The 57,671-nt window shown below is 64.7% G+C and carries 40 protein-coding genes and 6 rRNA genes (2 of these 46 only partly in view); 15 read left to right on the plus strand and 31 right to left on the minus strand.

The genetic code is table 11. The annotated features are described in order from the left end of the window. Nucleotides 1-669 carry the 5' portion of a Gfo/Idh/MocA family oxidoreductase gene (locus LDO86_RS18960; protein ID WP_018769920.1) on the minus strand. The gene continues 684 nt to the left of window position 1, outside the view, so only the first 669 of its 1,353 coding nucleotides appear in the window; the start codon lies at nucleotides 667-669; its stop codon lies off the left edge, out of view. A 167-nt stretch (nucleotides 670-836) separates the two neighbouring features. Between LDO86_RS18960 and LDO86_RS18965 the strand changes: the two genes are divergently transcribed. Beyond that, nucleotides 837-1,940, plus strand: a complete 1,104-nt coding sequence (locus LDO86_RS18965) for a LacI family DNA-binding transcriptional regulator (RefSeq protein WP_223995313.1) — start codon at nucleotides 837-839, stop codon at nucleotides 1,938-1,940. Nucleotides 1,941-2,039: 99 nt separating this feature from the next. On the opposite strand, the gene LDO86_RS18970 is transcribed toward LDO86_RS18965, so the two are convergent. The 6 genes from LDO86_RS18970 to LDO86_RS18995 all read right to left on the minus strand — a co-directional run bounded on the left by LDO86_RS18970 (nucleotide 2,040) and on the right by LDO86_RS18995 (nucleotide 8,437). Next, nucleotides 2,040-2,609, minus strand: coding sequence for an SRPBCC family protein (locus LDO86_RS18970; RefSeq protein ID WP_026265871.1), 570 nt, complete (start codon nucleotides 2,607-2,609; stop codon nucleotides 2,040-2,042). An 83-nt stretch (nucleotides 2,610-2,692) separates the two neighbouring features. Further along, on the minus strand, nucleotides 2,693-4,153 hold the full coding sequence (locus LDO86_RS18975) for a polysaccharide deacetylase family protein (protein ID WP_224084154.1): 1,461 nt from the start codon (nucleotides 4,151-4,153) through the stop codon (nucleotides 2,693-2,695). A gap of 116 nt (nucleotides 4,154-4,269) precedes the next feature. Then, nucleotides 4,270-5,181 (minus strand): intradiol ring-cleavage dioxygenase, encoded by a 912-nt coding sequence (locus LDO86_RS18980; RefSeq protein ID WP_018769916.1) that lies wholly within the window; start codon nucleotides 5,179-5,181, stop codon nucleotides 4,270-4,272. 327 nt (nucleotides 5,182-5,508) lie between these two features. Beyond that, nucleotides 5,509-6,144 carry a GntR family transcriptional regulator gene (locus LDO86_RS18985; protein WP_026266199.1) on the minus strand — a complete coding sequence of 212 codons (636 nt, stop codon included), beginning with the start codon at nucleotides 6,142-6,144 and terminating at the stop codon, nucleotides 5,509-5,511. Between the two features lie 41 nt (nucleotides 6,145-6,185). After that, on the minus strand, nucleotides 6,186-7,649 hold the full coding sequence (gene tcuA / locus LDO86_RS18990; protein WP_018772055.1) for an FAD-dependent tricarballylate dehydrogenase TcuA: 1,464 nt from the start codon (nucleotides 7,647-7,649) through the stop codon (nucleotides 6,186-6,188). Between the two features lie 119 nt (nucleotides 7,650-7,768). Next, on the minus strand, nucleotides 7,769-8,437 hold the full coding sequence (locus tag LDO86_RS18995; RefSeq protein ID WP_224084155.1) for a GntR family transcriptional regulator: 669 nt from the start codon (nucleotides 8,435-8,437) through the stop codon (nucleotides 7,769-7,771). 321 nt (nucleotides 8,438-8,758) lie between these two features. Here LDO86_RS18995 and LDO86_RS19000 point away from each other — a divergent pair, with 321 nt between their 5' ends. From LDO86_RS19000 to LDO86_RS19020, 5 genes are all read left to right on the plus strand, one after another. Then, on the plus strand, nucleotides 8,759-9,850 hold the full coding sequence (locus LDO86_RS19000; protein ID WP_018772057.1) for a PrpF domain-containing protein: 1,092 nt from the start codon (nucleotides 8,759-8,761) through the stop codon (nucleotides 9,848-9,850). Between the two features lie 40 nt (nucleotides 9,851-9,890). Next, nucleotides 9,891-10,988 (plus strand): ABC transporter ATP-binding protein, encoded by a 1,098-nt coding sequence (locus LDO86_RS19005; RefSeq protein WP_018772058.1) that lies wholly within the window; start codon nucleotides 9,891-9,893, stop codon nucleotides 10,986-10,988. Then, nucleotides 10,985-12,769 (plus strand): iron ABC transporter permease, encoded by a 1,785-nt coding sequence (locus LDO86_RS19010; RefSeq protein ID WP_018772059.1) that lies wholly within the window; start codon nucleotides 10,985-10,987, stop codon nucleotides 12,767-12,769. Before LDO86_RS19005 ends, LDO86_RS19010 begins: the two co-directional genes overlap by 4 nt. A 30-nt stretch (nucleotides 12,770-12,799) precedes the next feature. Next, nucleotides 12,800-13,918 carry an extracellular solute-binding protein gene (locus LDO86_RS19015; protein ID WP_018772060.1) on the plus strand — a complete coding sequence of 373 codons (1,119 nt, stop codon included), beginning with the start codon at nucleotides 12,800-12,802 and terminating at the stop codon, nucleotides 13,916-13,918. Nucleotides 13,919-13,996: 78 nt separating this feature from the next. Continuing rightward, nucleotides 13,997-14,968 (plus strand): serine hydrolase, encoded by a 972-nt coding sequence (locus LDO86_RS19020; RefSeq protein WP_018772061.1) that lies wholly within the window; start codon nucleotides 13,997-13,999, stop codon nucleotides 14,966-14,968. Nucleotides 14,969-15,009: 41 nt separating this feature from the next. On the opposite strand, the gene LDO86_RS19025 is transcribed toward LDO86_RS19020, so the two are convergent. Continuing rightward, complete coding sequence (locus LDO86_RS19025) at nucleotides 15,010-15,915, minus strand: LysR family transcriptional regulator (protein ID WP_018772062.1); 906 nt, start codon at nucleotides 15,913-15,915, stop codon at nucleotides 15,010-15,012. A gap of 128 nt (nucleotides 15,916-16,043) precedes the next feature. On the opposite strand from LDO86_RS19025, the gene LDO86_RS19030 reads away from it, so the two are divergent. Together LDO86_RS19030 and dctA are read left to right on the plus strand one after the other, a co-directional pair. Continuing rightward, nucleotides 16,044-17,186: a PrpF domain-containing protein gene (locus LDO86_RS19030; protein WP_018772063.1), complete on the plus strand. Its 1,143-nt coding sequence runs from the start codon at nucleotides 16,044-16,046 to the stop codon at nucleotides 17,184-17,186. A 57-nt stretch (nucleotides 17,187-17,243) separates the two neighbouring features. After that, complete coding sequence (gene dctA, locus LDO86_RS19035; RefSeq protein ID WP_018772064.1) at nucleotides 17,244-18,554, plus strand: C4-dicarboxylate transporter DctA; 1,311 nt, start codon at nucleotides 17,244-17,246, stop codon at nucleotides 18,552-18,554. Nucleotides 18,555-18,810: 256 nt separating this feature from the next. Here dctA and LDO86_RS19040 read toward each other — a convergent pair whose 3' ends face one another. Genes LDO86_RS19040 through LDO86_RS19070 form a run of 7 tightly spaced genes read right to left on the minus strand, consistent with a single transcriptional unit; the run spans nucleotide 18,811 to nucleotide 25,118 of the window. After that, on the minus strand, nucleotides 18,811-18,969 hold the full coding sequence (locus LDO86_RS19040; RefSeq protein ID WP_155845665.1) for a hypothetical protein: 159 nt from the start codon (nucleotides 18,967-18,969) through the stop codon (nucleotides 18,811-18,813). Continuing rightward, nucleotides 18,966-20,339 (minus strand): NtaA/DmoA family FMN-dependent monooxygenase, encoded by a 1,374-nt coding sequence (locus LDO86_RS19045; protein ID WP_018772066.1) that lies wholly within the window; start codon nucleotides 20,337-20,339, stop codon nucleotides 18,966-18,968. The genes LDO86_RS19040 and LDO86_RS19045 overlap by 4 nt, the downstream gene beginning before the upstream one ends. A gap of 11 nt (nucleotides 20,340-20,350) precedes the next feature. Beyond that, the gene (locus LDO86_RS19050) at nucleotides 20,351-21,436 is read right to left on the minus strand and encodes an LLM class flavin-dependent oxidoreductase (protein ID WP_155845666.1); all 1,086 of its coding nucleotides are present in this window, start codon (nucleotides 21,434-21,436) and stop codon (nucleotides 20,351-20,353) included. 2 nt (nucleotides 21,437-21,438) lie between these two features. Continuing rightward, nucleotides 21,439-22,275, minus strand: coding sequence for a DUF1684 domain-containing protein (locus LDO86_RS19055; protein ID WP_018772068.1), 837 nt, complete (start codon nucleotides 22,273-22,275; stop codon nucleotides 21,439-21,441). Continuing rightward, nucleotides 22,272-23,333, minus strand: coding sequence for an ABC transporter substrate-binding protein (locus tag LDO86_RS19060; protein ID WP_018772069.1), 1,062 nt, complete (start codon nucleotides 23,331-23,333; stop codon nucleotides 22,272-22,274). Before LDO86_RS19060 ends, LDO86_RS19055 begins: the two co-directional genes overlap by 4 nt. Nucleotides 23,334-23,343: 10 nt before the next feature. Continuing rightward, nucleotides 23,344-24,153, minus strand: coding sequence for an amino acid ABC transporter ATP-binding protein (locus LDO86_RS19065; RefSeq protein WP_018772070.1), 810 nt, complete (start codon nucleotides 24,151-24,153; stop codon nucleotides 23,344-23,346). Then, on the minus strand, nucleotides 24,153-25,118 hold the full coding sequence (locus LDO86_RS19070; protein WP_051081460.1) for an amino acid ABC transporter permease: 966 nt from the start codon (nucleotides 25,116-25,118) through the stop codon (nucleotides 24,153-24,155). The genes LDO86_RS19065 and LDO86_RS19070 overlap by 1 nt, the downstream gene beginning before the upstream one ends. Nucleotides 25,119-25,509: 391 nt before the next feature. On the opposite strand from LDO86_RS19070, the gene LDO86_RS19075 reads away from it, so the two are divergent. From LDO86_RS19075 to LDO86_RS19090, 4 genes are all read left to right on the plus strand, one after another. Further along, nucleotides 25,510-27,459, plus strand: coding sequence for an FAD/NAD(P)-binding protein (locus LDO86_RS19075; protein WP_018772072.1), 1,950 nt, complete (start codon nucleotides 25,510-25,512; stop codon nucleotides 27,457-27,459). A gap of 36 nt (nucleotides 27,460-27,495) precedes the next feature. Further along, on the plus strand, nucleotides 27,496-28,047 hold the full coding sequence (locus tag LDO86_RS19080) for a GNAT family N-acetyltransferase (RefSeq protein ID WP_018772073.1): 552 nt from the start codon (nucleotides 27,496-27,498) through the stop codon (nucleotides 28,045-28,047). A 48-nt stretch (nucleotides 28,048-28,095) separates the two neighbouring features. Then, nucleotides 28,096-29,868, plus strand: a complete 1,773-nt coding sequence (locus tag LDO86_RS19085) for a helicase HerA-like domain-containing protein (RefSeq protein WP_018772074.1) — start codon at nucleotides 28,096-28,098, stop codon at nucleotides 29,866-29,868. Nucleotides 29,869-30,035: 167 nt separating this feature from the next. After that, on the plus strand, nucleotides 30,036-31,028 hold the full coding sequence (locus LDO86_RS19090; RefSeq protein ID WP_196804800.1) for a hypothetical protein: 993 nt from the start codon (nucleotides 30,036-30,038) through the stop codon (nucleotides 31,026-31,028). Between the two features lie 57 nt (nucleotides 31,029-31,085). Here LDO86_RS19090 and LDO86_RS19095 read toward each other — a convergent pair whose 3' ends face one another. From LDO86_RS19095 to rpmB, 15 genes are all read right to left on the minus strand, one after another. Continuing rightward, the gene (locus LDO86_RS19095) at nucleotides 31,086-31,955 is read right to left on the minus strand and encodes a type IV toxin-antitoxin system AbiEi family antitoxin domain-containing protein (RefSeq protein WP_018772076.1); all 870 of its coding nucleotides are present in this window, start codon (nucleotides 31,953-31,955) and stop codon (nucleotides 31,086-31,088) included. 168 nt (nucleotides 31,956-32,123) lie between these two features. Further along, on the minus strand, nucleotides 32,124-34,130 hold the full coding sequence (locus tag LDO86_RS19100; protein WP_224084156.1) for an NHL domain-containing thioredoxin family protein: 2,007 nt from the start codon (nucleotides 34,128-34,130) through the stop codon (nucleotides 32,124-32,126). Further along, nucleotides 34,130-36,307, minus strand: coding sequence for a cytochrome c oxidase assembly protein (locus LDO86_RS19105; protein WP_223993002.1), 2,178 nt, complete (start codon nucleotides 36,305-36,307; stop codon nucleotides 34,130-34,132). The genes LDO86_RS19100 and LDO86_RS19105 overlap by 1 nt, the downstream gene beginning before the upstream one ends. 163 nt (nucleotides 36,308-36,470) lie before the next feature. Further along, entirely contained in the window at nucleotides 36,471-36,755 is a 285-nt protein-coding gene (locus LDO86_RS19110; RefSeq protein WP_011693739.1) for an HU family DNA-binding protein, read from the minus strand. A 283-nt stretch (nucleotides 36,756-37,038) separates the two neighbouring features. Continuing rightward, nucleotides 37,039-37,155, minus strand: a 5S ribosomal RNA gene (gene rrf, locus LDO86_RS19115). A gap of 174 nt (nucleotides 37,156-37,329) precedes the next feature. Further along, a 23S ribosomal RNA gene (locus LDO86_RS19120) occupies nucleotides 37,330-40,458 on the minus strand. A gap of 513 nt (nucleotides 40,459-40,971) precedes the next feature. After that, nucleotides 40,972-42,494, minus strand: a 16S ribosomal RNA gene (locus LDO86_RS19125). The 16S, 23S and 5S rRNA genes sit together here, the layout of an rRNA operon. A 597-nt stretch (nucleotides 42,495-43,091) precedes the next feature. After that, nucleotides 43,092-46,124: a glycoside hydrolase family 2 TIM barrel-domain containing protein gene (locus LDO86_RS19130; RefSeq protein WP_224084157.1), complete on the minus strand. Its 3,033-nt coding sequence runs from the start codon at nucleotides 46,122-46,124 to the stop codon at nucleotides 43,092-43,094. A 93-nt stretch (nucleotides 46,125-46,217) separates the two neighbouring features. Continuing rightward, nucleotides 46,218-47,225 carry a LacI family DNA-binding transcriptional regulator gene (locus LDO86_RS19135; protein WP_224084158.1) on the minus strand — a complete coding sequence of 336 codons (1,008 nt, stop codon included), beginning with the start codon at nucleotides 47,223-47,225 and terminating at the stop codon, nucleotides 46,218-46,220. A gap of 104 nt (nucleotides 47,226-47,329) precedes the next feature. After that, nucleotides 47,330-47,446, minus strand: a 5S ribosomal RNA gene (gene rrf / locus LDO86_RS19140). Between the two features lie 172 nt (nucleotides 47,447-47,618). Further along, nucleotides 47,619-50,747 (minus strand): 23S ribosomal RNA (locus LDO86_RS19145). A 512-nt stretch (nucleotides 50,748-51,259) separates the two neighbouring features. After that, nucleotides 51,260-52,782, minus strand: a 16S ribosomal RNA gene (locus LDO86_RS19150). A gap of 641 nt (nucleotides 52,783-53,423) precedes the next feature. Then, entirely contained in the window at nucleotides 53,424-53,729 is a 306-nt protein-coding gene (rpsN, locus tag LDO86_RS19155) for a 30S ribosomal protein S14 (RefSeq protein WP_009358853.1), read from the minus strand. Nucleotides 53,730-53,731: 2 nt separating this feature from the next. Further along, nucleotides 53,732-53,899: a 50S ribosomal protein L33 gene (gene rpmG / locus LDO86_RS19160; RefSeq protein ID WP_013602737.1), complete on the minus strand. Its 168-nt coding sequence runs from the start codon at nucleotides 53,897-53,899 to the stop codon at nucleotides 53,732-53,734. Then, entirely contained in the window at nucleotides 53,899-54,135 is a 237-nt protein-coding gene (rpmB, locus tag LDO86_RS19165) for a 50S ribosomal protein L28 (RefSeq protein WP_013602738.1), read from the minus strand. The genes rpmG and rpmB overlap by 1 nt, the downstream gene beginning before the upstream one ends. A gap of 318 nt (nucleotides 54,136-54,453) precedes the next feature. On the opposite strand from rpmB, the gene LDO86_RS19170 reads away from it, so the two are divergent. From LDO86_RS19170 to LDO86_RS19180, 3 genes are read left to right on the plus strand one after another with little or no spacing between them, the layout of a single operon-like run. Further along, entirely contained in the window at nucleotides 54,454-55,926 is a 1,473-nt protein-coding gene (locus tag LDO86_RS19170) for a ferredoxin reductase family protein (protein ID WP_224084159.1), read from the plus strand. Beyond that, entirely contained in the window at nucleotides 55,923-56,372 is a 450-nt protein-coding gene (locus LDO86_RS19175) for an FMN-binding protein (protein ID WP_018771905.1), read from the plus strand. Before LDO86_RS19170 ends, LDO86_RS19175 begins: the two co-directional genes overlap by 4 nt. Beyond that, a complete protein-coding gene (locus tag LDO86_RS19180) occupies nucleotides 56,356-57,177 on the plus strand; it encodes an FAD:protein FMN transferase (protein WP_331274175.1) in 822 nt (273 codons plus the stop codon). The genes LDO86_RS19175 and LDO86_RS19180 overlap by 17 nt, the downstream gene beginning before the upstream one ends. 30 nt (nucleotides 57,178-57,207) lie before the next feature. On the opposite strand, the gene LDO86_RS19185 is transcribed toward LDO86_RS19180, so the two are convergent. Further along, nucleotides 57,208-57,671, minus strand: the 3' portion of a protein-coding gene (locus LDO86_RS19185) for an SGNH/GDSL hydrolase family protein (RefSeq protein WP_018771907.1). It continues 298 nt past the right edge of the window; the window shows 464 of its 762 coding nt (coding positions 299-762); its start codon lies off the right edge, out of view; the stop codon is at nucleotides 57,208-57,210.

Consider the following 57,671-nt stretch of genomic DNA (forward strand, 5'->3'; position numbering starts at 1 on the left):
CTTGGTGCCGTCGCGGAACGAGGTGTGCATGTAGGGGTTGAGCTGGCCGGAGTCGGTCAATTCCTTGGAGAACTCCCAGTTCTCCCAGACGTTGTCCGGGTTCATCTCGTGGTAGTGCTCCAGGTATTTTGCGCCCTTGCCGGCGCAAACCACATCAAAGCCGCTGGTGCGGGCCCAGTCGACGAGTTCCATGATGAGGGCCGGCTGGTCCCCGTAGGCCATGGAGTAGACCACGCCTGCTTCCTCGGCCCGCTTGGCCAGCGCAGGGCCGGCAAGGGCATCAGCTTCGACGGTCACCATGATGATGTGCTTCTTGGTTTCGATTGCCTTCAGGGCGTGCTTGATGCCGACGATCGGGTTACCGGTGGCTTCGACAATGACGTCGATGTCCACGTCGAACAGTTCGTCAGCGTTGGCGACGATGGCGGTGGAGCGGTCCTTCAGCGCCGTAGCGATATCGGGAGCTACCTGGGAGGCAGGCCAGTCCACCAGCTCGAAGGCCCCCTGCGCCCGCTTGACGTTGATGTCGGCAATGGCAACAACGTGGATGCCGGGGATGTTGTTGGCCTGCGCCAGGTACATGGTCCCGTAGCGGCCGGCGCCGATCAGTCCAACGCGGATGGGACGGGACTGCTGCTCACGCTCGCTGAGGAGTTTATGAAGGTTCACGGGAATCTCTCTAGGGGGTGCTTGGCCAAAGAAAAGCACCTCCGGCTCGCCGGATGGCACAACTTCTTTGTCGCTTTTTATGGGAAAACCGTCCGGAGTGGAACCGGTTCCACTTTTGTACCAGCTGCTGATAAGCTGTGTCAACGATCACCTTCCAGCCCGGCGTCATGAAGCAAACGGCTGAAAGAAATCGCGTAGGTCATAACCACGAAGGTCTTGTGTCTCAAGGAGGAGCGGTGCGCAAAGCGCCTACCATTCGCGACGTAGCGTCTGCTGCGGGAGTATCCGTCTCTGTGGTCTCACGGGTACTGAACCCGGAGTCGGGACCGGTCGCACCCGCAAAGAGGCAAGAGGTCTTGAGGGTCATCGATGAACTGGGTTACCGGCCCAGGGCGGCAGCGCGTGAACTCAGCGCCGGGCATGCACTCACCATCGGCCTGGTGGTCACCGATCTGTCCAACCCGTTCTTCGCCCGCCTGGCGGACAGGATCGTCTGGGAGGCGCGCAGCCATGGCGTGCAGGTGGTGTTGATGACCACGCAGGAGGATCCGCACCTGGAGGCGGACTCCCTGGATACGTTGCTGGACCGGTCGGTCAGTGGCGTCATTGCCACTCCCACCGGGGGCAACATCGAAAAATGGAGGCGCCTGCGCGACCTCGGCGTCAATGTCGTCTTCATCGACCGTGCCATCGAAGAACTCGAAGATGTCGATGTTGTCAGCATCGAAAACTTTGACTCGGGACAACGCTCAACCGAGCATCTCATCAGCCTGGGCCATACCCGGATCGGGCTGATCACGGGCCCGCTAACCACCTCCACCGGGAGTGCGAGGTTGAACGGCTACAGGGCTGCACACCGGAACGCCTCCCTGCCAGTAGACCCCACGCTGATACGTGACGTACCTTTTCGCGGGGACGCGGGCGGGGACGCCGTAGGATCGCTGCTTGCGATGCGCCAGCCGCCAACAGCACTCATCGTTGCCAACACGGCACAGGTGCAAAGTTCAGTCCGCAGGCTCGTCCAGATGGGCACTGACATCCCCGATCAGCTTTCGCTCATTGTCTTTGACGACAATCCCTGGACTGAGCTCACCTCTCCCCCGCTGAGCGTCATCCGCCAGCCGCTCGACATGCTCGCCGTTCACGCCATCGAGCTGGTGCTCGGACGGATGCAGGGGAAGCTCCCGGAGGGTGCCCGCCGCATCGAGGTCAAAGCGGACTACCTGCCGCGCAACAGCTGCGCGCCCGTTACCGCCCCGGTCGCGCGCTAAAGGCCTGCAGGGTCCCGGAAGCACCTCCAATGGAAGGTTCGACGGCGGCACGTAACCCGGCGCCGTCGTCGAACCTTCCAGCAAAACCAGCCGGTCACGTCAGGTGTGGGTAGCTTTCTGCTGCCAGCGGGACAGGCGTGCGAACGTGGGGCCAGCGGGCTCCGGGACTTTGGCTGGGTCGGCGCCCGGCCGCCGTCGGCGCAGTTCCAGCGCCAGCGCCTCCTGTCCACGCGCCATCGCCCACCGGTGGTTCGCGGCAAAGGCCGGCTTGAGCAGCCAGCCCAGCCGCCGCAGCAACGGTTTCGCCGCACTGACCCTCCAGTCATAGGTGACCACCGTTTCAGGCCCGTCCTGCTCGAACGTCCAGCGTCCCGTGCCGTTAAGGTCGCCCCGCGCGGACAGCGCGAAACCCTGCTCAGTAACGGGCTCCGTGAGGGTGAGCTGCCACTTGAGCGCGTAGGGCAGCCAGCCTTTGGTGTGGAGGAAGAACGCCTTGCCGGTGCCGTCCGGATTGCCCGCATCCCGGGGCTCGACGTCCAGATACACCGATGGCCACCAGCGCGGAAGCGTGCCGGCATCGCCCAGGACGTCCACCACCTCCCGTGGTGTCCCGGCCACGCGCCAGACGGTTAGGAACTCATAGTCGGTGCTGCTTTTCGAATCGCCCATGGCTGCCTCCGCGGCGAGGATGAATAGGCGGCCCACAGTACTCACGCCGTTGTTTGCGGTCAACGGGCGCCGCGCGTCGATGACTAGGGCCGCGCCGGGCGGGACCGGTAAACGTGCCCGGGCAGCAGCGGAATCCCCTCGAAGAGCTGGGGGACGGACACCAGCTTGTAACCCTGCCCCTGCAAGCCCGCAATCAGCTCCTGCTGCCCGGATATTGTCGACGGCTGGACGTCATGCATGAGCACCATCGCCCCGGCCGTGATCTCCTTCAGCACCTTGGGCACGAAGGCCGCCGGATTCTTGCTCTGCCAGTCCAGCGAGTCCACTGCCCAGATCATCAATGGTTTGCCCACTGCCGCCTGGACCGCTGCATCGGCCGCGCCGTACGGCGGACGCATCATGCTGGGAGTGGAACCCGTGGCGGCCAGGATCGCGGCATCCGTCCGGTCCATCTCTTTCCTGATCGCGGGCGGGGACAGCTTGGTCAGGTAGGGGTGGCTGAAGGTGTGGTTGCCGATTGCGTACCCGGCCTCGGCAACCTGCCTGGCGGTGGCCGGGTTGGCGGTGGTGTTGGACCCGGTCATGAAGAACGTGGCCTGCGCGTCGTTGGCCTTCAGGATGTCCAGTAACTGGGGCGTGGTGCGGGGGTCGGGCCCGTCGTCGTAGGTCAGTGCAGCGCAGGGGACAATATCGCAGTTCACGTGCCTGTGGGCCGGGGCGCTTGCCGGGCGCGGTGCTGCGGCGGCGTTCAGCTGCCCCAGCACTTGGCGGCCGTAATCGCTGAGGGCAGCCGCCGTGTCTGCGGCATTCATCGTGGCCGTCACCTCCCGGCCGGGCATGCCGGGCTGCCCTGCGGAGACGGTCAGTTCGCCTTCCGGACTGAGGACAAGGTCGGTCGGGATTCCTTGAGGGGCGCGGGACGCGATGTCGGCAGGGATGCCCGCCGCGCGTGCTTGCATGGCGGGGATGGACTCAGGCCTCAGCAGGTCGGTGCCGCTCCGGACCGCGCCGGAGGCCAGGTCGATATAAACGGTGGCGGCCGCCATCGCACTGACTCCGTCCGGCCCGGCGTCCGACACTCTTTGACGGACCACGAGCACATTGCCCTTGGCCTGGACGGGTTTGGCCGAAATGACCATTTCCCGGCCCTGGTGCTGGCCGGCGTTCAGTGCCATCGCGGGCCGGTAGCGGCCACCCGCCGGAGCCGCCGCATCCAGAAGTCCCAGCAGCCACGAGTCAATCCGGGCGTTGAAGGCGGGCAGCCCGTCAACGTAGGTCCAGGACGCATGGACGTGGTGGTTTCCCACCTGGGCCGTCAAGGCCATCGGGTACCCGCCAGTGACAGCGGCCGGCTGATCCAGCACGTCCGACAATGGCGGTGGCATCGGCACCACCCGCGGCTGGCTGGAAACCCGGACATGGGGCTGCAGCAGGGAAGGGGCCACCGCACTGCCAACACCGCTGGCCAACACCGCCGCTGCGCAGAGCGAGGCAACGAACAAACGCAGGCAGGCAACAGCTGCGCTCCCGCGGGTGCGCCCCATACCCAGCCCCATCGATTCGCACGCTCCTCAGGTGTTGACCTCTCGATTGTCCCTTACTACCAGGCCCATATGACGAAACCGGAGGCAGTTGCCTGGAACCGGGGAGCTGCGGCAGCCTAGATTGTCACGTTGAGTCCCGCCGTATAGCCCTCCGCGGCGGAACCGGTCATCGTTGCCAGCTGGTAGATGCCGCCGTCGTTCCCGAACACGTTGTCCGACTTGAGCGTTGTGCGGGTCATGTTCGCGACGCTGCGCTCGTACCCGGGGGTGGCGTACACGTCGTCGCAGGCCGCCTGCGGCAGCGCGATCTGGGAGACGGCCAATACCTGCCCGGCGGCGGTGGCATTGTTCATGGACTCAAACACTTCGAAGTGGATGTGCGGCCAGCGCCCGGAGTAGGCGGCCGGGAAGATCGACGTGAACGTGACCTGCCCGTTGGCGTCGGCTTCCTGCACGCCGCGCAGGTAGTTCTCGTTCTTCAGGCTCGAGTCGTACATCGAGTATTTTCCGTCCCGGTCGCAGTGCCAGGCGTACACCGCGGCACCGGCCATCGGGGTGCAGCCCTTGGCGTTGTCCAGGAGGGTCAGGATGAAGGTCAGCGGAACGCCCTCCGCCTTTGCGGAGGCAGTCCCGAAGCTCGACGTGATGTCCTTCCGCACCACCCCGGATGCCTCCAGGACATTCGGTCCGTTGGAGCCATCCCCCGGATAGGGGCCTGCGGTCTCCTGCGGGATTTCCACGCCGCACTCGGCGATGACCCTGGTCAGCGTCGGAGTGACGGCGGAGTCAGTGGTCGTGGCAGACGCGGAGGATGTGGCGGCCGCCGCCGTGCTTGATGCCGGGGAGACAGAGCCAGAGGTTCCGGCCGGCGTGCAGGCGGCGAGCGCGGCCACAGCACCGCCTGCGCCCAGGAACAGTCCCAGGGACCTGCGGCTTACCAGGGTGTTCAAGTCGAACTCCAGCCCCCGGTCGTGGTCGGGGTGCGGCTGGTCAAGGTCGGGCTGGCGGGGTGTGCGTGAAGTGGTCATGATGCAACGAAACCGCACGGGGCTATGCCGTGGGCCGGTTGCTGCTGTGCCGTTCCTGTGCGTCCGGACGCACGCTTCCCCGCAGGAAACCAGCCCCGCAGATAGTACGACGGCGGCACTCGCCCGGCGCCGTCGTCGTCCGTTCCAGCGAAGCCGGCCCGGCGCATAAGGCGCGGAAAAGCGAGGCGGGGCAGGCCCATTGGAGCCTGCCCCGCCTCTTTGCACCGGCTGATGCCCTGCGCCCGACTTTCGGGTTTCCTGTTGCGATGGAGTATGCAGGAACATCTGCCGGCGGGTCTGGTGCGGATGCCCGCGGTCGCCGGCGGCCTAGAGCGTCCTGGGATCGTCGGCGTACATCTTCAGCCTGATGTTCAAGGCGTCGGACATGTGGCGGGCGGCGATCTCACCCGCGCGCTCGGAGTCGCCGTCCCCGATGGCGTCCAGCAGCTCGGCGTAGTCCGCCAGCACCACCGGCCACCTTCCCGGGTAGGTCAGGGTGGTGAGGGTGTACCGGCGCACCTGCTGGTCAAGGCGTTCCAGCAGTCCGATCAGCGACGGGCTGTGGGTGGCGTGCCACAGCTGGGCATGGAAGGCGCGGTTGGTTTCCGCGAGCGCCCGGCCATCATTGGGATCCAGCTGCTGCATCTGCGCCAGCAGCCCCGTGAGCAGCTGGCGGTCCAGGGCGGTTGCCTTGACGGCAGCCTTGGCCGCGGCGGCCTGCTCCAGGATGATCCTCGACTCGTAGATGTCGATGATCTCCTCGGCTGAATGCGTACGGACCACCACCGCCTTGCCGCGCCGTTCCACCAGCCCGTCCTGTTCCAGCCGCTGCAGCGCCTCCCGCACAGGTGTCCGGGATGCCCCGTACCGCTCAGTGAGCTTCGCCTCCGTGAGCGGCTCGTCAGGCGCAAAGACACTCGCGAGAACATCCTCGCGAAGCCGCTGGTGGATGGGACTGGCCACTTTTTCCTCTTTTCCGTTGCTGGTGGGGGCTGCTGGGTTGCCTAGGCGATGGAGCCGGCACGGCGGCCGAAGACGGCGCCCGCCGCAAGCCCGGAGCCGCCGGGGTAGTTTCCGCTGAACAGTCCGCCCAGCGCTTCCCCGCAGGCATACAGCCCTTCGAGCGGCTCCGCGTCTTCGGTGAGCACGCGGCCCCAGGTGTCCGTCTTGAGGCCACCGAAGGTGAAGGTGATGCCGCAGGTCACCGGGAAAGCGTAGAACGGGCCGGTGGCGATGCTGCGGGCCCAGTTGCTCTTCGGCGGCTGGGTGTCGGCCCGGCGTCCGTCCTTGACGTTGGGGTCGAAGGGCGAGCTGCCGGTGATCGAAGCATTGAAGTTGTGCACCGTCTCCTCCAAACCCTCGGGGCTGATACCGGCCTTTTGGGCCAGCTCGGCGAGGGTTGGAGCGGTGACCACCGAGACGCCCGGCATGTCGTACTCCTCGGCGCGCAGCATGGGGCGGGAAGAAGCGTCAAAGATCTGGAAGGCGGCCGAGCCCGGCTGGGCAAGGATGTCCCGGCCGTACTTCGCGTAGGTGTAGTTGCGGTAGTCGGCGCCCTCGTCCACGAACCGCTTCCCGTCGCTGTTCACCACGATGCCCAGCGGGTACCCGCCGCGGGTGAGCTGGTTGGTGAGCGCCAGGTTGCTCTCGTTCTCCGGGTGCCAGGCGTCCCAGGCCACGCTGTGGCACGTGGACCAGTCGCCGCCCCTGGCCGCCCCGGCGTCCAGCGCAGCGAGGATCATCTCCCCAGTGTTGCCCGGCGTGCCGCGCACCTTCGCGTTCTGCCAGCCCTCCCCCAGGTGCCGGCGGCGCAGTTCAGGCGAGGCTTCGAACCCTCCCGAGGCGAGGATGACCGACTCGGCCCGGAGCTCACCTTCTTCGGATGAGCTGCGGTACCGGACCCCGCACACGCGGCCGTCCTCCTTGACCAGTCCGGTGGCTGCGCAATCATAGATAACCTCCACGCCCATGCGCTCTGCGGCGGCGCGGTGGTCGGCCATGAGTCCCTTGCCGCCGCCCACGTTGCCCACGTGCAGTCCGCCCCAGAACAGATACCCGCCGTCCTGGGTCCGGTACGCCTGGCGTTCGTACATCAGGCGGTATTTGAGTCCCATGCCCTGAAGCCAGCGCAAGGTCGGGTTGCTTTCGTTGACCAGGACTGCGGACAGTTCGGGGTCGTTGCGCCCTTCAGAGACCTTGGACAGATCGGCAAGGTATTCGGCAGCGGTGTACGCGGGGACTTCGCTGGCGGCGTGCCGCTCATCCGGTTCCACGAATTCGATGAGCTCCTGGAGCCCGTCGTGGGAGATGCGCGTGGCACCGGCGGTGTAGAAGCTGTTGCCGCCCGAGGCGGCTTCCCGCGCCTTTTCCAGCAGGACAACTTTGCGTCCACGCTCGGCGGCTGCAAGTGCTGCCGCAAATCCAGCGTTGCCGCCGCCCACTACCAAAACGTCGCTCTTGATCATCATCAATCTCCTCAGCTCCATCGCTGTACACGATTGTATACATAAGTATGCCGTCGCATGCAATGGGATGGCGGCACATGCTTGGGGGCATGGCAGGAGAGGGTGAGTGCCGGAGGTGGTGGCTACCCCAGGCGCGGGTGGCTGATTTCCTGGGCGTCGATGTACATCTGGATGCGGATGTTCTTTGCTTCGTCCATGTGGGCGCTGGCGATGCGGCCGGCCTCCTCCGCGTTCCGTGCGCGGATGGCAACCAGCAGCTCCTCGTGCTCCTTCAGCACGCGGCCCCAGCGCTCCTTGGTGGAGAGCGTGGTGCCGGGGTAGCGGATGAAGTGGACCAGGATCCGGTCGAGCAGGTCAAGGAGGGCGGCGCTGTGGCTGGCGGCCCAGATGCGCTCATGGAAGGTGCGGTTGGCGGCGGCCAGTTCAGCCGGAGTGGCAGCATCGAAATCAAGGGTGACCATGGCCTGGTGCGCGCGGTCGATCAGCATCAGGTCCATGTCCGTGTGCCGGAGAGCCGCAGTTTTTGCGGCCGCCTCCTCCAGGAAGGTCCGCACCTCATAGAGGTCCAGCATCTCCTCCGGGCGGTACTCCCGCACCTGCATGCGTGAACCGTAGCGCTCCACGAGCCCTTCGGTTTCGAGGCGCCGCAAGGCTTCCCTGATGGGCGTCCGGGAGACGTTGTACTTCTTGGCCAGGGCGCTTTCAACGAGCTGGGCACGGGGAGGCAGCTCCTGCGAGATGATGGCGTTCCTGATCATCAGGTAGGGGCTTGTCTCTGATTGCGACGCCACGGGCGGCCTCCGGTCTTCATGCAAACAAGCGGCAGGACGCGCCGGCGCCATACCTTTAGCCGCAATTCTAGCGCACTGCATACCGTTCCGGCGGGCTGTGAACACCGTGCCGATATTTCGCACACTCTCCCCAAAAGCACCGGGCACCCACACTCCCCTTTCGGTATTCATCTTTTGAAGACTGTTGCTTAAGTCATATGAACGGTATACCGTTTGTGACCAACGCCATACAGCAGGGTAATTACCGGATTCCGGTTTGCTCAGCTTTGAACATTCATCCGGCGGCTGCACACGGTAGCCCGGGGTTTTTCAGGAGAACCAATGACGCTTCTATTCAGGGAAGAGCCGCACGCCGGCACCCTCCCGGTCACCCCGGTGCCGGCCACCCTCGTCCGTGGCGGCACCAGCAAGTGCTGGATATTCCGGGACGAGGACCTTCCGGCTGACGCCCTGGAGACGGACCGTCTCCTCATCCGCACCTTCGGTTCGCCGGATCTCCGCCAGATCGACGGAGTAGGCGGCGCCTCGTCGACCACCAGCAAGGCGATCACCGTGGCCGGCACCGACCGGGACGGAACGGTCCGCTACCGGTTCGCCCAGGTGGCCATCGACAAGCCGGCAGTCGAGTGGGCCAGCAACTGCGGCAACTGCGCAACAGCGCTGGGCCTCTACGCGCTCCATGCCGGGCTGGTCGCTCCCACCGGGGAAGTCACCCGGGTCCCCATCCTGAACACCGTGACCGGGCTGCGCCTCGTTTGCGAGATCCCCACACCGGGGGCGCAGGTACCGGCCTACGGCGGGCGGCGCCTCGACGGCCAGCACTACCCCGGCGTCCCCATCGACGTCATCTTCCAGAAGTCCTCCTGGTCCAGCTACGGTGCACAGTTCCCCACAGGCAACGCCACGGATGACATCGAGGTCGACGGGAAGCGGTACCAGGCGACACTGATCGACGCGGGCGCCCCGGCTGCACTCTTTGCCGCACAGGACCTGGGGCTGGACGCAACCGCCAGCGAGGAAGCCTTGGAGGCGCTGGTCCGGATCGCTCCGCAGTTGCGCGCTGCGGCCGCCCGCAGGATGGGGCTGCCGCAGAACCTCAGCTCCATTCCGAAGGTTGGCGTCGTGGGCCCTCCGCCCGCAGGCGCAACCGGCGTTTCGGCCCGGATGATCTCGATGAGCGCGCTGCACCCCGCCATCGGCCTCACCAGCGCGGTCGCCGTCGCGGCTGCTTCGGGGACCGCAGGCAGCGTGGTGCAGCGCAACGTGGTTCCGGCGGCGGAGGCCGGACTCTTTATCCACTTACTGAAAGGCAAGACGGCGCTGGCATTGGATGCCGCCGATCCCGCTGAAGTCTCCTTTCAACGCTCGGCCCGCGTCATCAGCGAAAGCACCATCCTGGTGCCAAGTGACTGAAGAAACCCCTACAGGAAAAACCCAGCCCAAGGAATCAGCCATGAAAATCAGCATTCAAAACCTGCAGCTGAAGTACGGAAGCTTCACTGCCATCGAAAACCTCAACCTCGACATTGAAGACGGCGAGGCACTGGTCCTCCTGGGCCAGTCGGGCTGCGGCAAGACCAGCACGATGCGCTGCATCGCCGGCCTGGAGGAGCCCACCTCGGGGCGGATCATCATCGACGACGTTGTGGTCTTCGACTCCGAAAAGGGCATCAACCTGCCCCCGAACAAGCGCAACGTCGGCATGGTCTTCCAGTCCTACGCGGTATGGCCGCACATGACGGTTGCCCAGAACGTTGCCTATTCGCTCAAGCAGAAGAAGCTCTCCAAGAGCGAAATCGATGAGCGCGTCAGGGAGGCGCTCACGCTGGTCGGCCTGGAGCCCTACGCCGACCGCGGCGCCAGCCTGCTCAGCGGTGGCCAGATGCAGCGCGTGGCCCTGGCACGCAGCCTGGTCATGCGGCCCAGCGTGCTCATGCTCGACGAACCGCTCTCCAACCTTGACGCCCGCCTGCGTGACCGGCTCCGGGTTGAACTGCGTGAGATCCAGCTCCAGTTGGGGCTCACCTGCGTGTACGTCACCCACGACCAGCACGAAGCCTTCGCCCTGGCAGACCGCATCGCCCTGCTCCAGGGCGGCCGGATTGTGCAGATGGGCGCCCCGCAGCACATGTACGAGGCACCCGCCAGCGCCTCGATCGCCCACTTCCTGGGTGTTTCCAACATCATGGACTGCACCCCGGAGGGCACGGCCACCGGCGCCACCACGGCACGCATCGCCAACAGTGAGCTCACCATTCAGTCGGCGCAGCAGGCCAGTGATGCGGGCGCATCCCCCAAGGTCTGCATCCGGGCCGAGGACCTGCAGATCACCGCCATGCCCACCGAACACCCCAACTCGTGGCCGGGGACGGTACGCGTGGCGGGCTTCCAGGGGAACGACATCCGGTACGCCATCCAGCTGGAATCCGGGCCCGAACTGGACGCACTGGGCGGGCTGAGGCGCGGCGAACAGCACAAGGTGGGGGACCGCGTGTGGGTCACCGTCAACCCCCGCGAAGTCCAGATCTTGCCGGCTGAGGTCCTCGCATGAGCCTCAAGACCACCGAGGCGGCCAGCCGCGTCGAGGCCCGCCTGGCGCCGAAGCCCGAACCCCGGAACTACCGCTCTGCCCGGACCCTTGCCGGCCTCCGGAAGAACACGCCGGGCCTGATCGTCCTGGTGATCCTCGGCGTCCTCATCGTCCTCCCCCTTGCCCTGGTCCTGCTCGCCGCGTTCTCGGACAGCGTTCCCCGGCCGGGCAGCATCTCCCTGGGCGGCCTGACGCTGTCCAACCTGGCACTGCTGGCCACCCCGGAAGCACTCGGGGCCCTGGTCAACTCGCTCATGGTCGGCGCAGGCTCGGCACTCATCGCCCTGCTGATCGGCGCATTCCTGGCCTTCGTGTGCGCCCGCTCCGATGCGCCGTGGCGGAAGTTCATCTTCTTCATCGGCATGGCGCCGATGTTCATCCCCGCCCTGGTGGGCGCCCTGGCCTGGTCCCTGCTCTGCTCGCCCAGCGCCGGCTACATCAACATCTTCCTCCGCGACCTGGGCATTGACGCCGCCATCAACATCTACAGCCTCCCGGGCCTGGTGTTCGTGCTGGGAATCTTCTACGCCCCGTACGCCTTCCTGCTGCTGCACAGCTCGCTGTCGATGATGAACGCCGACCTCGAAGAGGCAGCCACCGTCCACGGGGCTCCGCTGCGCACCATGCTGCGGACCGTCACCCTGCCCCTGGCCCTGCCGGCCATCCTGGGCTCCGCCGTCCTGGTCTTCGCGCTGACGATGGAAAACTTCCCCGTGGCCCAGGTCATCGGCAACCCCGCCGGCGTGGACACGCTGCCCACCTATATCTACCGCCTCATGAGTGCCACTCCGGCCAAGAGCAACCAGGCTGCCAGCGTCGCCGTGATCCTGACCGTTGCGCTGATGGCCGTGACCCTCATCCAGCAGCGCATCATCAACAAGCGCAAATTCACCACCATGACCGGCAAGGGCAACCGTCCCCGGCAGGTGCCGCTGCGCAAGATGCGCTGGCCCTTCACCATCCTGGCCCTGGCCTACTTCGCGGTGTCCGTCGTCCTGCCCATGCTCGCACTGCTCGCCGCGTCCATGCAGGCCACCCCCTTCGTGTCCTCGATGTCGCAGCTGCTGGAGGCCAATTCCCTCAGCTTCGCCAAGCTGATCGAAGTCCTCGGATCCAACGATTTCCAGCTCGCCCTCAAGAACAGTGTCCTGGTGGCCCTGATCGCGGCATTCGCCGGCACCACCCTCAGCTTCATCGCCTCCTACATCCGCTACCGCACCAAGTCCAAGGTGGGACGGCTGATCGAACTGGTCGCCATGACCCCCCTTGCCGTCCCCGCCATCGTGATGGGCATCGGACTGCTCTGGACCTGGCTGCTGCTGCCCCTGCCCATCTACGGCACCCTGGCGATCCTCGCCGTCGCCTGCGTTGCAGTGTTCATGCCCCAGGGCTACCGCGGCGTCTCCGCATCGATGCTCCAGATGGACCAGGACCTCGAGGACAGCGCGGTCATGCTCGGCGCCGGACGGACCCGGTCCGTCCTGGACGTCACCCTGCCCCTGATGCGCGTCGGCATCATGTCCTCGTTCCTGCTGTTCCTCATGCTGTCCATGCGTGAGCTCAGCGCCTCCATCTTCCTCTTCACCTCGAACACCCGGATCCTGTCCATCCTCGTGTTCGACAACTTCGACAACGGCCAGAGCCAGGCAGCTGCCGCCGTCAGCGTCCTGTACTGCCTCGTCATCGGAATCCTCGCCGTCATCGCCCAAAAAGTCGGCGGCGAACGCAAGACCAAGAACTGACCTCACCCACCTTTGAAAGGGACACCCACAATGAAGTTAGCGTCCAAACTTCCCGCCTTCACCGCAGCCGGAGTGCTGCTCGCCCTCAGCCTGGCCGGGTGCGGAAGCCCCGCCCAGAGTGCCGGCGTGGTCACTGCCACCGCAGCTGTGAACACCGACAACGGACTGGTGATCAACGGCGAATCCATCGCGGACAAGGACACCTACGAGAAGGCCAAGACCCAGACCCTGTCCCTCTACTCCGGCTACACCGATTCCTCTGAAAGCGCGCTGGTTGACGCCTTCACCAAGGACACCGGCATCAAGGTCAACGTCGTCCGGCTCACCCCGAACAAGCTCTCCGAACGCGTTCTCTCCGAACAGGGCGCCGGCAAGCTCAGCGCCGACGTCATCCGCACCTCCGACTACCGGATTGCCAAGTCCATGGAGGACGCCAAGGTCTGGAAGGCCTATGACGTACCCGGCGCCTCGGCCCTCAAGGACGTTTCCGTGGACGGCGGCCAGTTCACCCGCATGTTCAACTCCGTCTACACCCTGGGCTACAACACCCAGCTGGTGAAGGAAGCCGATGCCCCCAAGTCCTGGGCGGATGCCGTCGGCGGCAAGTGGCAGGGCAAGCTGGGCATCGTCCAGGGCGGCTCGGGCGGCAGCACCGCTGCGCTGAACAGGTTCATGGAAACCAAGATGGGCGGCGACTACTTCGCCAGGTACGCTGCGCAGAAGCCCAAGATCTACGACTCCCTGGGTGCTGAAGCCACGGCGCTGGCCCGCGGTGAAGTGGCCGTGGGCACGGTCACCATCAGCGGCACCAACATCTCGGCCGTCCAGGACAAGGCCCCGGTCAAGTTCATCGTCCCCGAGGAAGGACTCGTCTCGTACGACTATTACCTGGGCATGACGGGCACCGCCACGAACGTGGAAGCCGCGAAGGTCTTCATGAACTACAACCTTTCCAAGCAGGGCCAGCAGGTCTTTGCGCAGATCGGTGAATACCCGGTCCGCACCGACGTGGCACCGCCCACCATCATGGGCGTGACGCTCCCCGCCGTCGATTCCGGCAAGGTCTACCGCATGCAGAACACCGACGCCGTGACCTACGGCAAGGACGACCTTGCCAAGTGGAACCAGGTCTTCGGCTACACCAAGTAACCCCGCAATCCCGTGCCCGGGGACCCGGCCTCCGCCGGGTCCCCGGGCTTTTTTCATTCACCCATCACCAGGAGCCCCGTGACCGCCGTCCACGTCCCCGCACTTCCGGTGCCCCGGAGCACCTCGTCCCTGCTGGTCCGCCAGGACGGCAGGACCATCCTTGAACTCGGCGACACCACCCGCGCCGGTTACGTCGCCTCCGTGCGCAAGAGCCTGCTTTCGATCCTTTTCGGAATCCAGGCGGACGCCGGCACGGTCAGCCTCGACGCCACAGTCGATGAGCTCGGTGTTGATGATGTTGGCGGCCTGCTGCCCATCGAGCGGACGGCCCGGCTCCGTGACCTGTTGACGTCGCGTTCGGGCGTCTACCATCCGCCCTCCAGCCCGGGCAGTGACGAGGATGCCTTCCCTTCACGTGGCACAAAAGCACCGGGGCAGTATTTCCTCTACAACAACTGGGATTTCAACGCCGCGGGCGCGATCTTCGAGAAGGCCAGCGGCCTGACCGTCTTCGAAGCGTTCCAGAAGCACCTGGCCGGTCCGCTGGGGTTCGACGACTACGACCCCACACGCCAGCGCATGCTGGGGGACGCCCGAAAGTCCGCCTTCCCTGCCTACCACTTCTTCCTCTCCGCCCGGGACCTGGCCAAGATCGGGATGCTGATGGCTGCCGGCGGCCAGTGGGAGGGACGGCAGCATGTCCCCCGGGAGTGGGTCAGGGACAGCGTGGCCACCTATGTCAGGCGCGCAGACATGGCGCCGGCCACCGGTTTTGGCAACTGCGACTACGGCTACCTGTGGTGGCTCCCCCGGGAATCCGGCCCGCAGTGGGAGGGGGCGTTCCTGGCGGAGGGCAACTACGGCCAGTTCCTGCTGGTCCTGCCGGCGATCGGGAGCGTCATTGTGCACCGGCGCTTCGTCAGCGACAGCTTCGCCGTCGCCCGGAACACCCACACGGCAGCTGCCTCGACGGCAGGCCCCGCTCCGGTGACCCACGCCGAATTCATGGACCTTGCCCGGGCGCTGGTTGCCGGGCCCCTGGCCCGGTAGGCGTCAGGAAAGGCACCGTACGACGGCGGCACCCTCCTTTGTCAGGAAGCTGCGCCCTTGGCGATGGAACGGAACACCTTGGTTGCCTGCTGCGCCGCGGGGCTGAGCCGCCGGTTTGCCAGGTGGGCCAGGAGGATCCGGCGCTTTGGGGACCCGGCGAGCGGGACCGCCACGACGTCGGGCCGCAGGGCCGTCAGCGCCAGCCTGGGTGCCAGGGCGATCCCGATACCGGCCGCCACCATGCCCTGTGTCTCCTGGTAATCGTTGGCGGCGAAGGCGATCCGCGGTTCGAACCCGGCGTCGCGGCATACCCGGCTGAGGACGTCGGCCACGGGGTGCTCATCGCGCACCACCCATTCCTGGTCGCTCAAGGCGCCGATGCGGACCGAGCCCAGTTTCGCAATGGGGTGCTCCCGCGGTACCAGCAGCACAGTTGGATCGTTCGTCAGCCTGACCAGGGCCAGGTCAGGGTCCTCGATCTGCTGCCAGGGATAGTCCCACAGCAGCGTCAGTTCGATTTCCCGCCGCCGCAGCCGCTCCAGCAGTCCGTCCCGGCGGGCGCTGACAACCGTCACTGCCACCTCCGGGTGGCGGGCGCGGAACGCCAGCACAACGTCGGGCATCAGGGAGGCCCCGCCGGTGGGAAAGGTCCCAAGCCGGAGCTGGCCCCGCCGAAGGCCCGCGAACTCCCCCATTTCGGCGCGGGCAGCTTCAACGGTCCTGTCGATGTCGTCGGCGTAGTGCAGCAGGGCGTGCCCCGCCTCGGTCAGGACCACGCCCCGGGGATGGCGCTCGATGAGGACCACGCCCATCTCCTGTTCGAGTTTGGCTATCTGCTGCGACACCGCCGAGGTGGTGAAGGAAAGGGCGGCAGCAGCCGAGGTCAGGGAGCCGGAACGGCCCACCTCACGGAGCACATGGAGCCGGTGGAGATCGAGGATTGCCATGCACTGAGTTTAGCAAAAGTAGATAGTCGTCCATTTATTTGCGATTGTGCTGAAGGCTCCCATCCCGGATCGTAGAAGTACAAGGTGCTGTGAAGTAGAGCACCTGCAAGTTACGAGGGAGAAATACAGTGGGACTCAAAGGACATTGGTACCGGGGCGGCACCAGCAAGTGCTGGCTCTTCGATGCCAGGGACGTGGCCCTCCACGCCCCCACCCGCGAGGAAATCCCCGCACTGCTGTCAGCCGCTTTCGGCGCAGCGGATGCGCGGCAGCTGGACGGCGTCGGGGGCGGAACGTCCACCACGTCAAAGGCTGCGGTCATCTGGGCAACCCCTGGTGCCGAGGCAGACCTCGACTACCTTTTCGCCCAGGTGGGGATCGGTGACCCCACCGTTGAGCTGGGTTCCAACTGCGGCAACTGCGCCACCGCCATTGCCCTGTTCGCCGTCCAGACGGGCATCGTTCCCGCCCGGGACGGCATGACCAAGGTCCGCATGCGCCACGTCACTTCCGGCGCCGTGCTCAGCGGAGCGGTTCCAACTCCCGGCGGCCACATTCCCAAGTCCGGCCTGGCACGGGTTCCGGGCAGCAGCGCCGCCGGTGTTCCCGTCAGCCTCTCGTTCCACGGCCCCTGGGGCCAGAACACCGGTGCACTCCTGCCTACCGGCAACACCGTGGACCAACTCCAGGTCAACGGCAGGACGCTGGGCGCAACGATGGTGGACGCCGGGGCCCCTGCCGTGCTCCTCGCAGCCGACCAGGCCGGCGTCGATCTTTCCTCAATGACGGACAACCTCACTGCCCAGCTGCCGGACCTCATCGCGGCACGGGCATCAGCCGGCCTCATCATGGGGCTGCGGAAGCCTGAGGATCCGCCGCAGAACGCTGTCCCGAAAGTCGGGGTTGTGGCGCCAGCCGGCGACTACATCGCCGCGGACGGAACAACCATCACCGCCGGCAGCCACGACGTGCGGGTGCGGATGCTGTCCATGCTCGCACCCCACCCGGCCATCGGCCTGACCTCAGCCGTGGCAGTTGCCCTTGCATCCTCGCTGCAGTCATCGGTCGTAGCCAACGCAGCAGGCCAATCACCCTCCACCGGCACCGGAACTCCCCGCTTGCTGCGGGTCGGGACGCCCGCCGGCGTGATCACCGCCGAAATCATCACCGATGACACCGGCGCCGTCAGCGAAGTGGCCCTCCACCGGGCAGCCCGCCACATCGCCACCGCAGATATCGACGTGGCCCCGGCCGCCGAGCTGTCTGCCTAAAACCCCTTATCTCTTTGCCCCATCATTAAGGGGCCGCACCAACCAGGAAGTTGTTCAATGAAGATCAAATCCATCCTCGGACACCTGTATGTCCAGGTACTCATCGGAGTCGCCCTCGGCGTCGTTGTGGGCGCACTGTGGCCGGACCTCGGTGCATCGCTCAAGCCCATCGGCGACGGCTTCGTGAAACTCGTGAAGTTCATGATCGCCCCCATCGTGTTCTGCACCATCGTCGGAGGCATCACCTCGCTGCGGGACACCAAGAAGGTGGGCCCCACCCTGATCCGTTCGCTTGGCCTCTTCTACGCGCTGACGGCACTCGCCCTTGCCCTGGGCCTGGCCGCGGTGACGCTGTTCCAGCCCGGCGCCGGGATGCACATCGATCCCACGCACCTGGACTCCTCGGTGGCGCAGAAGTACACCACGCAACTGCCCAGCAGCAACCCCGTGGACTTCATCCTCAGCATCATCCCCACCACCTTCGTTGGCGCCTTCGCCGACGGTGAGGTCCTGCCCGTGCTGGTCATTGCAATGCTGTGCGGCTTCGCCTTCAGCAAGCTCGGCGCACCGGGCCAGCTGGCCCTGAACGTGGTCAACAGCTTCAACCAGCTGCTCTTCATCATGTTCGGCTACATCATGAAGGTGGCTCCGCTGGGAGCCTTCGGGGCCATGGCCTTCACCGTTGGCAAGTACGGCGCCCACTCCATCGGAAACCTCGGCATGCTGATCCTTGCCTTCTACGCCGCCTGCATCGTCTTCGTGGTGGTCGGCCTGGGCATCCTGGCCAAGGTGACCGGCTTCAGCCTGTGGCAGATCCTGCGCTACTTCAAGGATGAGTTCCTGATCGTCCTGGCCACGTCCTCCAGCGAACCGGTCCTGCCGCGCCTGCTGTCCAAGCTCGAACGGATCGGCTGCGACCGCAGCGTTGTGGGCCTGGTGGTCCCCACCGGCTACTCCTTCAACCTGACCGGAACGGCCATCTACCTCACCCTCGCCTCCATGTTCATCGCCCAGGCCTGCGACATCCACCTCAGCTGGGGCCAGATCCTGCTGATGCTCGGCATGATGCTGCTGACCTCCAAGGGCGCGGCGGGCGTCACCGGAAGTGGTTTCGTGGCCCTGGTGGCGACGCTGACGGTCATGCCCACCCTGCCGGTGGCCGGCGTGGCCCTCATCGTGGGCATCGACCGCTTCATGAGCGAGGCCCGTGCCCTCACCAGCACGGTCTGCAACATCGTCTCCTGCGTGGCAATCGCCAAGTGGCAGGGTGAGCTGGACATGGTCAAGCTCCGCTCCGAGCTCCAGGCGGGCTTCGTGCCCACCGAGGCGGAGAAGGTTCAGCTGGCCGAACCGGCCCTGGCCCACTAACCGGCCGCCAGGCCACCACCACCAGTGTTTGCCCGGGATCCCGGCAGGGGTCCCGGGCAAACCCCTGCAAGGGGTACTACTTCACAATCCGCACGGAAAGGACCCGAAATGAGTGAGCGCCAAACGGAACAGGACACAGCGGAAGACTGCGACGCCGGCACCTGCTTCTACTGCCAGAGCCCGGAAACCGACTAGCGCCCCAGCCCTGGGGCCACGCCGTCAGCCTGGGCATTGCGAGGCAGGGCGGCAACAGGCCCTAGACCCACTGCTCCCACAGCGTCAGCTGCAGGCTGACGGTCCCGGACGAACCAGCCACAACGGAACCGGCCCCCGCGGAAGGGTCGACGACGGCACCCGCCGTGCCGCCGTCGTCGTCCCTTCCAGCAAAAACAGCCAGCCGCATCAGCCGCATCACGCCCGGACCGCCTCAGCAGCCGCATCCGAAGAACGCACGGGCGTCTCCAGCCCAAGGTTTTCCCACAGGGTGTTCCCGCGGTACTCCGTGGGGTACACCCCGCGTTCCTGCAGCTCCGGCACCAGGTGGTTGACGATGTCGTCCAGGCCGGAGGGAATGAGCCACGGCGAGATGTTGAATCCGTCCACCGCCCCCACCCGCGCGAACTCGGCCAGCTGGTCCGCCACCTCAACGTACGAACCCGTGAAGGTGGAATCCACCCGTGCAGTGCGGGAGGTGACGAACTGCCGGATGGACAGCCCCTTGTCCTTGGCCTCGGCCCGCCACTGGTCCGCCAGCTGCCGCGCCTTGGCGCCGTGGAAGCCGCTGCCGCGGGTCTCGGACGTTTCCTCCACCACCGGATCGATCTCCGGCAGCGGTCCGTCCGGATCGTACGACGACAGCTCGCGGCCCCAGAACTGCTCCAGGTAGGCGATGGCCTGCTGCGGGCCGATCTGCAGGCTCCGCACCCACTCCTTCTTCTCCGCCGCCTCCGCAGCGGTGGGCGCCAGGATGAACTCACTGGCCGGCATGATCTGCACGGCGTTGGCACCCCGGCCAGCGGCCAGGGACCGCTCCACGAGGTCCTTGCGGAACTCCACGGCGTCGTCGAACTTGGGGTGCGCGGAGAAAATCACATCAGCCTGCCGGGCAGCAAAGTTGCGGCCCTCGGGCGAGTCGCCGGCCTGGAACAGCACCGGGCGGTACTGGGCGCTGCGCGGCAGCCGCGGCGTCACGTCCACCGTGTAGTGCTGGCCCTGGTGCACCACCCGCCGGGCAGGACCGTCCGGGGTTTCCCACGAATCCCAGATCCGCTTGGCCGTCTCCACGAACGCCTCCGCGTGCTTGTACCGGTCAGCGTGGTCAAGGTATCCCCCGCGGCGGAAGTTGGCCCCGGTCCAGGCGTTGTCAGTGGTCACGATGTTCCACGCGGCACGCCCGCCCGAGATCAGGTCCAGCGACGCGAGCCGGTGCGCCAGGTCGGCGGGATCGTTGTACGTGGTGTTCTGGGTGGCCACGAGCCCGATGTTTGTGGTCACCGAGGCCAGCGCGGCCAGCATGGTCTGCGCGTCCGGCCGGCCCACCACGTCCAGCGCGTGCGGGCGGCCCAGGTGTTCACGGAGGCGGAGCCCCTCGCCCAGGAAGAACGCGGCGAACAGCCCCCGCTCGGCGGTCTGGGCGATGCGGCGGAACGATTCGAAGTCCGTCTGCGAGCCCGATTCGGCGGCCTTCCAGATGGTGCCGGAGTTCACGCCCTGGAAGAAGACCCCAAACTGGATCTGGCCCGACGGCACAAAGACATCGGATTTAGCACGGTTGTGCTGTGTCACGGTGGTTCCCCTTACTTTCCCGCGCCGGCGGGCGCAGCGGCGTTGGATGCGGCGGTGGCGTAGCGGCTCACCGGGCGTGAAAGCCCCAGCAGGTCGCGGAAGGTGCCGTCCTGCACCAGCGGGCGGAGGACTCCGCGGCGGCGCAGTTCCGGTAGGACCAGGCGGCCCAGTTCCTCCAGGTCGACAAAGAGCGACGCCGGGTGCAGGCGCACGCCGTCGGCCTCCTCCAGGAGTTCCGTGAGGAAGTCCGTGAGACCGGCGGCGGAACCGGCGTAGTTAGCACGGCCGGAGCCAAAGCCAGCCACCCGCCCCGCCGCGGCCTGCCCGCGGGAGTCCAGGACGACGTCGAGCTCGGCGACCACTGCAACGCCGGCAGCCACCCGGGACCGCACATCGCGGACCTCTGCCGCCAGCAGTTCGGCGGCAGGTGCGGACACCAGCACGGCATCCACGGCGTCCGCGGGAACCTCCCCCAGCAGGCACGCGGGCGCCAGCACGGGCAGCTGCCCCTGCAGCGGCCGCGGAATGATGGACGGTCCCTGCACGGAATAGCCGGCGCCGGCAAAATCGGCACGAGTCTCGAAATCGACCGCCGTATCAAAATCGACATAGTGCAGCTTGTCCACGTCGATGTACCGGCCGGTGGCCACGTCGCGGATCACGGCGTCGTCCTCCCACGAATCCCACAGCCGCCGGGACACCTCGATGGACGCCGCGGCCTCCTGACCCAGTGCAGCGCCGGTCACGGACGGGCGTCCGACGGCGGCAGCAGCCTCCGGCGATTCGGCTGCCGTCACGATCCACCCGGCCCGGCCGCCGGACACGTAGTCCAGGCTGGCCAGCTGGGTGGAGATGTGGAACGGCTCGGTGTAGACGGTGTCCACCTCGGGTACCAGGGCGATGGTCCGGGTGGCGGGTCCGGCGAAGGCCGCCCGCTGCAGCGCGTTGGCGCGGCCCGGAGCGGGTGCGTCGGTGAAGGTTGCTGCATGGAAGCCCGCGGACTCTGCTGCCAGCACGGCCCGGGTGAGGTGCGCGCCGTCCCAGCCGGCGCCGTCGAGCTCAAGGGCAAGGAACCCTCCCTGGCGGGTTGAAGAGATGCTCACTGCTGGTCCTGACGTTCGTAGGGAATCTTTTCGCCGGCCTCGATGGCCACCGGCAGCCGGTTTTCCGCCGGCGGCAGCGGGCAAGTGGCCAGGTCCGTGTACGCGCACGGCAGGTTCACGGCCCGGTTGAAGTCCAGCAGCACGGACCCGTCTGCGGCCGGCACCACGGACAGCGAGCGGTTGGCGGCATAAGTGGTCTTGCCGGAGGTCTGGTCTGTGAACAGCACGGACAGGGCGCCGGGGGCGTGGCCGTTGAATGCGGTCAGCGCCAGCTCCCGGCCGGCCAGCTTGAAGCGGATCTCGCCCGGCGCCTCATACACATGCTGGATGCCCTCGACGGCGGCGCCCACCGTGGTGGGCCTCGGCGCCTCGAACGGCACATAGGTTCCGCGCACGGCATACGCGGCATCAGGCGAGTAGGCGGGCGTGCCCTGGTAGGCCTGCAACAGCGGGTTTTCCGGATGACGGGGCCGGACGATGTATTCGCCGCCGCGCTTGGCCAGCTCAATGACGGTCTCGCCGGACACCAGGTTGATGCCGCCGCGCTCCTCGATGGGGCCAAGCTCAACGGTGGCCCCGGACGCAGTGTTCAGCTCCGTGCCGTCCTGCTGCAGGCTGTCACCCGGCTCCAAAAGGATGCGGACGACGTCGGCCGCCACGCTCCAGGTGCCCGGGACGCCTTCCAGCCGGGCGGGTTCGCTGCCCAGCCAGTGCAGGTGGGTCACCGCCAGGAAGCCGTGCGGGTGGGCGCGGTGCTGTTCGTGGGCGGCGTGCCATTCCTGCCAGTCGGCGTCGAAGGATTCGAGGGCTGATCCGGTGGATTGTGCGGTCATGATGCCTTCCCTGACGGGGCCGCGCCGGCCGATGCCTGCGTGGCCGCGAAGTTCTCTTCGGTGATGGTCTTGGATTCCGGCAGCGCTTCCTCGGACAGGCCCCAGCGCTCCAGCACCTTGCCGTAGGAGCCGTCCTTGATGACGGAATTGAGGGCCTCGGAAATGACCGGCGCCAGCCCGTTGCCGCGCAGGGTGGTGGCGGCCACCAGGGTCTCGGAGGGCCAGCCGGCGTTGACCTTGCCCACCACCTTCAGGTCGTCCCGGGTGTTCTCGCGGTACACGGTGGACGGGTAGGGGGCGATGTTCAGGTCCGTCCGGCCGGAGGACAGCGCCAGGATGGTGTCCGCGTCGGAGGAGTAGTACTGCAGCGTGGCCGGCGCTTTGCCCTTGCCCTCGAGCTCCTTGTTCCACGCCAGCAGGATCTTTTCCTGGTTGGTGCCGGACCCCACGGAGATCTTCAGGCCGGAGATGTCGTCCGCGCCCTTGATGCTGTGCGTGGAGGACTTCTTGGCCTCGAAACCCATGTACGCGGCCCGGTAGCTGGCGAAGTCGAACAGCTTCACCCGATCCTTGTTCACGCCCACGTTGGAGAACACAGCCTCAAAGTCGCCGGACTGGGTCTTCAGCGGCCAGTTCTCCCAGGACGTCACCTGCACGTCCAGCTCCAGGCCCAGCTTGTCCGCCACCAGCTGGGCGATGTCCAGTTCGGAGCCGATCGGCGTCTTGTCGTCGGTGGCGTGGAAGGACAGCGGGATGGACCCGGCGGTGGTGGCCACCGTCAGCTTGCCGTCCTTGCCGATCAGCCCGGGGACCTTGGCGGCGAGCGCCGCGTCCTTCTCGCCCCGGATCCGCTGCTGGTCCGGTGAGGTGTTGTAGACCACGCCGTTGCGTGCCGCCGTCGTCTGCGCTCCACCGCTGGCGTTGCCGGCGGCGGAGGCGCCGGGGTCGGCGCAGCCGGCGAGCGCGGCGGTGCCAAGGAGTGCGGTGCCGAGGAGTACGACGGCGGGACGCGCCGCGAGGGCGCGGCTGCGGCGGAGGCCGCGGGTGGGGAAAGCCATGGGGTGGTCCTTAGATGTTGAAGGCCGGTTCCAGCACCTTGGAGAAGAAGCTCCGGGTGCGCGGTTCCTGGGGGTTGCTGAAAATTTCCTTGGGGGTGCCCTGTTCCACGATCTGGCCCTGGTCCATGAACACCACGGTGTCCGCCACGTCGCGGGCAAAGCCCATCTCGTGCGTGACGATGATCAGCGTGGTGCCGGAGGTGGCCAGTTCGCGGATGACGTCCAGCACTTCGTTGACCAGCTCGGGATCCAGGGCGGAGGTGGGCTCGTCGAACAGCAGGATCTTGGGGTCCAGGGCCAGGGCCCGGGCGATGGCCACGCGCTGCTGCTGGCCACCGGAGAGCTGGCGGGGGTAGGCGTCGGCCCGGTCCTTGAGCCCCACCCGGTCCAGGAGTTCCAGGCCGCGGCGGCGGGCCTCCTCCCTGGACCGCCCCTGCGCCACGACGGGTGCTTCCGCCACGTTCTCCAGGGCGGTGAGGTGCGGGAACAAGTTGAAGTTCTGGAACACCATGCCGATGTCGGTGCGCTGTTTCAGGATCTCCTTTTCCCGCAGCTCGTGCAGGCGGTCGCCGCGGAGTCTGTAGCCCACCAGCTGTCCGTCGATTGTGATGTGGCCGCCGTCCACCTTTTCCAGGTGGTTTATGGTGCGCAGCAGGGTGGATTTTCCGGAGCCGGAGGGGCCTACGATCACGGCCACCCCGCCCGGTTCCACGGTGAGGCTGACGCCTTTGAGGACTTCCGTGGCGCCGAAGGATTTGCGGACGCCGGTGATTTCCACCAGGCCGCGGGTGGCTGTGGGGGCGGTAAGGGTCTCAGTCATCAGGGGTTCCTCCGGGTGGGCACTGCCGCGTGGGTGGCGAAGAACTTACGGGCCTTCTGCAGGGGCGTCAGCGGCAGGCTCCGCACCGCACCCCTGGAGTAGTGCCGTTCGATGTAGTACTGGAACACGCTCAGCACGGAGGTGATCACGATGTACCAGAGCGTGGCCACCAGCAGCAGCGGCAGGACCTGCTGGGTGCGGTTGTAGATGACCTGGACCGTGTAGAACAGCTCCGAGTAGGCCAGCACGTAGACGATCGAGGTGCCCTTGACCAGGCCGATGATCTCGTTGAACGCGGTGGGCAGGATGGCGCGCATGGCCTGCGGCAGCACGATCCGCGTGGAGCGGCGCCAGGCCGGGATGCCCAGGGCGGCCGCGGCCTCCAGCTGTCCCTGGTCCACTGACAGGATGCCGCCGCGGATGATTTCGGCCGAGTAGGCGGCCTGGTTCAGGGTCAGGCCCAGCACTGCTGCCGCAAACTGGCTGATCAGTGTGGTGGTCTGGACCTCGAAGAACCGGACGTCCGTGAACGGGATCCCCAGGCTGATCTTCTCGTACAGGTAGCCCAGGTTGTACCAAAGGAGCATCTGCACCAGCAGCGGCGTGGACCGGAAGATCCAGGAGAACGTCCAGGACACGGACACCAGCAGCGGCGACGCCGAGAGCCGCATCAGCGCCAGGATGAAGCCGAGCACGAACCCCAGGACGCCGGAGATGGCGGTCAGCTTCAGCGTTTCCAGCAGGCCGTTGACCACGGACTGGGCCGTGAACCACTGCGCCACCACGCCCCACTCCCAGCGCGGGTTGGTGGCCAGCGACCATGCCACGGCCAGGACACCCAGGGCGACGACGGCAGTCCCCACCCAGCGCCACGGATGCTTGGCGGCCACCACGCGGTACGACGAATAGTCCGCGGGGACCCGTTCCGGGACGCCGGCCCTGCCCGGTGGCGCTGCCGGTGGCACTGCCGGTGACGCTGCCGCGGGCTGTGCCGGCTGCGGCTGTGCCGGTTGCGGCTGCTTTGACTGCGCCACCCTGGTTGCTGAACTCACGGGGCCACCTCACTTCTCATTCCTTGACTGGAGCCGGACTGCCCGGCGTCGGGGCGGCTCGCCCCGGGGTGCTGGCTGCAAATCTAGGACCGGCCGGAACGGGCCAGCAAGGCGCATGGTTGCAATACTTCACGGGGCTTCGCACGGCGTCATGAGTCGGTTTTTTGCGTCCCTTAACGCGCCGTGACGCGGAGTTAACGGCCGTGACCAGGTGCTCGACCGCCGTCGTCACGGCTGCCTAGCATGGGCACTCCGACGGCCACTTCCGCGCCGTCCCCGCACCCACTCGCCGTCAGGAGAGCCCATGCCAGCCACCATCCCGGCCATCGTCTTCATCGGCGGCGGGCCGCGCACGGCGGGTGTGCTGGAACGGATCGCCGCCAACCGGCCGGACGTCTTCGCCGGGCCGCTGCAGATCCACGTGGTGGAGCCGCACATCCCGGGCTCGGGCCGCATCTGGCGGTACGACCAGGACCCCGGGCTCCTCCTCAACTCCATGGCCGCGGACATCACCATGTTCACGGACCAGTCGGTGGACTGCCAGGGCCCCGCCGCGCCGGGTCCGGCGCTGGCCGAATGGGCCGCCGGCGTCCTGGACGCCTCCATCATCGACGTCCCGGATTTTCCCCAGCCGCTGTGGGACCAGCTGCGGTCCCTGACCGGCACCACCTTTCCCACCCGCCAGCTGCAGAGCCAGTACCTGGAGTGGTTCTTCCGCCGCGCCGCCAGGTCCCTGGGCCGCAGCGTCACGGTCCACCGGACCACCGCCGTGGGCATTACGGAACTGAAAGGCGGCGGCCACCAGGTTGGGCTGGCCAACGGGCGGACCCTGCACGCGGACATCGTGGTGACCGCCCTGGGCCACACCGATTCCCTCCCGGACGCCGTGTCCGCCGGCTTCACGGACTTCGCCGCCCGGCACGGCGGCTGCCACGCGGCACCCAGCTACACCACCGACGTCGACTACTCCCCCATTGCCCCCGGACAGGACGTCATCGTCGCCGGGATGGGCCTGGCGTTCGTGGACCTGCTGGTCCTCCTGATGGAAGGGCGCGGCGGCAGGTTCCAGGAAATGTCCGACGGCGGGCTGCGCTACCTTCCGTCCGGACGGGAACCGGTGCTGTGGGCCGGCTCCCGGCGGGGAGTGCCGTACCACTCGAAGATTTCCGCTGCCCTCCGGGGGCAGGCTCCCGGGCCGTTGCGGTTCTTTACGGCCGCCGCCGTGGATGCGCTGCTGCAGCAGCATGGCGAGCTGGACTTCCACCGGCATCTCTGGCCCCTGATCGCCAAGGAAGCCGGCTACTACTATTACCGCGAGCTTCTGACCGGAAGCCCTGAACGCGCCGCCATGGGCTGGGACGGGTTCGCCTCCGCCTATGCGGGACTGGATTGGTACAGCCCCGGGCGGAAAGACCTGGTGGCCGCAGCGGTCCCTGACGCCGGCCTGCACCTGGACCTGGAGCGGCTGGACCGCCCCTTCGACGGCCGCCGCTTCAGCGATCACGCGGAAGTCCAGGACGCGGTGGCCGGATACATCGAGCAGGACCTGGCTCTGCGGGACAGCCCTGACCACCCCGAAACCCTCGCCCTGTTCCTGGCCCTGCTGCACGTCTATATGGAGGTGGGGCGCGTAGTCCCGCCCGAGCGGCTGAACGCACGCTCGCAGCAGGTCATCCACGGCTGGTGGCACGGCTTCTTCAGCTTCGTGGACTCCGGTCCGCCGCCGCACCGGCTCCGCCAGGTCCTGGCGCTGCACCGGGCCGGCCTGCTGCAGTTCCTGGGTCCCGGCCTCCAGGTCTCCGCCGATGAGGCCACCGGGCTTTTTGTAGCTTCGTCCGCCCATTCCGGGGTGACCGTCACGGCGAAGGCCCTGATCGAGGCGCGGCTGCCGGCCACGTCCGTGGCCGGCTCGCTGAATCCCGTGCTCGCCTCGCTGCACGGGAGCGGCCTGGGCAGCGAGCAGCAGCTGCTGACCTCCGACGGCATCCACTCCACCGGGAAACTCCTGGTGTCCCCGCAGCACCAGCTGGTGGGGGCCGGCGGCAAGCCGCACACCACCCTTTTCGGCGTCGGCCCGGGAACGTCGGGCTGGGGCGCGGGCGCCTTTGCCCGGCCCAACACGAACGCCGCGCCGTTCCGCGAGAACGATGCCCTGGCCCGGACCATCCTCCGCGCTGCCCGCGGCGTGGCTGCCGGGGATGTGTCTGCCCCGGCCACCATGACTCCGGAACCAGCCGCCGCCGGACAGAACTGACCGGCAACAATAACGACCAGTGACAAGGAATAACCAGTGACCGCAGAACCACACCTTCGTCCCAGGCCGCTTGATCCCGCCAGCCTGGTGGTCCTCAGCCTGCCCATGCACGATCCGCGCGTCCGGCCGCTCCTGGACGAGCTCGCCGTCGAATACGACACCCGCTACGGGGACCTGTTCGGCCGCACGGCTGCCGCAGAGGAACTGAACCGCTACCCCGCCGCGGAATTCGAGGGACCGCACGGAGCCCTCCTGGTCATCCAGGAGGACGGCGAGTCGATCGCCGGCGGCGCGTTCCGCCGGTATGACGAAACCACCGCGGAACTGAAGCGGATCTGGACGCACTCGGCCCACCGCCGTCGTGGTCTGGGCAGGCTGGTGCTGGCCGAGCTGGAAGCCCTGGCTGCCGCCCGCGGCTACACCCGGCTGTACCTCACCACGGGCCCGCGGCAGCCCGAAGCCAAGGACCTTTACCTCACCACCGGCTACCAGGCACAGTTCGACCTCGACGCCGATCCGGAAACCATCGGACCGCTGGCGTTCACCAAGGAGCTCGCCCCGGTTCCGCGGAATTCCCGGCCGGACTGACCGCCCGGCCACCGCCCCATCCGGGGCCGCCGCGGTTATGCTGGCGCCATGGCCTCCAAAACCACAGCAGAGAAGCTTGCCACCATCCAGAAGGGCTACACGCTCGAAGGCGCCACCATCGAGCTGGGGGCCGCCATCATCGACGGCGAGCTCCACAAGGACGCGCCGGTGCGGCTGCCGCTGGCCATGATGAACAGGCACGGGCTGGTGGCCGGCGCCACCGGAACGGGCAAGACCGTCACCCTGCACATGATGGCCGAACAGCTGTCCACGGCCGGCGTCCCCGTCTTCCTGGCCGACATCAAGGGCGACCTTTCCGGCCTGGCGACTGGCGCCGCCGGCAGCGACAAGCTCACCGCACGCACGCAAAGCATCGGCCAGCCGTGGCAGGGCAAGGCGTTTCCGGTGGAGTTCCTGGCGCTGGGCGGGGACGGCAACGGTGTTCCTGTGCGCGCCACCGTGTCCTCGTTCGGGCCCATCCTGCTCTCGCGCATCATGGAACTGAACGACACGCAGGAATCGAGCCTGCAGCTGGTGTTCTATTTTGCGGACAAGAACGGCCTGGAGCTGATCGACCTCAAGGACCTCCGCGCCGTCATCCAGTTCCTCACCTCGGACGAGGGCAAGGACCAGCTGGAGGAACTGGGCGGGCTGTCCAAGGCGACCGCCGGGGTGATCCTCCGCGAACTGGTGGGCCTCGAGGCGCAGGGGCTGGAAAAGTTCTTCGGTGAGCCGGAGTTCGATACCGCCGAGCTGCTGCGCACCGCCCCCGACGGCCGCGGCGTGGTCACTTGCCTGGAGCTGCCCACCCTGCAGACCAAGCCCATGCTGTTCTCCACCTTCCTGATGTGGCTGCTGGCGGACCTGTTCGAGGACCTTCCGGAGGCCGGCGACCTGGACAAGCCCAAACTCGTGTTCTTCCTGGACGAGGCCCACCTGCTGTTCAACGGGGCCAGCAAGGCCTTCCTGGACGCCATCACCACCACCGTCCGGCTCATCCGGTCCAAGGGGGTGGGCATCTTCTTCGTCACCCAGACACCCAAGGACGTCCCCGCCGATGTCCTGGGCCAGCTGGCCAACCGGGTGCAGCACGCCCTCCGTGCGTTCACCCCCGAGGACGCCAAGGCACTCAAAGCCACGGTGTCCACGTTCCCGGTCAGCGACTACGACCTCGAAGAGACCCTCACCTCAGCGGGTATCGGCGAGGCCGTCATTACCGTCATGAACGAAAAGGGCGCGCCCACGCCGGTGGCCCTCACCCGGCTCCGGGCACCCGAGTCCTTGATGGGCCCCAGCGAGGAGACCCTGGTGCGCAGCACGGTGGCCGGTTCCGCGCTGCTGGGCAAGTACGGAACAGCGGTGGACAACCCCTCCGCCTACGAAAAGCTCACCCGCAAGGCGGCCGCGCCCACGGGTCCGGCGGCCGACACCCCGGCCGGGGAACCTGCGGCGCCCGCCGGCTACGACGTGGACGCCGAAGCCCGCCGGATCGAGGAGGAAATCCTGGGCCGGCCCAGCAGCAGGCCGCCGCAGGCCCCGGTTCCCACGCAGGATCCTGAACCCCAGTACGGCGGCGCGGAGGACGGGGAGGCGAGTGAAACGCCACGGCGGACAAAGGCTCCGCGCGCACCGCGGTCCCGGCAGCCGCAGTCGCGGGAGCCCGAGCCGCAACCGGGCGGCATGATGGGCGACCTCGGCGGAGTGCTCGGCGGCGCCCTGGGCGGCGGACTCAAGAGCATGGCACGGTCCATGGGCACCCAATTGGGGCGCGAACTGCTCCGCGGCGTGTTCGGCACATCGTCCCGGCGCCGCCGCCGCTGACCTTGCCGCGCCCACCCTGCAACGGGTGTCCCGGGAACCGCCAAGGCTCGTGTCAATGCCGGCCCGGCCACCCGCCGTCGGGCATTAACCGGGTGTTGCCCGGCAAGATAGGGGGGACGCCAACTTTAGTGTGCGTCCGCACTGCCGTTACTGTAAGGAACGTGCAGATGAGTCAAGCGTTGGTGAGGATCGCGGCCGGATGGCTGCTGGGCCTCATGCTTGCCATTGCCGGAGCCATCGTGGCCATCAACGTTGTGAACAACACCGTGGCCAGCCCGCAGCAGCCGGTACGGGAATACCTGGATGCTTTGAGGAGCGGAGACGGCGGGCGTGCACTCGGACTCCTGCGGGCCGCGGTCCCGCCCAGCAATGCTGCAATGCTGGATGGCCCCGGGCTGCAGACGGCGGCGTCCCGTGTAGCGAACATCAAGATCGGCGACCCTGAGGAACGTCCGAACAACCAGGTCACGGTGCCCCTGGAGTACACCATCGACGGCAGCCGGCTGCACACTGACTTCCTCCTGCAGAAGACCGGCACCGAGTGGCTGTTCTTCAACACCTGGGCGTTTGTCCCGTCCCGGCTGCCCACCGTTGATATCACCGTGGTCAACGGCAACGAGGCTGACGTCAACGGCGTCCCGGTCAATATGCCCAACGGCCGCAACTCCTTTGCCGTGTTCTACCCGGGCGAATACGAGGCGTCCCTGGACGGACAGTACTTCTCGGCACCCGCCACCAGGGCCACCGTCACCTCCAAGGACGCCCCGGTGGCGCCCCTCAACCTGTTGACCCAGGCCACGGACAAGCTGAAGAACGACGTTGCAGCCAAGATCCGGGAGTTCCTGGACGGCTGCGCGGCGGAGGCCGTCAAGGAACAGAAGCTCCAGCCGGACTGCCCCTTCTACTACACCAGCAACAACAGGGTCCAGGACGGCACCATCCGGTGGACCGTGACCAAGTACCCGGGTGTATCAGTGGAGCCGTTCGACGGCCGCTGGGTGGTGGCGCCCCTGGACGGCAAGGCCAAGGTGGAGGCGCTCCAGCAGAACTCGTTCACCGGGGCCTGGTACCCGCTGGACGCAGAGGTGGACTTCAGCTTCACCACCCGCCTGGACGTCTCCGGCGACACCGTCAAGGTCACCCCGATGCTGAGCTTCTAGGCCCTGCATCCAAAGTGGCCCAGTTTTGGTCCCATAGTTGACGTGCTGCCTGGAGTTTTAGACCCAGTCCTGTCGAAAACTGGGCTGGTTCGGCTGCGGCCACCGCAGCGAACCCCGCGCCAGCACCTCCCTCACCTGCGCCAAGACGGACTCCGGCGCGTAAACCACATCGTCGTAGAAGAATCTGAGCACGGGCAGGCCCCGACGTATTGCGGCGTTATCCCTGCGGCGGTCCTTCTTGTATTGCCGTGGCTCCATGTGGAAGGCGATTCCATCGATCTCGACGATGAGGAATCCCTCCAGGAGGAAGTCCACACGTCCTATTCCCTCGATCCACACTTGCGTCTCCGTGGCTATCCCGGCATCCCTGAACAGCACCCGGGCCAGGGTTTCCAGGAGGGAGTCCGCGCCACGATCAACCTTGGACAGAACCTGCCGCGCCTTGCCGCATCGATTGCCATCCAAGAGGCGGAAGAGATGGCCGGGCTCAATGTCTCCGCGGTTATAAGCGCATTCCACCATGACCACGGATTCGAGTTCCGGCAGGCACAGCAGCGCGTGGAGCAGGACGTCGGGCAGTGCTGCAAGCGTCCTGTGCTGCGGCTGCTGGGTCAGGGGAAGCCTGTGGCTGACACATCGGGCTGCACTCCGCCCATTGCTGTGCCAGTAATGGGGCGTCGCGGCGGAACGCAGCTGCCATAGGCCGTATTTCGGGGCTGCGGAGGCACATGTCAGGAGACCGCGGGCCCTGCCGGCAGCCATCAGCTCCGGATCAGCGCCTGCAACGGCCAAGACGCCCCGCTCCAGGCGTACCACCTGGCCGCTCCGGACCGCCCGCCGAAGCGCCGTTTCCGTAGCCCCTGCGGCCAGCACGTCACGCCGCAGCAGTACTCCCCCGGCCGACCTGAGGATCTCTGTAGGGTCCATGAGGCCACAATGCCTGCCTGCCCTGGCCTGCGGCAGAAGTAACGGAGGCTATGTGGACAACGGCGCGTCCAGACTGGCCCAGTTTTCGGGGAGCAGAGACAGGACTGGCCCGGTCTTCAGGGCACGACGCCCTGAAAACCGGGCCCGTTCATCAAAACCAGCGGAGGGTCAGTCCATTCCGCGCAGGTCCAGGACCAGTTCCGTGTCACCATCGTCCTGCAGGACCACGGGGATGCCCCAGTCCTGCTGGTACAGGTGGCAGGCGGCGTGGTCGGGGATCTCGCCGTCCTCGGTCTCGGGGCCGTCGCAGGCCGCGGCGCGGGCGGTAATGTGCAGCACGCCCTCGGGCACGTCCGGGGACAGCTCCAGGGTGCGCTGCAGTCCCACGGAGGTTCCGCCGCCGGAGACCAGCAGCCCGGGAGGCGTGGACGAGATCTTCAGCTGGGTGGGGTCGCCCCAGCGGTCGTCGAGCTTCTGCCCCGTGGGCGCCGTGAAGCGGACGGTCAGGTCCAGCGCGCCGGGCGCCACCGGGCTCTTGGGCCGGTGGGTCTGGGATGCGCCCTCATCCACCTGCTGTGCTTCCTTGGGAATGGGCACGTAGACGATCTGGTGCTTGTTGGCCTCCACCACTACCAGCAGGGGCTCGGAACCGGCCGAGTGGGTGTGGTCCACGATCACGTCGGAGGGCTCGGCCAAACCTCGTGCCAGGGTGGACACGGTGCCGGATGCGGGGTCGTAGCGGCGGACGGCACCGTTGTAGGTGTCCGCGATCGCCACGGAGCCGTCGGGCAGGACGGTCACGCCCAGCGGGTGCTGCAGGCGTGCGTCGGCGGCCGGGCCGTCGCGGAAGCCGAAGTCGAACAGGCCCTTGCCTACTGCAGACTCCACGGTGACCTTCCCGGAATCGTCAACCACCAGCTTCCGCAGTGCGGAGGTCTCCGAATCGGCCACCCAGATGTTGCCGTCGGCGTCCTCGGCCACGCCTGAGGGCTGGGCGAACCAGGATTCGTGCGCGGCGCCGTCCAGCAGGCCCTCAAGCCCGTTGCCCGCGATGATGTCCACTTCGCCGCCCACAGGGTCGAAGCTGAAGATCTGGTGCGTACCGGCCATCGCGACCACCACGGCGTTCAGCTTCCGTGACCACACCACGTCCCAGGGAGAGCTCAGGGAGACTTCGAGCGGGTGCTCGCTCAGCTTGCCCGTGAACCCCGCGGCGTCCTCGTCCACGCGGGCGGGGCCGGTCTCCAGCAGGCGTTGGATCCCGTTGCCGGCCAGCGTGGACGCCTTGCCGTCCGTGAGCGACAGTCCGCGCAGCCGGTGGTTGACGGAGTCAGCAATTACGACGTCGTAGCCCACCTTGGCTGCCACATCTTCCGGCAGCAGGACCAGGCCCTGGGGTTCGTTGAACTGGGCGGTGGCCGTGTCACCGGCGGCGGGACCGTCGGCATAGCCCTTGGTGCCCGAGCCAAAGGTTGCCAGCACCGTGTGGAAGTCGGTGTCCAGTTCCACCAGCCGGTGGTGGCCGGTGTCGGTGACCAGCCAGGTGCCGGACGTCGGGGCACCTGCGGACGTGCCGCCGTCGGACGCTGCCCCTGAAGCAGACCCGCGGCCGGCGGGCAGGAACAGCGCCTTGCCGGGGAAGCGAAGGGTGCCGGAGGTTGCCTCGGGCGCCACGTACGGGCCGGAGCCACGGTGGAGGGTGCCCTTGGCTTCGTGTTCGGCGATGAGCTCGGGGATCAGCACGGCGAGCCCGTCCGCGTGGCCCTCGCCGGAGAGGTGCGCCACGATGTAGCCCTCGGGGTCGATGACCACCAGGGTGGGCCAGGCACGGGCGGTGTAGGCCTTCCAGGTGTCCAGCTCTGGATCGTCCAGGACGGGGTGGTGGATCTCGTACCGCTCCACGGCCGCGGCCAGCGCCACCGGGTCCGCCTCGTGCTCGAACTTGGGCGAGTGGACGCCCACCGTCACCAGGACATCGGAGTACTGCTCCTCCAGCGGCCGCAGCTCGTCCAGGACGTGCAGGCAGTTGATGCAGCAGAAGGTCCAGAAGTCCAGCAGCACGATCTTGCCGCGCAGGGCCTCCAGGTCCAGGGTCTTGCCGCCGGTGTTCAGCCAGTTGCGGCCTACCAGTTCGGAGGCCCGGACCCGGGCATGCGTGCGTACGGTTTCGCTCATCAGCGTCCTTCCAGCTTGTTGCGTTCAGCCAGCTTGGCGTCGCGTTCGGCCAATTTGGCAAACATATCGTTGTAAGCGGTCAGATCGGCGTCGTTATTCCTGTCCGCCGCGCGGTCCACGCGTTTGGTCTCCCGCTGGTCGGACCTGGACCACATGATGGCGACGCCGATCGCCACCAGCAGCGTTGGCACCTCACCGATGCCCCAGGCCACCGCGCCCCCGGTCTGCTGGTCGACGAGGGCCGACGGTCCCCAGGCGCGGCCAAGGTTGCCGAAGTAGTCCGCGGCCAGCAGCCCGGTGCCGCCCATGATGGAGACCCCGAAGAAGGCATGGAAGCCCATGGTGGCCAGCAGCAGGAGCAGCCGCATGGGGTACGGCGCACGGCGCGGCAGCGGGTCCGTGCCGATCATGCTGAGCACAAAGATGTACCCGGTGAGCAGGAAGTGCAGGTTCATCAGTTCGTGGCCCACATGCTCGCGCATGGCGAAGCCAAACAGGTCCGAGTAGTAGAACAGCACGATCGAGCCGGCGAAGTTGGCAGCGGCGAACAGCGGGTGGGTGACCAGCTGCGAGAACTTCGAATGGACGAAGACCAGCAGCCATTCGCGCATCCCGCGTGAGCCGTCCCCGCGGGCGGGCAGCGCACGCAGGGCCAGGGTCACGGGGGCGCCCAGCACCAGGAAGATCGGGGCAACCATGGTCAGGGCCATATGGTCCACCATGTGCGCGGAGAACAGGACGCGGCCATAGACCGACGGCGGCCCGGACGTGATGAACGTCAGGACCACCAGGCCGATGACCCAGTTCAGGGACCGGAACCACTGCCAGGAATCGCCCCGGCGGCGGACCTTGGCCACGCCCAGGAAGTAGGTGGCCAGGCCGAAGAGGGCCACGCCCACCCAGAGCCAGTCCAGCCGCCACTCGGTCAACCAGCGTTCGGGCGTCAGCTCCGGGGGCAGCTCGTAGCCGCTGAGGATGAAGGCGGGCGAGGCATTGGCCGCCACTTCCGTTGGCTGCGGCGGCGCCGAGCGGCCCAGGGCCACGGCGATGCCCGAGGTGGCACCCATGACCAGCAGCTCAGCCAGCACCAGCTGCCAGAGGACCCACCGCGAGGACAGGGTGGAGCCCTTGCGGCCCAGCTGCGGGATGACCCACTGCCGGTGCATGAAGCCGATGCCGCCCAGGACCACCGCGGCGGCAGTCTTGGCCAGGATCAGCTGGCCGTACGCCGAGCCGAAGAGATCATGCCAACTGGTGACGCGGATGCTGGCGTTGATGATGCCCGAGGCGAAGACCAGCACGAACGCGAAGCCGGCCAGGGTGGAGAACCGCCGGAGCGTGGGTTCGGTGATATCCGTGGCTGCCCCGGCCTTGGACCCCGTGAGGATCCCGGACAGCAGGGCCAGGATGATGATGCCGCCCACCCAGGTGCTCACGCCCACCAGGTGCAGGCCGAGTGAGTTGATGGCGCCCTCGTGGTCCGAAGAGCTCGACGAGTGTCCGATCAGGGCGGTGGGGACCAGGCCGATGAGGGCCAGGATGAGGGTCAGGGCGAGGCCGCCCAGGGACCTGACGCCGAACAGCGCGGTGGTCACCACGGCGGCAATGATGATGACGGCAAGCCATGCCCGGCCCGTCTCGATGTCCGTCATGAAGTACACCAGGGCCTGGGTGAACGCGGGATCGCCGGACAGCCCCTGCCCTGCCACGTCGGCATAGGTGAGCACCAGGACTGCGATGGCGGACAAGGTCCACACGGCGCCCGCGACGGCCGCCACAGCGAGCACGCGGGTGAAGGCGGGATGTTCGGGCGCACCTCCGGCTGGTGGAGTTTCCCGGTCCCGGCCCCGCACGGCACTGTTCCGGGGGTTCAGGTTTTTGGGGAGGATGCCGACGGCGAAGATCAGGCCTCCGACGACGGTCGCCAGGGAGACGTTATGGATTGCCTTGCTGACGGGCAGGCCCCACCGCACCAGGGCGCCGGGGTCGGCGACGCTGCGCGCCGCTGCAGCGCCGGAGAAGATCAGTGCTGCTGCAAGGGCCAGGAAGAGTGCCGCCAGGCCTGCAAGCTGCCAGGGCACGGGGATCCCCCGGCTTCCGGCGTCCCGGACCGCAGCTCCCTTGCCAGGATCGGACTGGGGCGCGGTGGAACGTGGAGTTGCGGCGGAAGACACCATTCCATTGTCCGCTACGCCTGCCTGCGCCGCGAATCCGGGTTGTATGCCAGTGAGCAGTTGGAGCCGGTGAGCAGTTGGAGCCGGGCCGTTAAAGCAAAGGAGCGGCAACCCGATGGGTTGCCGCTCCTTGTTCCAGCCGGCTGCATGCCGGGAGGGACAAGCTTTACTTCTTGGAGACTGCAGCCTTCAGCTTGGAGCCGGCGGTCAGCTTGACGCTGTGGCCTGCTGCGATCTGGATGGTTTCGCCGGTCTGCGGGTTGCGGCCGGTGCGTGCTGCACGGTCAGTGCGCTCGACGGCGAGCCAGCCCGGGATGGTGATCTTCTCGCCCGCGGCGACAGAAGTCTCGAAAACCTCGAACAGTGCATCGAGGACGGAGTTGACGGCAGCCTGGCTGGTGCCGGCCTTGCCTGCTACCTCTGCAACAAGTTCACTACGGTTCTTAGCCATTTATGTCCTCCTGGACGATTCTGATTCTGGAGCCTGCACGCGGCATGCGCACAAGCCACTGTCCGAAAACTTACCAGCTTGGGCGCTTCCGGTCCGCAAATTCCGCGTGTTTCCGCGACTTTTTGAGGTTAATCACCGATTCCGGGGCCCATTTTCAGCCCTTGGAGGAAGGCTTTGCGCTTCCTGCCGGGTTTCCTGGGACGCCGCGTCCGGTTCCATGAAGGGGAGTTGGGGTTAAATGTGGGAGGCCCCAACCTGGTGGTTGGGGCCTCGACCAATGTGTGTCCGGCGGTGACCTACTCTCCCACACCCTCCCGGGTGCAGTACCATCGGCGCTGTGGGTCTTAGCTTCCGGGTTCGGAATGGGACCGGGCGTTTCCCCCACGCTATGACCGCCGTAACCCTTGTACCCGCCCGCCCGGTGTTTTGTTCGGGGGTGGGAAGTCTGGTGGTTACAACATTGTGGTGTTGTTATTCAGTTGTGGTGGTTCCGTGCCGTGACAACCCCGTGTGTTGGGGGGGTTGTTGGTTGGGAACCACATAGTGGACGCAAGCAGAGTTTGTATGTATCTGTGTGGTGTAAGTTGTTGGCCTATTAGTACCGGTCAGCTTCACGAGTCGTTAGTCCTCGCTTCCACATCCGGCCTATCAACCCAGTGGTCTGGCTGGGGGCCTCTCACACCCGAGGGTGTATGGAAATCTCATCTCGAAGCGAGCTTCCCGCTTAGATGCTTTCAGCGGTTATCCCATCCGAACGTAGCTAATCAGCGGTGCACTTGGCAGTACAACTGACACACCAGAGGTTCGTCCGTCCCGGTCCTCTCGTACTAAGGACAGCCCTTCTCAAATTTCCTGCGCGCGCAGCGGATAGGGACCGAACTGTCTCACGACGTTCTAAACCCAGCTCGCGTACCGCTTTAATGGGCGAACAGCCCAACCCTTGGGACCTACTCCAGCCCCAGGATGCGACGAGCCGACATCGAGGTGCCAAACCATGCCGTCGATATGGACTCTTGGGCAAGATCAGCCTGTTATCCCCGAGGTACCTTTTATCCGTTGAGCGACGGCCATTCCACAATGTACCGCCGGATCACTAGTCCCGACTTTCGTCCCTGCTCGAGATGTCTCTCTCACAGTCAAGCTCCCTTGTGCACTTACACTCGACACCTGATTGCCAACCAGGCTGAGGGAACCTTTGGGCGCCTCCGTTACTTTTTAGGAGGCAACCGCCCCAGTTAAACTACCCATCAGGCACTGTCCCTGACCCGGATTACGGGCCGAAGTTAGATGTCCAAAGTGACCAGAGTGGTATTTCAACGATGACTCCACCCGAACTGGCGTCCGGGCTTCAACGTCTCCCACCTATCCTACACAAGCCACTCCGAACACCAATACCAAACTATAGTAAAGGTCTCGGGGTCTTTCCGTCCTGCTGCGCGTAACGAGCATCTTTACTCGTACTGCAATTTCGCCGAGTTTATGGTTGAGACAGCGGGGAAGTCGTTACTCCATTCGTGCAGGTCGGAACTTACCCGACAAGGAATTTCGCTACCTTAGGATGGTTATAGTTACCACCGCCGTTTACTGGGGCTTAAATTCTCAGCTTCGCCTTGCGGCTAACCGGTCCTCTTAACCTTCCAGCACCGGGCAGGAGTCAGTCCGTATACATCGTCTTGCGACTTCGCACGGACCTGTGTTTTTAGTAAACAGTCGCTTCCCCCTGGTCTCTGCGGCCCCGATCCCCTCCACACCGCAAGGGTGTATCAAGGTTGGGGCCCCCCTTCTCCCGAAGTTACGGGGGCATTTTGCCGAGTTCCTTAACCATAATTCTCTCGATCGCCTTGGTATTCTCTACCTGATCACCTGTGTCGGTTTGGGGTACGGGCGGCTAAAACCTCGCGTCGATGCTTTTCTCGGCAGCATAGGATCACCAAATCCCCCCAAACGGGGGTCCCATCAGATCTCAGGCACCATGAGTGGCGGATTTGCCTACCACTCGCCCTACATCCTTAGACCGGGACAACCATCGCCCGGCTCGGCTACCTTCCTGCGTCACACCTGTTAATACGCTTGCCTCCCGGGATCAGGTCCTGCGCTCCACCAAAACCCTCACACCACAAGGGCGCTCGGGCAGGCTTCGGGCAGTTAGTATCCCCCGCTCAGCATGGGCGGTTTTTCGCCGGTACGGGAATATCAACCCGTTGTCCATCGACTACGCCTGTCGGCCTCGCCTTAGGTCCCGACTTACCCAGGGCAGATTAGCTTGACCCTGGAACCCTTGATCATTCGGCGGACGGGTTTCTCACCCGTCTTTCGCTACTCATGCCTGCATTCTCACTCGTGTAGGCTCCACCGCTGGTTTACACCGCGACTTCACCGCCCACACGACGCTCCCCTACCCATCCACACGCCTGAACCACAAGGGCTTAGCTAAAATGTGAATGCCACAACTTCGGCGGTGTACTTGAGCCCCGCTACATTGTCGGCGCGGAATCACTTGACCAGTGAGCTATTACGCACTCTTTTAAGGGTGGCTGCTTCTAAGCCAACCTCCTGGTTGTCTGGGCAACTCCACATCCTTTCCCACTTAGCACACGCTTAGGGGCCTTAGTTGGTGGTCTGGGCTGTTTCCCTCTCGACTATGAAGCTTATCCCCCACAGTCTCACTGCTGCGCTCTCACTTACCGGCATTCGGAGTTTGGCTGACGTCAGTAACCTTGTAGGGCCCATTAGCCATCCAGTAGCTCTACCTCCAGCAAGAAACACGCAACGCTGCACCTAAATGCATTTCGGGGAGAACCAGCTATCACGAAGTTTGATTGGCCTTTCACCCCTACCCACAGCTCATCCCCTCCATTTTCAACTGAAGTGGGTTCGGTCCTCCACGACGTCTTACCGTCGCTTCAACCTGGCCATGGGTAGATCACTTCGCTTCGGGTCTAGATCACGCCACTCACACGCCCTATTCAGACTCGCTTTCGCTACGGCTGCCCCACACGGGTTAACCTCGCGACGTAACACTAACTCGCAGGCTCATTCTTCAAAAGGCACGCCGTCACCAGAATCAGACTGGCTCCGACGGATTGTAAGCACACGGTTTCAGGTACTGTTTCACTCCCCTCCCGGGGTACTTTTCACCTTTCCCTCACGGTACTGGTCCGCTATCGGTCATTAGGGAGTATTTAGGCTTATCAGGTGGTCCTGACAGATTCGCACGGGATTTCTCGGGCCCCGTACTACTTGGGATACTCTCACAGGCGGTACAAACACATTACGGTTACGGGACTAACACCCTCTCTGGCCGGCCTTTCAAAACCGTTCACCTATGCGCGCACATCACACCCCACCAGCCCGGCAGAACTGGTATGGAAAGTCCCACAACCCCGACCATGCAACGCCCGCCGGCTATCACACATGGAACGGTTTAGCCTGATCCGCGTTCGCTCGCCACTACTAACGGAATCACTATTGTTTTCTCTTCCTGCGGGTACTGAGATGTTTCACTTCCCCGCGTTCCCCCCACGCACCCTATGTGTTCAGGTACGGGTCACCGAGTCACTCGCGCGCTCGGCGGGGTTTCCCCATTCGGACACCCTGGGATCACAGTCCGGTTATCGACTCCCCCAGGCTTATCGCAGATTCCTACGTCCTTCTTCGGCTCCTAATGCCAAGGCATCCACCGTGTGCTCTTAAAAACTTGACCACAAAGATCAAAAACATTTCTCGAGAGAACCACAGAAACCAACCACACCCCAACACCCAAAGGGCATCAACAGCGCAGCCAGATCCAGGTTCATTAATCTTGGAAATTGCTTCTTATACAAGATGCTCGCGTCCACTATGTAGTTCTCAAACAACAACCCCACACCACACACCCCACACACCCAAACAGGCGCACGGAACGTCACGGCAGGGAAACCAGAAACAAACAAACCCGAAGGGAAAACCCCCCGGCCCTGTTGCCTCAGGACCCAACAGTGTGCCAAACACTACCCAGCAACCCAAACCAGCCGCGTTCCAGAACACCCGCCCTCCCCCGAAGAGAAGAACAAAACATTCGTACTAACCACACCAGTCCGTGCCACCAGGCACCTATTTGTTGATATTCCACCCATGAGCACCCGCCACGGAACAATCGTCCATGCTGCGGGCTTGCTTCCTGACAACCCCCCACACCGGCATTCACCAGCACAGAAGAGTTGGAGGTGCTCCTTAGAAAGGAGGTGATCCAGCCGCACCTTCCGGTACGGCTACCTTGTTACGACTTAGTCCCAATCGCCAGTCCCACCTTCGACAGCTCCCTCCCACAAGGGGTTAGGCCACCGGCTTCGGGTGTTACCAACTTTCGTGACTTGACGGGCGGTGTGTACAAGGCCCGGGAACGTATTCACCGCAGCGTTGCTGATCTGCGATTACTAGCGACTCCGACTTCATGGGGTCGAGTTGCAGACCCCAATCCGAACTGAGACCGGCTTTTTGGGATTAGCTCCACCTCACAGTATCGCAACCCTTTGTACCGGCCATTGTAGCATGCGTGAAGCCCAAGACATAAGGGGCATGATGATTTGACGTCGTCCCCACCTTCCTCCGAGTTGACCCCGGCAGTCTCCTATGAGTCCCCACCATCACGTGCTGGCAACATAGAACGAGGGTTGCGCTCGTTGCGGGACTTAACCCAACATCTCACGACACGAGCTGACGACAACCATGCACCACCTGTAAACCAGCCCCAAAGGGGAAACCACATTTCTGCAGCGGTCCGGTTCATGTCAAGCCTTGGTAAGGTTCTTCGCGTTGCATCGAATTAATCCGCATGCTCCGCCGCTTGTGCGGGCCCCCGTCAATTCCTTTGAGTTTTAGCCTTGCGGCCGTACTCCCCAGGCGGGGCACTTAATGCGTTAGCTACGGCGCGGAAAACGTGGAATGTCCCCCACACCTAGTGCCCAACGTTTACGGCATGGACTACCAGGGTATCTAATCCTGTTCGCTCCCCATGCTTTCGCTCCTCAGCGTCAGTTAATGCCCAGAGACCTGCCTTCGCCATCGGTGTTCCTCCTGATATCTGCGCATTTCACCGCTACACCAGGAATTCCAGTCTCCCCTACATCACTCTAGTCTGCCCGTACCCACCGCAGATCCGGAGTTGAGCCCCGGACTTTCACGGCAGACGCGACAAACCGCCTACGAGCTCTTTACGCCCAATAATTCCGGATAACGCTTGCGCCCTACGTATTACCGCGGCTGCTGGCACGTAGTTAGCCGGCGCTTCTTCTGCAGGTACCGTCACTTACGCTTCTTCCCTACTGAAAGAGGTTTACAACCCGAAGGCCGTCATCCCTCACGCGGCGTCGCTGCATCAGGCTTTCGCCCATTGTGCAATATTCCCCACTGCTGCCTCCCGTAGGAGTCTGGGCCGTGTCTCAGTCCCAGTGTGGCCGGTCACCCTCTCAGGCCGGCTACCCGTCGTCGCCTTGGTAGGCCATTACCCCACCAACAAGCTGATAGGCCGCGAGTCCATCCAAAACCACAAAAGCTTTCCACCAACCACCATGCGATGGAAGGTCATATCCGGTATTAGACCCAGTTTCCCAGGCTTATCCCAGAGTCAAGGGCAGGTTACTCACGTGTTACTCACCCGTTCGCCACTAATCCACCAGCAAGCTGGCATCATCGTTCGACTTGCATGTGTTAAGCACGCCGCCAGCGTTCATCCTGAGCCAGGATCAAACTCTCCGTTGAAGTAAAACAAAAACAGACACAACCACAACCACCGGAAATAACGGCAGAAACAGCTGCACAAAATTTGAAACCAGCTAAAAACACCATGCACACCACGGGGTGGCGGCACAGCACAATCAACCAATTACATACATAATCGGTATCAACAAACTTGGCACACTATTGAGTTCTCAAACAACAGACACACCCGGCACCACCCAAACCAACGTCCAGGCTCGCTCCGGAGCAACTTTCCAAACTTACCCGGTTCCAACAAGCTTCGCAAATCAGCGTTACCGCGATCCACTCCACTCCAAAACCAGCCCCACCCGCGTCCGGCACGCCAAGAGGCGAACCATTTCCAGGCCGTTCAGTAAGGGGTTTGGCCGCTATCTTTCCGCTTCAGCGGCGGCGACTCAGAAAACAATACCCGCCCCCACACCCAACCGCAAATCGACCCCCGGGGGCCTCTTGTGCTGCCGGAAACCCCGGAATTCCGCGGTTTCCGGCAGCGTGGGCAAGTGATTTCCGCTTCTGAAGCTCGTTTGCTGTTTCTATGGAGTGGCTCACATCCGAAGAGGAGCCGAGGGAGTAGCCGAAGGGGGAGCCGGGACTTCCCTACCCCAGTACCTTGAGGACCACTTCGAAGTCGGCCTGCCTCGGCTTCAGCCGGTACGGCTCCAGAACGCCGGGGCCGCAGGCGGCGGTGCCAACGCCACGCATGAGATGGTCCACGTAGATGTAGCTCCGCCCGTCCGACACCAGATCCGGCCTGTGGTTTGCGGCATCCAGAGCCTGCATGCTGTACGGCCGGACTGTGAGGGCAAAGGGCTCGCCGGAAAGGTGCAGCTCCCTTCCGCCGGTGTGCAGGACAGCGGACCGCACGCCGGACCGGGCTCCCGACTCCTGGGGACGGACGTACTCAACGTCCAGCGCGGCAAGGGGCAGCTCGAACCATCCCGTCCGCGCACCCTGGCCGGTGTCCGGGTAGCCCTGGTGCGGGCCCTGGCCGAACCACCGCACCCCGGTGGTCCGGGAACCCAGCACCAGCTCCAGCCCGATCCGCGCCCATTCCACCTCGAAGCCGGCGTTGACCCAGTCCCCCACGGGCCTGACCTGCGTCCGCAGTCCCAGGGAGTCGGAGCTGGCGGTCCACAGGTAATCCACCAGCACACCGAACTGCTTGTCCGCGGCACCCATGCGCGTGCTGACGCGCAGGTACTCTCCGCCGTCAGGAGAAGTTTCCGCCCGGATGCCCAGCAGGCGGGTGTGGAGCCGGTGGAGTCCTGCGTCCTTCCACTGCGTCGCAAGGGGCCGTTCGTCCGGGCTTCCCCACTCGCGGCCGAGGTCGTTGTCGGTCGGGGGCCACCACAGGACCAGGCCGAACTTTTCCACGGGAAGTCCACCAATGGATGTGGGCATGCCGGTTGCCCGGTTGAACACCGCGGTACCCAGCTGCAGTTCGTCCTGGCCGGCCTCCACCAGGTCCCGGGCCTGCACCCCCGTGCCTGGTGAGGCAAGGCGGACAGCCTGCCCCCAGGCAACCTCGTGTCCTGCGGCAGCCCACCCAGTATCGGCGGCCAGCACAGCGCTGACGGTGAGCACCGCACCCGCGTCCTGCGCCAACCCCGCCACACACGCGGCAACCTCCGCCGGCAGCTCAACAACAGCCGTGGACTGCGCCGCAAGCGGCGCAACGGCCACCGTTCCCTCCAACCGTGTTCCGCCGTCGTCCTCCACCTTGTACTCAAAGCGGTAGGCGGAGGTGTCCGCAAAGTCCTGCCGGTTCCGCAGCGTGAAGCGGGCCCATGAGGAGGAAACGTCAATGCCCAGAGGCTCGATGACCTTCTTGAAATCCAACAGCCCGGGACGAGGTTTGCGGTTGGCATCAACCAGCCCGTCCGTGACGAAGTTGCCGTCGTGGACTTCCTCGCCAAAGTCCCCGCCGTAAGCGAAGTGTTCACCGCCGCCCGGGGAGGGAACAAGGATCCCGTGCTCCAGCCACTCCCAGACAAAACCGCCCATCAGCCGCGGATACGTGTCGAACAGGTCCTGGTACTCGGTCATGCCACCCGGCCCGTTTCCCATGGCATGCACATATTCGCACAGCACGAACGGCATGGCTCGGCGCCGAGCGTCCAGTTCGGCGTCCTCAAGCGCCGGCTCGATGCCCTGCCCGATGAGCGCCGTCTCGGCCTGGCTGGCATACATCCGGGAGTAGACGTCCACGTACGGTGAGGACCAGTCGCCCTCGTAGTGGATGGGACGGGACGGGTCACGGTCCTTGGCCCAGCGGGACATCGCCGCAAGGTTCCGGCCGGTGCCTGCCTCGTTGCCCAGCGACCACATGATCACGGAAGGGTGGTTCTTGTCGCGCTCAAGGGTTCGCTGCATCCGGTCCAGCAGGGCCTCCTCCCACTGCGGATCGTCGCTGGGGTTCTGTGCCCAGCCGGCGCTGTGGAAGCCGTGCGTTTCCAGGTCGCATTCCAGGACTACGTAGAAACCCAGCTGGTCTGCCAGCGCCAGGAACTCCGGGTGCGGCGGGTAGTGCGAGGTCCGGATGGCATTGATGTTGTGTTGCTTCATCAGCCGCAACTCCGCCTCCACCACGTCCCGCGGGACCACACGGCCCAGCCGGGGGTGGTGCTCGTGGCGGTTCACTCCCCGGAGCAGGATCCGGCGGCCGTTCACCTTGAACTGCGCGTCCTCGATGACGATGCTGCGGAAACCCACCTGCAGGGCAACGGTCTCGCCCGGGGTGCTGACCGTTGCGCCATACAGGCGGGGAACTTCGGCGGACCAGGGCTGCACGCCGGGGACACGCTGCTCCGCCCCTGCTGGAAGTTCCAGGCCAAGTTCCGGAATGCGTACGACGGCGTCAATCGCCCGCCCGGCCCGGCTCACCTCGACGCGGAGCGTGCCCTCGCCCGTGCCCGGGTCATAGCCGGCGTGGACGAAGACGTCGTCGATGCCGTCCACCGGCCGCGCCTGCAGGGTGACGTCCCGGAAGATCCCCGGGAGCCACCACATGTCCTGGTCCTCCACATAGCTGGCGGCGGAGAACTGGGCCACCCGCACGGTCAGCGTGTTGGCTCCCTCGACCAGGATGCCGGACACGTCGAATTCGTGGGCCAGGCGGCTTCCGCGGGTGGTCCCGAGCTCCACTCCGTTCAGCCACACGGTTCCGGCCGAGTCGATGCCGTCGAACCGGAGCACGGCGTGCGGGAAGAACTCCGGGCCGGCCTCAAAGGTCACCAGGTGATCGCCGATGGGGTTGGCGTCCGGTGGGTAGGGAGGTTCCACCGGGAAGGGAAACTGCACGTTGGTGTAGGCCGGAGAGCCGTGCCCGTGCATGTTCCAGCTGGAGGGGACGGGCAGCGGGGTGAAGCCGGAGAGGTCATTGCCCTGCTGCCAGTCGTCGTGTGGGGCCGCCCGGATTCCCGGGCTCAGCCGGAACTGCCATTCTCCGTTGAGTAGGAGCCGGGGTGCGTCGGACTCCAGGTAGGCCCGCGCCGGGAGGCTTCCCCGGCCGGGTCCCAGCGAGGCTAATTCTGCGACGTCTGCGGCAGCCGGATCGAGTCTGCGGTAGGAGGGTCTGGTCGCCGGAGCGGAGCCGTGGCCGGCAGTTGCGGCAGGGGTGTGGGCTGGCATGGAGGTCCTTGAGGGGAGTTTCGGAAGTGCCTACGTGAACGTTCACGCAGTTGCATGTTAAGCCTATCCGCTCGGTCATGATTTGAGTAGGGGTCAGGCTGATTGCCGGAGGACCAGTTGGTGCTGCAGGGTCAGGTGGGCGCCTGGGGTGCGGTCCTGGATGGCACCTGTGAGTAAACCATCCAGGAGTCCGACGGCGGCGCGGCCCACGGCGCGCAGGTCCAGTGCGAGGGTGGTCAGCTCAGGTGTGAGCAGTTCCCCCAGCGGTATCCCGTCCATGCCGATGACGGCACACTCATTGGGGACGGAGGTGCCTGACTCCCGCAGTGCCTTCAAGGCGCCGGCTGCCATCAGGTCGTTGAAGGCGAGGATGCCATCGGGGCTCCCGCCTCCGGCCAGATGGAGGGCCACCGCCGACCGTGCCGCGGCCGCCGATGGCTGTGCCTGGAGGCGGGCGAGCTGGATGCCTGCCTCCGCTGCCACCGCGGCGGCGGCCGCGCTCCGGCTGCCGGCGGGGCCGCCCTGGTCCGAGTCCAGGAAGAGGATGCTCCGGCACCCGAGGGATGCGAGATGGCGGAGGGCGAGCCTGGCAGCGTGACGGTAGTCAAAGGAGATGCTGCCGGCGGTGCCGGCGTCCGGGGAGTCAAGGGCGACGACGGGACGGCGGCCCATCAGCGCCTGCGCCTCGTCCTGGTGGGGTGCAAGGTATCCGATCAGTGCATCCACCTGGGGCGCAAGCCGCGCGGCGGCGTCAACGGCGCTGCCGGTCCCGTGGCCGTAGTCGTCCACCACCACGTTCCAGCCGCGCTCCGTGGCGGCCTCCACCACGCTTGAGGCAAAGGCCGGGAAATAGGGGTTGGTCAGGTCCGGGATGGCGAGGCCAACAGAGATCCGCGCGCCCTGCACAAGGCCCTTGGCGAAGCGGCTGGGGCTGTAGCCCATTTCTGCTGCGAGCTTTTGGACCCGGGCGCGGGTTTCCGCGCTGATGCCTGCCATGTCATTCATGGCCCGGGTGACGGTTTGGCGCGATACGCCTGCAGCGGCTGCCACATCCAGGATGGTTGCACGCCGGTCCCTGGGACTGGGCGTTCGGGGGGTCATAAACGGTAAGTCTAGGCGGTGGCGAAGGCCCGTTTTGATACCGGTGATTGGTGGGTTAAATGTGGGAGGCCCCAACCTGGTGGTTGGGGCCTCGACCAATGTGTGTCCGGCGGTGACCTACTCTCCCACACCCTCCCGGGTGCAGTACCATCGGCGCTGTGGGTCTTAGCTTCCGGGTTCGGAATGGGACCGGGCGTTTCCCCCACGCTATGACCGCCGTAACCCTTGTACCCGCCCGCCCGGTGTTTTGTTCGGGGGTGGGAAGTCTGGTGGTTACAACATTGTGGTGTTGTTATTCAGTTGTGGTGGTTCCGTGCCGTGACAACCCGTGTGTTGGGGGGTTGTTGGTTGGGAACCACATAGTGGACGCAAGCAGAGTTTGTATGTATCTGTGTGGTGTAAGTTGTTGGCCTATTAGTACCGGTCAGCTTCACGAGTCGTTAGTCCTCGCTTCCACATCCGGCCTATCAACCCAGTGGTCTGGCTGGGGGCCTCTCACACCCGAGGGTGTATGGAAATCTCATCTCGAAGCGAGCTTCCCGCTTAGATGCTTTCAGCGGTTATCCCATCCGAACGTAGCTAATCAGCGGTGCACTTGGCAGTACAACTGACACACCAGAGGTTCGTCCGTCCCGGTCCTCTCGTACTAAGGACAGCCCTTCTCAAATTTCCTGCGCGCGCAGCGGATAGGGACCGAACTGTCTCACGACGTTCTAAACCCAGCTCGCGTACCGCTTTAATGGGCGAACAGCCCAACCCTTGGGACCTACTCCAGCCCCAGGATGCGACGAGCCGACATCGAGGTGCCAAACCATGCCGTCGATATGGACTCTTGGGCAAGATCAGCCTGTTATCCCCGAGGTACCTTTTATCCGTTGAGCGACGGCCATTCCACAATGTACCGCCGGATCACTAGTCCCGACTTTCGTCCCTGCTCGAGATGTCTCTCTCACAGTCAAGCTCCCTTGTGCACTTACACTCGACACCTGATTGCCAACCAGGCTGAGGGAACCTTTGGGCGCCTCCGTTACTTTTTAGGAGGCAACCGCCCCAGTTAAACTACCCATCAGGCACTGTCCCTGACCCGGATTACGGGCCGAAGTTAGATGTCCAAAGTGACCAGAGTGGTATTTCAACGATGACTCCACCCGAACTGGCGTCCGGGCTTCAACGTCTCCCACCTATCCTACACAAGCCACTCCGAACACCAATACCAAACTATAGTAAAGGTCTCGGGGTCTTTCCGTCCTGCTGCGCGTAACGAGCATCTTTACTCGTACTGCAATTTCGCCGAGTTTATGGTTGAGACAGCGGGGAAGTCGTTACTCCATTCGTGCAGGTCGGAACTTACCCGACAAGGAATTTCGCTACCTTAGGATGGTTATAGTTACCACCGCCGTTTACTGGGGCTTAAATTCTCAGCTTCGCCTTGCGGCTAACCGGTCCTCTTAACCTTCCAGCACCGGGCAGGAGTCAGTCCGTATACATCGTCTTGCGACTTCGCACGGACCTGTGTTTTTAGTAAACAGTCGCTTCCCCCTGGTCTCTGCGGCCCCGATCCCCTCCACACCGCAAGGGTGTATCAAGGTTGGGGCCCCCCTTCTCCCGAAGTTACGGGGGCATTTTGCCGAGTTCCTTAACCATAATTCTCTCGATCGCCTTGGTATTCTCTACCTGATCACCTGTGTCGGTTTGGGGTACGGGCGGCTAAAACCTCGCGTCGATGCTTTTCTCGGCAGCATAGGATCACCAAATCCCCCCAAACGGGGGTCCCATCAGATCTCAGGCACCATGAGTGGCGGATTTGCCTACCACTCGCCCTACATCCTTAGACCGGGACAACCATCGCCCGGCTCGGCTACCTTCCTGCGTCACACCTGTTAATACGCTTGCCTCCCGGGATCAGGTCCTGCGCTCCACCAAAACCCTCACACCACAAGGGCGCTCGGGCAGGCTTCGGGCAGTTAGTATCCCCCGCTCAGCATGGGCGGTTTTTCGCCGGTACGGGAATATCAACCCGTTGTCCATCGACTACGCCTGTCGGCCTCGCCTTAGGTCCCGACTTACCCAGGGCAGATTAGCTTGACCCTGGAACCCTTGATCATTCGGCGGACGGGTTTCTCACCCGTCTTTCGCTACTCATGCCTGCATTCTCACTCGTGTAGGCTCCACCGCTGGTTTACACCGCGACTTCACCGCCCACACGACGCTCCCCTACCCATCCACACGCCTGAACCACAAGGGCTTAGCTAAAATGTGAATGCCACAACTTCGGCGGTGTACTTGAGCCCCGCTACATTGTCGGCGCGGAATCACTTGACCAGTGAGCTATTACGCACTCTTTTAAGGGTGGCTGCTTCTAAGCCAACCTCCTGGTTGTCTGGGCAACTCCACATCCTTTCCCACTTAGCACACGCTTAGGGGCCTTAGTTGGTGGTCTGGGCTGTTTCCCTCTCGACTATGAAGCTTATCCCCCACAGTCTCACTGCTGCGCTCTCACTTACCGGCATTCGGAGTTTGGCTGACGTCAGTAACCTTGTAGGGCCCATTAGCCATCCAGTAGCTCTACCTCCAGCAAGAAACACGCAACGCTGCACCTAAATGCATTTCGGGGAGAACCAGCTATCACGAAGTTTGATTGGCCTTTCACCCCTACCCACAGCTCATCCCCTCCATTTTCAACTGAAGTGGGTTCGGTCCTCCACGACGTCTTACCGTCGCTTCAACCTGGCCATGGGTAGATCACTTCGCTTCGGGTCTAGATCACGCCACTCACACGCCCTATTCAGACTCGCTTTCGCTACGGCTGCCCCACACGGGTTAACCTCGCGACGTAACACTAACTCGCAGGCTCATTCTTCAAAAGGCACGCCGTCACCAGAATCAGACTGGCTCCGACGGATTGTAAGCACACGGTTTCAGGTACTGTTTCACTCCCCTCCCGGGGTACTTTTCACCTTTCCCTCACGGTACTGGTCCGCTATCGGTCATTAGGGAGTATTTAGGCTTATCAGGTGGTCCTGACAGATTCGCACGGGATTTCTCGGGCCCCGTACTACTTGGGATACTCTCACAGGCGGTACAAACACATTACGGTTACGGGACTAACACCCTCTCTGGCCGGCCTTTCAAAACCGTTCACCTATGCGCGCACATCACACCCCACCAGCCCGGCAGAACTGGTATGGAAAGTCCCACAACCCCGACCATGCAACGCCCGCCGGCTATCACACATGGAACGGTTTAGCCTGATCCGCGTTCGCTCGCCACTACTAACGGAATCACTATTGTTTTCTCTTCCTGCGGGTACTGAGATGTTTCACTTCCCCGCGTTCCCCCCACGCACCCTATGTGTTCAGGTACGGGTCACCGAGTCACTCGCGCGCTCGGCGGGGTTTCCCCATTCGGACACCCTGGGATCACAGTCCGGTTATCGACTCCCCCAGGCTTATCGCAGATTCCTACGTCCTTCTTCGGCTCCTAATGCCAAGGCATCCACCGTGTGCTCTTAAAAACTTGACCACAAAGATCAAAAACATTTCTCGAGAGAACCACAGAAACCAACCACACCCCAACACCCAAAGGGCATCAACAGCGCAGCCAGATCCAGGTTCATTAATCTTGGAAATTGCTTCTTATACAAGATGCTCGCGTCCACTATGTAGTTCTCAAACAACAACCCCACACCACACACCCCACACACCCACAACAGGCGCACGGAACGTCACGGCAGGGAAACCAGAAACAAACAAACCCGAGGGAAAACCCCCGGCCCTGTTGCCTCAGGACCCAACAGTGTGCCAAACACTACCCAGCAACCCAAACCAGCCGCGTTCCAGAACACCCGCCCTCCCCCGAAGAGAAGAACAAAACATTCGTACTAACCACACCGGTCCGTGCCACCAGGCACCTATTTGTTGATATTCCACCCATGAGCACCCGCCACGGAACAATCGTCCATGCTGCGGGCTTGCTTCCTGACAACCCCCCACACCGGCATTCACCAGCACAGAAGAGTTGGAGGTGCTCCTTAGAAAGGAGGTGATCCAGCCGCACCTTCCGGTACGGCTACCTTGTTACGACTTAGTCCCAATCGCCAGTCCCACCTTCGACAGCTCCCTCCCACAAGGGGTTAGGCCACCGGCTTCGGGTGTTACCAACTTTCGTGACTTGACGGGCGGTGTGTACAAGGCCCGGGAACGTATTCACCGCAGCGTTGCTGATCTGCGATTACTAGCGACTCCGACTTCATGGGGTCGAGTTGCAGACCCCAATCCGAACTGAGACCGGCTTTTTGGGATTAGCTCCACCTCACAGTATCGCAACCCTTTGTACCGGCCATTGTAGCATGCGTGAAGCCCAAGACATAAGGGGCATGATGATTTGACGTCGTCCCCACCTTCCTCCGAGTTGACCCCGGCAGTCTCCTATGAGTCCCCACCATCACGTGCTGGCAACATAGAACGAGGGTTGCGCTCGTTGCGGGACTTAACCCAACATCTCACGACACGAGCTGACGACAACCATGCACCACCTGTAAACCAGCCCCAAAGGGGAAACCACATTTCTGCAGCGGTCCGGTTCATGTCAAGCCTTGGTAAGGTTCTTCGCGTTGCATCGAATTAATCCGCATGCTCCGCCGCTTGTGCGGGCCCCCGTCAATTCCTTTGAGTTTTAGCCTTGCGGCCGTACTCCCCAGGCGGGGCACTTAATGCGTTAGCTACGGCGCGGAAAACGTGGAATGTCCCCCACACCTAGTGCCCAACGTTTACGGCATGGACTACCAGGGTATCTAATCCTGTTCGCTCCCCATGCTTTCGCTCCTCAGCGTCAGTTAATGCCCAGAGACCTGCCTTCGCCATCGGTGTTCCTCCTGATATCTGCGCATTTCACCGCTACACCAGGAATTCCAGTCTCCCCTACATCACTCTAGTCTGCCCGTACCCACCGCAGATCCGGAGTTGAGCCCCGGACTTTCACGGCAGACGCGACAAACCGCCTACGAGCTCTTTACGCCCAATAATTCCGGATAACGCTTGCGCCCTACGTATTACCGCGGCTGCTGGCACGTAGTTAGCCGGCGCTTCTTCTGCAGGTACCGTCACTTACGCTTCTTCCCTACTGAAAGAGGTTTACAACCCGAAGGCCGTCATCCCTCACGCGGCGTCGCTGCATCAGGCTTTCGCCCATTGTGCAATATTCCCCACTGCTGCCTCCCGTAGGAGTCTGGGCCGTGTCTCAGTCCCAGTGTGGCCGGTCACCCTCTCAGGCCGGCTACCCGTCGTCGCCTTGGTAGGCCATTACCCCACCAACAAGCTGATAGGCCGCGAGTCCATCCAAAACCACAAAAGCTTTCCACCAACCACCATGCGATGGAAGGTCATATCCGGTATTAGACCCAGTTTCCCAGGCTTATCCCAGAGTCAAGGGCAGGTTACTCACGTGTTACTCACCCGTTCGCCACTAATCCACCAGCAAGCTGGCATCATCGTTCGACTTGCATGTGTTAAGCACGCCGCCAGCGTTCATCCTGAGCCAGGATCAAACTCTCCGTTGAAGTAAAACAAAAACAGACACAACCACAACCACCGGAAATAACGGCAGAAACAGCTGCACAAAATTTGAAACCAGCTAAAAACACCATGCACACCACGGGTGGCGGCACAGCACAATCAACCAATTACATACATAATCGGTATCAACAAACTTGGCACACTATTGAGTTCTCAAACAACAGACACACCCGGCACCACCCAAACCAACGTCCAGGCTCGCTCCGGAGCAACTTTTCAAACTTACCCGATCAACCACCCCGACGCAAATCCATTTCTCAGGATTCCCATCAGACCAGAAGACGGTCCCCCACCAATTTCCGGCGCCCTAAGGAGCGACCAGAATTTGGTCTTGAATTTGGGGGTTTGGCCACCCGCGGTTACCAGCTCTTAGCTGTCTCCCCCGCGGCGACTTAGAAAACAATACACGCACTCGTAGCCCACCGCAAACCGCTCATCCAATGGCTGCAATTCCCCGGGATTCCGGGGCAGGAACGGCCATGCGGGGCACCCGCTGGCCTCCCGCCGTCGTAATTCCGCTGTGTGCGCTGCCGCACATCCGGCAGCCATCACGGCAGACAGCAAAAGGGCCGGCAACCCTAAGGTTGCCGGCCCTTCTCAAGCAGCTGGATTCAGCGGTGCTGGATTACCAGGAAGACTTGGTGATGCCCGGGAGTTCGCCCTTGTGGGCCATGTCGCGGAAGCGGACACGGGAGATGCCGAACTTCTGGAAGGTACCGCGGGGGCGGCCGTCGATGATGTCGCGGTTACGCAGACGGATCGGGGACGCGTTGCGGGGCAGCTTCTGCAGGCCCAGGCGGGCTGCTTCGCGTGCTTCGTCGGTTGCGTTCTCGTCAACCAGGGTCTTCTTCAGCTCGAGGCGCTTTGCAGCGTAACGCTCAACGATGACCTTGCGCTGCTCGTTGCGAGCAATCTTGGACTTCTTAGCCATGTTTAGCGCTCCTCTCGGAATTCGACGTGCTGGCGGATCTTGGGGTCGTACTTCTTCAGGACCATGCGGTCCGGATCGTTACGACGGTTCTTGCGGGTTACGTAGGTGTAACCCGTACCCGCGGTCGACTTGAGCTTGATGATCGGACGTACGTCCTTGTCCTTAGCCACTAGAGCTTCACCCCACGAGCCAGGATCTGGGCGACGACTACGTCGATGCCGCGTACGTCGATGGTCTTGATGCCACGTGCAGAGACCTGCAGCGTGACGTTACGGCGCAGGGACGGAACCCAGTAGCGCTTCTTCTGGATGTTCGGATCGAACCGACGCTTGTTGCGGCGGTGCGAGTGCGAAATGCTGTGCCCAAAGCCCGGCTCGGCCCCGGTCACTTGGCAGTGTGCTGCCATGACTTCTCCTCAAGAATTGAAAGTAATGATCCGCATATCTGCTGCTGGACCATGCTGCTAAGGGCGACCCAAAAATGCAGAAGGGCAACGGTTAGTCACGCAACTTGAGCCCCTAACTACCGGCCACCCTGGAGAAAATTACCGGGCAACCGGAGCAATTGCGCACGCTCCGCGCACTTAGCGCCTACCAAGTCTACGAGTTGGCGCAATTAAAGACCAATCGGGGGTCATCGGGTGTATAAGGGCCGCCGGAAGGTCACAGACACAGGTTGGTCCTTTTCACAGCAGGCACATAGCTTCGCCAAGCACCTTGGATACATGAACACGCAGCTCCTGCCGGCATCTCCGGCCGCAAGCAGCTCCGGCCGCCCGGAGCCTTCATCACCTTCAGCGAAGAGGCCCGCCCGTGGCTGGTTTGCCCGACAGTACCGGCAGCGCATGCTGCGGACGGACCTCCTGACGCTCATTGCCTGGGCCTCCGTTGCCGCCGCAATTGCCCTCTGGCTTGCCGACGGCGGGGCCACCGCGATCACGTCGCCGGCGTCCCTGTTCACGGCGGCGGGCATCGTGGCCGGGCTGGCGGGCATGGACCTTGTCCTGCTCATGCTGCTGCTGGCCGCGAGGATTCCCTTCATTGACCGCACCATCGGCCACGACCGCGCGCTGGAGTTCCACGGGAAGCTGGGAAAGCCTTCGCTGTACCTGCTTCTGGCACACGGCCTCCTGGTCGCGGCTGGGTACGGCATGGCTGAAGGACTGGATCCGTTCACCGAGTCCGTCAACCTTTGGGTGCAGGTGCCGGACATGTGGCTGGCGTTTGTCTCCATGGCGCTGTTCATCGCGGTCGTCGTCACGTCCCTGGTGGCTGTGCGGCGTCGTTTCCCGTACGAGTTCTGGTATGTGGTGCACCTCCTGACCTACGCCGCGGTGGCAACGTCGCTGCCCCACCAGTTCAGCGTGGGAGGCCTCTTTGCGGCAGGCACATGGCAGCGCTGGTACTGGCTGGCCATTTGCATCTACACCGGCGCTGCCCTGGTGTATTTCCGGGTACTGGAACCGGTACTGGCCACGGCGCGGCACCAACTGTCGGTGGCCCGCGTGGAGGCCGTGGCGCCGGGCGTGGTGAACATCGTCATGAATGGCCGGAAACTGGACCAGCTGGCGGGCACGGGCGGACGGTTCTTCATCTGGCGCTTCCTGGCTCCGGGACTGTGGTGGCATCCCCACCCGTTCAGCCTGTCCGCCGAACCCGTCTTCCAGGGCCCGGACGGCCAGGGGACGCTGCGGGTCACCGTACGGAACCTTGGCAGCGGCTCCGCCCAGCTCCTGCGGCTGCGGAAGGGGACCAAGGTGGCGCTGGAGGGTCCCTACGGACTGCTCAGCACGGCTGCCAGGACCAGGAACAAGGTGGTGATGATCGGGGCCGGCATCGGCATCACACCCCTGCGCGCACTGCTGGAAACCACGCCGTTTGCTCCCGGCGAGGCGACAGTCCTGCTCCGCGGCCACACCGACCAGGAGCTGTACCTGGGCAGCGAAATCCTCGACCTCTGCCAAGCCAGGGGGGTCCGGCTCTTCCACCTCACCGGGCCGAGGGCCCACGGCCACTCCACCTGGCTTCCCGGGGACGCCGTGCGGAACGGCTACAGCCTCACCTCCTACGTGCCCGACATCGCGGATGCGGACGTCTACGTCTGCGGCCCGGCGGCGTGGGCGGCCAACGTCATGGCGGATGCCGGGAAAGCCGGCGTCTCCGGGGAACAGATCCATCACGAAAGGTTTGACTGGTGAAAATACGCGGAACAGTTGCAGCGGCCCTGGCCTCCGCCGGGATCCTCCTGGCGGGATGGCAAACAGGCACCCAGGCAGGCGGCATCAGCACCGTCGCATCAAGCACGACGGCGACAGGCACCACGGGCTCGACGGGTACGGGTACGTCCGGCTCTTCGGGCACCTCGGCTTCCGGCACCTATAAGGGAACCGCCGTGCAGACCCGGTTCGGTCCCGTGCAGGTCCAGATCACGGTGGCCAACGGGAAGATCACGGATATCACCGCCCTCCAGCTCACCAACACCGATGGCAAATCCATCCAGATCAGCAACCGCGCGGCACCCCTGCTCCGGAGCAAGGTCCTCGCGGCGCAGTCGGCGGATGTCCAGACCGTCAGCGGCGCCACCATTACCAGCGACGCGTACCTGACCTCAGTCCAGGCGGCCATCGATGCAGCCCACCTCTAGCCCCCTGGACGCCGCAACCCCCGCCGCCATGCTGAAGGCCCGCACCTTTGAATGCATGGGCACGGTCATCGGGCTGACGCTGCCCGTCAGCTCCCCTGCGGAAGGGCAGCCTGGGCTCGATGAGCTGGCTGCCGCCACCGCCGTCGTCGAACGCCTTTTCCGCGACCTGGACGAACAATTCAGCCTCTACCGCCCGGATTCGGAAGCGGCCAGGCTGGCCCGCGGCGAGCTGATGCTGCGGGGCGCCTCAGCCCGGATGCGAGAGCGGTACGCCGAGGCGCACGAATGGCGGCTGCGCACGGAGGGCGCCTTCACCCCGGAACGGCCTGACGGCGTCCTGGACCTGTCCGGGATCATCAAGGGTCATGCCATCCGCGAGGTGGGCACGTCGCTCCAGGCCCTGGGCCGGCACGATTGGTGCCTGAATGCCGGGGGCGACGTGTTGGTCAGCGGCTCACCATGCCCCGGCAGCGCCGAGCCCTGGAAAGCCGGCATCGTGGATCCGGCGGACCGCCAAACCCTGATTACCGGCTACGCACTGGGCGCGGGCAGCCGGCACAGTGCGATCGCCACCTCCGGCTCCGCTGAACGCGGTGAGCACATTTGGCGGGTGGGACGCGGCGCCGGGTTTGTCCAGGTCACCGTGGCCGCCGCGGACATTGTCACCGCCGACGTGCTGGCCACGGCGATCGTCGCCGGCGGAACACAGATGCTGAACCGCGCCACGGACATCTGGGATGTTGCCGTGCTGGCGATCCGCGCTGACGGCTCCATGCTGGCGACTCCGGCCTTCCATCCCGCCTGAGCCGCCCGCGCCCCACCGCCGCTACAACCGCTACAGCCGGGTGAGCTGGGCGTACTTGGGCTGCAGGTTGTCGCCGGACGACTTGCCGGTGACGCGCCGGACCACCCACGGCGCGGCGTACTCGCGGAACCACCGGGCGTTGGCGCGGAGGGCGTCGGCGCCGCTCAACTCCGGAACAGGGGTCATCGGCGGGACGTCGATGGAATGGTCGTACTTGAGGACCTCGAGGACGCGCTTGGCCATGTTGGCGTGGCCGGCGGCGGACATGTGCATCCGGTCGTGGGCCCACATGCCCCAGTCGTAGTACTCGCTGAAGCGCCAGTAATCCACCAGCAGGGCGCCGTGGTCCCCTGCGATTCCGCGGACCAGTTCGTTGTAGATGGCGGTGCGGCCGCGCATGGTGCCGAACACCTTTGAACCCCGGGCATCGAAACCCGTGAACATCACCACAGTGGCGCCGGTGGCCGCCAGCTTCCCGACGGCGTCGTTGTACT

Source organism: Arthrobacter sp. StoSoilB19 (assembly GCF_019977275.1).
Classification (GTDB): Bacteria; Actinomycetota; Actinomycetes; order Actinomycetales; family Micrococcaceae; genus Arthrobacter.

What these genes read in the sequence shown, in the direction of transcription:
- LDO86_RS19065 (WP_018772070.1), bottom strand. Translation starts at nt 24,153, where the DNA reads ATGACTGAGACCCTTACCGCCCCCACAGCCACCCGCGGCCTGGTGGAA.
- LDO86_RS19010 (WP_018772059.1), top strand. Translation starts at nt 10,985, where the DNA reads ATGAGCCTCAAGACCACCGAGGCGGCCAGCCGCGTCGAGGCCCGCCTG.
- LDO86_RS19180 (WP_331274175.1), top strand. Translation starts at nt 56,356, where the DNA reads ATGCAGCCCACCTCTAGCCCCCTGGACGCCGCAACCCCCGCCGCCATG.
- LDO86_RS18965 (WP_223995313.1), top strand. Translation starts at nt 837, where the DNA reads ATGAAGCAAACGGCTGAAAGAAATCGCGTAGGTCATAACCACGAAGGT.
- LDO86_RS19135 (WP_224084158.1), bottom strand. Translation starts at nt 47,225, where the DNA reads ATGACCCCCCGAACGCCCAGTCCCAGGGACCGGCGTGCAACCATCCTG.
- LDO86_RS19085 (WP_018772074.1), top strand. Translation starts at nt 28,096, where the DNA reads ATGGCCTCCAAAACCACAGCAGAGAAGCTTGCCACCATCCAGAAGGGC.
- LDO86_RS19060 (WP_018772069.1), bottom strand. Translation starts at nt 23,333, where the DNA reads ATGGCTTTCCCCACCCGCGGCCTCCGCCGCAGCCGCGCCCTCGCGGCG.
- LDO86_RS18980 (WP_018769916.1), bottom strand. Translation starts at nt 5,181, where the DNA reads ATGACCACTTCACGCACACCCCGCCAGCCCGACCTTGACCAGCCGCAC.
- LDO86_RS19015 (WP_018772060.1), top strand. Translation starts at nt 12,800, where the DNA reads ATGAAGTTAGCGTCCAAACTTCCCGCCTTCACCGCAGCCGGAGTGCTG.
- LDO86_RS18970 (WP_026265871.1), bottom strand. Translation starts at nt 2,609, where the DNA reads ATGGGCGATTCGAAAAGCAGCACCGACTATGAGTTCCTAACCGTCTGG.
- LDO86_RS19100 (WP_224084156.1), bottom strand. Translation starts at nt 34,130, where the DNA reads ATGAGCGAAACCGTACGCACGCATGCCCGGGTCCGGGCCTCCGAACTG.
- LDO86_RS19005 (WP_018772058.1), top strand. Translation starts at nt 9,891, where the DNA reads ATGAAAATCAGCATTCAAAACCTGCAGCTGAAGTACGGAAGCTTCACT.
- LDO86_RS19055 (WP_018772068.1), bottom strand. Translation starts at nt 22,275, where the DNA reads ATGACCGCACAATCCACCGGATCAGCCCTCGAATCCTTCGACGCCGAC.
- tcuA (WP_018772055.1), bottom strand. Translation starts at nt 7,649, where the DNA reads ATGATGATCAAGAGCGACGTTTTGGTAGTGGGCGGCGGCAACGCTGGA.
- LDO86_RS19110 (WP_011693739.1), bottom strand. Translation starts at nt 36,755, where the DNA reads ATGGCTAAGAACCGTAGTGAACTTGTTGCAGAGGTAGCAGGCAAGGCC.
- LDO86_RS19000 (WP_018772057.1), top strand. Translation starts at nt 8,759, where the DNA reads ATGACGCTTCTATTCAGGGAAGAGCCGCACGCCGGCACCCTCCCGGTC.
- LDO86_RS19130 (WP_224084157.1), bottom strand. Translation starts at nt 46,124, where the DNA reads ATGCCAGCCCACACCCCTGCCGCAACTGCCGGCCACGGCTCCGCTCCG.
- LDO86_RS19170 (WP_224084159.1), top strand. Translation starts at nt 54,454, where the DNA reads ATGAACACGCAGCTCCTGCCGGCATCTCCGGCCGCAAGCAGCTCCGGC.
- LDO86_RS19075 (WP_018772072.1), top strand. Translation starts at nt 25,510, where the DNA reads ATGCCAGCCACCATCCCGGCCATCGTCTTCATCGGCGGCGGGCCGCGC.
- LDO86_RS18975 (WP_224084154.1), bottom strand. Translation starts at nt 4,153, where the DNA reads ATGGGGCGCACCCGCGGGAGCGCAGCTGTTGCCTGCCTGCGTTTGTTC.
- rpsN (WP_009358853.1), bottom strand. Translation starts at nt 53,729, where the DNA reads ATGGCTAAGAAGTCCAAGATTGCTCGCAACGAGCAGCGCAAGGTCATC.
- LDO86_RS19090 (WP_196804800.1), top strand. Translation starts at nt 30,036, where the DNA reads ATGAGTCAAGCGTTGGTGAGGATCGCGGCCGGATGGCTGCTGGGCCTC.
- LDO86_RS19095 (WP_018772076.1), bottom strand. Translation starts at nt 31,955, where the DNA reads ATGGACCCTACAGAGATCCTCAGGTCGGCCGGGGGAGTACTGCTGCGG.
- LDO86_RS19105 (WP_223993002.1), bottom strand. Translation starts at nt 36,307, where the DNA reads ATGGTGTCTTCCGCCGCAACTCCACGTTCCACCGCGCCCCAGTCCGAT.
- dctA (WP_018772064.1), top strand. Translation starts at nt 17,244, where the DNA reads ATGAAGATCAAATCCATCCTCGGACACCTGTATGTCCAGGTACTCATC.
- rpmB (WP_013602738.1), bottom strand. Translation starts at nt 54,135, where the DNA reads ATGGCAGCACACTGCCAAGTGACCGGGGCCGAGCCGGGCTTTGGGCAC.
- LDO86_RS19025 (WP_018772062.1), bottom strand. Translation starts at nt 15,915, where the DNA reads ATGGCAATCCTCGATCTCCACCGGCTCCATGTGCTCCGTGAGGTGGGC.